Source organism: Glutamicibacter sp. BW77, assembly GCF_002332285.1.
Lineage (GTDB): Bacteria > Actinomycetota > Actinomycetes > Actinomycetales > Micrococcaceae > Glutamicibacter > Glutamicibacter bergerei.
This window is the reverse complement of sequence record NZ_NRGT01000057.1, coordinates 11,152-68,822: the sequence shown is the minus strand read 5'-3', so window position 1 is coordinate 68,822 and position 57,671 is coordinate 11,152. Positions and strand designations below refer to the sequence as shown.

At 54.7% G+C, this 57,671-nt stretch carries 55 protein-coding genes, 1 tRNA gene and 1 pseudogene (1 of these 57 running past the window's edge); 31 read left to right on the top strand and 26 right to left on the bottom strand.

What is annotated here, in order from left to right:
* Together CIK74_RS08680 and CIK74_RS08675 are read left to right on the top strand one after the other, a co-directional pair.
* Positions 1–704: the 3' portion of a zinc ABC transporter substrate-binding protein gene (locus tag CIK74_RS08680; protein ID WP_096255611.1), read on the top strand. Its footprint begins 316 nt before the window's first position; 704 of the gene's 1,020 nt are visible here — the last part of the coding sequence; its start codon lies off the left edge, out of view; the stop codon is at positions 702–704.
* Between the two features lie 20 nt (positions 705–724).
* Positions 725–1,843, top strand: a complete 1,119-nt coding sequence (locus CIK74_RS08675; RefSeq protein ID WP_096255609.1) for a CDP-glycerol glycerophosphotransferase family protein — start codon at positions 725–727, stop codon at positions 1,841–1,843.
* Here the strand turns inward: CIK74_RS08675 and CIK74_RS08670 are convergent.
* The 5 genes from CIK74_RS08670 to CIK74_RS08650 form a co-directional block, all read right to left on the bottom strand.
* Complete coding sequence (locus tag CIK74_RS08670; RefSeq protein ID WP_096255608.1) at positions 1,840–3,330, bottom strand: gamma-aminobutyraldehyde dehydrogenase; 1,491 nt, start codon at positions 3,328–3,330, stop codon at positions 1,840–1,842. The two genes, CIK74_RS08675 and CIK74_RS08670, sit on opposite strands and share 4 nt — an antisense overlap.
* Positions 3,331–3,363: 33 nt before the next feature.
* Positions 3,364–3,732 (bottom strand): cupin domain-containing protein, encoded by a 369-nt coding sequence (locus tag CIK74_RS08665; protein ID WP_096255605.1) that lies wholly within the window; start codon positions 3,730–3,732, stop codon positions 3,364–3,366.
* A complete protein-coding gene (locus tag CIK74_RS08660) occupies positions 3,732–5,177 on the bottom strand; it encodes an FAD-dependent oxidoreductase (protein ID WP_096255603.1) in 1,446 nt (481 codons plus the stop codon). Before CIK74_RS08660 ends, CIK74_RS08665 begins: the two co-directional genes overlap by 1 nt.
* A 360-nt stretch (positions 5,178–5,537) precedes the next feature.
* A complete protein-coding gene (locus CIK74_RS08655; protein WP_096255601.1) occupies positions 5,538–5,963 on the bottom strand; it encodes a hypothetical protein in 426 nt (141 codons plus the stop codon).
* Positions 5,938–7,866, bottom strand: coding sequence for a primary-amine oxidase (locus tag CIK74_RS08650; protein WP_096255599.1), 1,929 nt, complete (start codon positions 7,864–7,866; stop codon positions 5,938–5,940). Before CIK74_RS08650 ends, CIK74_RS08655 begins: the two co-directional genes overlap by 26 nt.
* Positions 7,867–7,994: 128 nt before the next feature.
* On the opposite strand from CIK74_RS08650, the gene CIK74_RS08645 reads away from it, so the two are divergent.
* From CIK74_RS08645 to CIK74_RS08630, 4 genes are all read left to right on the top strand, one after another.
* Positions 7,995–8,588: a TetR/AcrR family transcriptional regulator gene (locus CIK74_RS08645; RefSeq protein WP_096255598.1), complete on the top strand. Its 594-nt coding sequence runs from the start codon at positions 7,995–7,997 to the stop codon at positions 8,586–8,588.
* 103 nt (positions 8,589–8,691) lie between these two features.
* Complete coding sequence (locus CIK74_RS08640; protein WP_096255596.1) at positions 8,692–9,615, top strand: helix-turn-helix domain-containing protein; 924 nt, start codon at positions 8,692–8,694, stop codon at positions 9,613–9,615.
* A 112-nt stretch (positions 9,616–9,727) separates the two neighbouring features.
* On the top strand, positions 9,728–11,176 hold the full coding sequence (locus CIK74_RS08635; protein WP_096255593.1) for an APC family permease: 1,449 nt from the start codon (positions 9,728–9,730) through the stop codon (positions 11,174–11,176).
* A 12-nt stretch (positions 11,177–11,188) separates the two neighbouring features.
* Positions 11,189–12,601, top strand: coding sequence for an aldehyde dehydrogenase family protein (locus tag CIK74_RS08630; RefSeq protein WP_096255592.1), 1,413 nt, complete (start codon positions 11,189–11,191; stop codon positions 12,599–12,601).
* A 78-nt stretch (positions 12,602–12,679) separates the two neighbouring features.
* On the opposite strand, the pseudogene CIK74_RS08625 reads toward CIK74_RS08630, so the two are convergent.
* Positions 12,680–13,095, bottom strand: a pseudogene (locus CIK74_RS08625) (NAD(+)--rifampin ADP-ribosyltransferase).
* A 102-nt stretch (positions 13,096–13,197) separates the two neighbouring features.
* Here CIK74_RS08625 and CIK74_RS08620 point away from each other — a divergent pair.
* Positions 13,198–14,013 (top strand): shikimate 5-dehydrogenase, encoded by an 816-nt coding sequence (locus tag CIK74_RS08620; protein WP_096255590.1) that lies wholly within the window; start codon positions 13,198–13,200, stop codon positions 14,011–14,013.
* Positions 14,014–14,035: 22 nt separating this feature from the next.
* On the opposite strand, the gene CIK74_RS08615 is transcribed toward CIK74_RS08620, so the two are convergent.
* Entirely contained in the window at positions 14,036–14,491 is a 456-nt protein-coding gene (locus CIK74_RS08615) for a hypothetical protein (RefSeq protein ID WP_096255589.1), read from the bottom strand.
* 110 nt (positions 14,492–14,601) lie between these two features.
* The gene (locus CIK74_RS08610; protein WP_096255587.1) at positions 14,602–14,835 is read right to left on the bottom strand and encodes a hypothetical protein; all 234 of its coding nucleotides are present in this window, start codon (positions 14,833–14,835) and stop codon (positions 14,602–14,604) included.
* 217 nt (positions 14,836–15,052) lie between these two features.
* Between CIK74_RS08610 and CIK74_RS08605 the strand changes: the two genes are divergently transcribed.
* On the top strand, positions 15,053–15,832 hold the full coding sequence (locus CIK74_RS08605; RefSeq protein WP_205738266.1) for a hypothetical protein: 780 nt from the start codon (positions 15,053–15,055) through the stop codon (positions 15,830–15,832).
* Between the two features lie 185 nt (positions 15,833–16,017).
* On the opposite strand, the gene CIK74_RS08600 is transcribed toward CIK74_RS08605, so the two are convergent.
* The 5 genes from CIK74_RS08600 to CIK74_RS08580 all read right to left on the bottom strand — a co-directional run bounded on the left by CIK74_RS08600 (position 16,018) and on the right by CIK74_RS08580 (position 21,562).
* Positions 16,018–16,500: an HtaA domain-containing protein gene (locus tag CIK74_RS08600; RefSeq protein ID WP_096255584.1), complete on the bottom strand. Its 483-nt coding sequence runs from the start codon at positions 16,498–16,500 to the stop codon at positions 16,018–16,020.
* A gap of 88 nt (positions 16,501–16,588) precedes the next feature.
* Positions 16,589–17,050, bottom strand: coding sequence for a hypothetical protein (locus CIK74_RS08595; protein ID WP_096255582.1), 462 nt, complete (start codon positions 17,048–17,050; stop codon positions 16,589–16,591).
* Between the two features lie 127 nt (positions 17,051–17,177).
* Entirely contained in the window at positions 17,178–18,548 is a 1,371-nt protein-coding gene (locus tag CIK74_RS08590) for an FAD-linked oxidase C-terminal domain-containing protein (protein WP_240520500.1), read from the bottom strand.
* Between the two features lie 91 nt (positions 18,549–18,639).
* Positions 18,640–20,010: an aspartate aminotransferase family protein gene (locus CIK74_RS08585; protein ID WP_096255581.1), complete on the bottom strand. Its 1,371-nt coding sequence runs from the start codon at positions 20,008–20,010 to the stop codon at positions 18,640–18,642.
* Between the two features lie 43 nt (positions 20,011–20,053).
* Positions 20,054–21,562, bottom strand: coding sequence for a CoA-acylating methylmalonate-semialdehyde dehydrogenase (locus tag CIK74_RS08580; RefSeq protein WP_096255579.1), 1,509 nt, complete (start codon positions 21,560–21,562; stop codon positions 20,054–20,056).
* 123 nt (positions 21,563–21,685) lie between these two features.
* On the opposite strand from CIK74_RS08580, the gene CIK74_RS08575 reads away from it, so the two are divergent.
* Entirely contained in the window at positions 21,686–23,308 is a 1,623-nt protein-coding gene (locus CIK74_RS08575) for a PucR family transcriptional regulator ligand-binding domain-containing protein (protein WP_170947808.1), read from the top strand.
* Between the two features lie 113 nt (positions 23,309–23,421).
* Here the strand turns inward: CIK74_RS08575 and CIK74_RS08570 are convergent, their stop codons facing one another.
* Both CIK74_RS08570 and CIK74_RS08565 read right to left on the bottom strand, forming a co-directional pair.
* A complete protein-coding gene (locus CIK74_RS08570) occupies positions 23,422–25,380 on the bottom strand; it encodes an acyl-CoA dehydrogenase family protein (protein ID WP_170947807.1) in 1,959 nt (652 codons plus the stop codon).
* Positions 25,381–25,566: 186 nt separating this feature from the next.
* Positions 25,567–26,238 (bottom strand): helix-turn-helix domain-containing protein, encoded by a 672-nt coding sequence (locus CIK74_RS08565; RefSeq protein WP_096255573.1) that lies wholly within the window; start codon positions 26,236–26,238, stop codon positions 25,567–25,569.
* Between the two features lie 93 nt (positions 26,239–26,331).
* Here CIK74_RS08565 and CIK74_RS08560 point away from each other — a divergent pair, with 93 nt between their 5' ends.
* Complete coding sequence (locus tag CIK74_RS08560; RefSeq protein ID WP_096255571.1) at positions 26,332–26,748, top strand: DoxX family membrane protein; 417 nt, start codon at positions 26,332–26,334, stop codon at positions 26,746–26,748.
* An 87-nt stretch (positions 26,749–26,835) separates the two neighbouring features.
* Here CIK74_RS08560 and CIK74_RS08555 read toward each other — a convergent pair whose 3' ends face one another.
* On the bottom strand, positions 26,836–28,218 hold the full coding sequence (locus tag CIK74_RS08555; protein ID WP_096255570.1) for an aspartate aminotransferase family protein: 1,383 nt from the start codon (positions 28,216–28,218) through the stop codon (positions 26,836–26,838).
* Positions 28,215–28,688 (bottom strand): Lrp/AsnC family transcriptional regulator, encoded by a 474-nt coding sequence (locus CIK74_RS08550; protein ID WP_096255568.1) that lies wholly within the window; start codon positions 28,686–28,688, stop codon positions 28,215–28,217. The genes CIK74_RS08555 and CIK74_RS08550 overlap by 4 nt, the downstream gene beginning before the upstream one ends.
* Positions 28,689–28,959: 271 nt before the next feature.
* Between CIK74_RS08550 and CIK74_RS08545 the strand changes: the two genes are divergently transcribed.
* The 9 genes from CIK74_RS08545 to rpsN all read left to right on the top strand — a co-directional run bounded on the left by CIK74_RS08545 (position 28,960) and on the right by rpsN (position 36,235).
* A complete protein-coding gene (locus tag CIK74_RS08545) occupies positions 28,960–30,192 on the top strand; it encodes a spermidine/putrescine ABC transporter substrate-binding protein (RefSeq protein WP_096255567.1) in 1,233 nt (410 codons plus the stop codon).
* 6 nt (positions 30,193–30,198) lie between these two features.
* Positions 30,199–31,422 carry a spermidine/putrescine ABC transporter substrate-binding protein gene (locus tag CIK74_RS08540; RefSeq protein ID WP_096255565.1) on the top strand — a complete coding sequence of 408 codons (1,224 nt, stop codon included), beginning with the start codon at positions 30,199–30,201 and terminating at the stop codon, positions 31,420–31,422.
* 6 nt (positions 31,423–31,428) lie between these two features.
* Positions 31,429–32,589, top strand: a complete 1,161-nt coding sequence (locus CIK74_RS08535) for an ABC transporter ATP-binding protein (RefSeq protein WP_096255563.1) — start codon at positions 31,429–31,431, stop codon at positions 32,587–32,589.
* Entirely contained in the window at positions 32,586–33,518 is a 933-nt protein-coding gene (locus CIK74_RS08530; RefSeq protein WP_240520499.1) for an ABC transporter permease, read from the top strand. Before CIK74_RS08535 ends, CIK74_RS08530 begins: the two co-directional genes overlap by 4 nt.
* Before the next feature lie 9 nt (positions 33,519–33,527).
* Positions 33,528–34,325, top strand: coding sequence for an ABC transporter permease (locus CIK74_RS08525; protein WP_096255814.1), 798 nt, complete (start codon positions 33,528–33,530; stop codon positions 34,323–34,325).
* A gap of 360 nt (positions 34,326–34,685) precedes the next feature.
* A complete protein-coding gene (locus tag CIK74_RS08520; protein WP_096255561.1) occupies positions 34,686–35,186 on the top strand; it encodes a MarR family transcriptional regulator in 501 nt (166 codons plus the stop codon).
* A 331-nt stretch (positions 35,187–35,517) separates the two neighbouring features.
* On the top strand, positions 35,518–35,754 hold the full coding sequence (gene rpmB / locus CIK74_RS08515) for a 50S ribosomal protein L28 (protein ID WP_096255559.1): 237 nt from the start codon (positions 35,518–35,520) through the stop codon (positions 35,752–35,754).
* Between the two features lies 1 nt (position 35,755).
* Positions 35,756–35,926, top strand: a complete 171-nt coding sequence (rpmG, locus tag CIK74_RS08510; protein ID WP_054821834.1) for a 50S ribosomal protein L33 — start codon at positions 35,756–35,758, stop codon at positions 35,924–35,926.
* Between the two features lie 3 nt (positions 35,927–35,929).
* Entirely contained in the window at positions 35,930–36,235 is a 306-nt protein-coding gene (gene rpsN / locus CIK74_RS08505; protein WP_096255557.1) for a 30S ribosomal protein S14, read from the top strand.
* A gap of 90 nt (positions 36,236–36,325) precedes the next feature.
* Here rpsN and CIK74_RS08500 read toward each other — a convergent pair whose 3' ends face one another.
* On the bottom strand, positions 36,326–36,937 hold the full coding sequence (locus CIK74_RS08500) for a DUF1992 domain-containing protein (RefSeq protein ID WP_096255555.1): 612 nt from the start codon (positions 36,935–36,937) through the stop codon (positions 36,326–36,328).
* A gap of 105 nt (positions 36,938–37,042) precedes the next feature.
* Here CIK74_RS08500 and CIK74_RS08495 point away from each other — a divergent pair, with 105 nt between their 5' ends.
* The 11 genes from CIK74_RS08495 to CIK74_RS08445 all read left to right on the top strand — a co-directional run bounded on the left by CIK74_RS08495 (position 37,043) and on the right by CIK74_RS08445 (position 48,855).
* On the top strand, positions 37,043–38,038 hold the full coding sequence (locus CIK74_RS08495) for an SDR family NAD(P)-dependent oxidoreductase (protein ID WP_096255553.1): 996 nt from the start codon (positions 37,043–37,045) through the stop codon (positions 38,036–38,038).
* A 170-nt stretch (positions 38,039–38,208) separates the two neighbouring features.
* On the top strand, positions 38,209–38,493 hold the full coding sequence (locus CIK74_RS08490; protein ID WP_096255551.1) for an HU family DNA-binding protein: 285 nt from the start codon (positions 38,209–38,211) through the stop codon (positions 38,491–38,493).
* A gap of 288 nt (positions 38,494–38,781) precedes the next feature.
* The gene (locus CIK74_RS08485; RefSeq protein WP_096255549.1) at positions 38,782–39,066 is read left to right on the top strand and encodes an HU family DNA-binding protein; all 285 of its coding nucleotides are present in this window, start codon (positions 38,782–38,784) and stop codon (positions 39,064–39,066) included.
* Between the two features lie 153 nt (positions 39,067–39,219).
* Positions 39,220–39,840, top strand: coding sequence for a hypothetical protein (locus CIK74_RS08480; RefSeq protein WP_096255547.1), 621 nt, complete (start codon positions 39,220–39,222; stop codon positions 39,838–39,840).
* Positions 39,841–39,898: 58 nt separating this feature from the next.
* A complete protein-coding gene (locus CIK74_RS08475; RefSeq protein ID WP_096255545.1) occupies positions 39,899–40,498 on the top strand; it encodes a copper resistance protein CopC in 600 nt (199 codons plus the stop codon).
* Positions 40,499–40,652: 154 nt separating this feature from the next.
* On the top strand, positions 40,653–41,201 hold the full coding sequence (locus CIK74_RS08470; protein WP_096255543.1) for a copper chaperone PCu(A)C: 549 nt from the start codon (positions 40,653–40,655) through the stop codon (positions 41,199–41,201).
* Positions 41,202–42,413 (top strand): Dyp-type peroxidase, encoded by a 1,212-nt coding sequence (locus CIK74_RS08465; RefSeq protein ID WP_096255541.1) that lies wholly within the window; start codon positions 41,202–41,204, stop codon positions 42,411–42,413.
* 107 nt (positions 42,414–42,520) lie between these two features.
* Positions 42,521–44,635 carry a cytochrome c oxidase assembly protein gene (locus CIK74_RS08460; protein WP_096255539.1) on the top strand — a complete coding sequence of 705 codons (2,115 nt, stop codon included), beginning with the start codon at positions 42,521–42,523 and terminating at the stop codon, positions 44,633–44,635.
* Positions 44,625–45,392 carry a hypothetical protein gene (locus tag CIK74_RS08455; protein ID WP_096255537.1) on the top strand — a complete coding sequence of 256 codons (768 nt, stop codon included), beginning with the start codon at positions 44,625–44,627 and terminating at the stop codon, positions 45,390–45,392. Before CIK74_RS08460 ends, CIK74_RS08455 begins: the two co-directional genes overlap by 11 nt.
* Positions 45,393–45,497: 105 nt before the next feature.
* Positions 45,498–47,414: an NHL domain-containing thioredoxin family protein gene (locus CIK74_RS08450; RefSeq protein WP_096255535.1), complete on the top strand. Its 1,917-nt coding sequence runs from the start codon at positions 45,498–45,500 to the stop codon at positions 47,412–47,414.
* Positions 47,415–47,589: 175 nt separating this feature from the next.
* The gene (locus CIK74_RS08445) at positions 47,590–48,855 is read left to right on the top strand and encodes an MFS transporter (protein WP_096255533.1); all 1,266 of its coding nucleotides are present in this window, start codon (positions 47,590–47,592) and stop codon (positions 48,853–48,855) included.
* Here the strand turns inward: CIK74_RS08445 and CIK74_RS08440 are convergent.
* From CIK74_RS08440 to CIK74_RS08405, 8 genes are all read right to left on the bottom strand, one after another.
* Positions 48,852–49,853: a hypothetical protein gene (locus tag CIK74_RS08440; protein WP_141392910.1), complete on the bottom strand. Its 1,002-nt coding sequence runs from the start codon at positions 49,851–49,853 to the stop codon at positions 48,852–48,854. The two genes, CIK74_RS08445 and CIK74_RS08440, sit on opposite strands and share 4 nt — an antisense overlap.
* 40 nt (positions 49,854–49,893) lie before the next feature.
* Positions 49,894–51,600, bottom strand: coding sequence for a helicase HerA-like domain-containing protein (locus CIK74_RS08435; protein WP_170947806.1), 1,707 nt, complete (start codon positions 51,598–51,600; stop codon positions 49,894–49,896).
* Positions 51,601–51,665: 65 nt separating this feature from the next.
* Entirely contained in the window at positions 51,666–52,436 is a 771-nt protein-coding gene (locus tag CIK74_RS08430) for an amino acid ABC transporter ATP-binding protein (RefSeq protein WP_096255527.1), read from the bottom strand.
* A complete protein-coding gene (locus CIK74_RS08425) occupies positions 52,426–53,088 on the bottom strand; it encodes an amino acid ABC transporter permease (protein ID WP_096255525.1) in 663 nt (220 codons plus the stop codon). Before CIK74_RS08425 ends, CIK74_RS08430 begins: the two co-directional genes overlap by 11 nt.
* A gap of 89 nt (positions 53,089–53,177) precedes the next feature.
* Positions 53,178–53,984: an amino acid ABC transporter substrate-binding protein gene (locus CIK74_RS08420; protein WP_096255523.1), complete on the bottom strand. Its 807-nt coding sequence runs from the start codon at positions 53,982–53,984 to the stop codon at positions 53,178–53,180.
* A 157-nt stretch (positions 53,985–54,141) separates the two neighbouring features.
* Positions 54,142–55,071, bottom strand: coding sequence for an AEC family transporter (locus CIK74_RS08415; protein WP_096255521.1), 930 nt, complete (start codon positions 55,069–55,071; stop codon positions 54,142–54,144).
* Between the two features lie 85 nt (positions 55,072–55,156).
* Positions 55,157–55,227, bottom strand: a tRNA-Gly gene (locus CIK74_RS08410).
* Positions 55,228–55,332: 105 nt separating this feature from the next.
* A complete protein-coding gene (locus CIK74_RS08405; RefSeq protein ID WP_170947805.1) occupies positions 55,333–55,818 on the bottom strand; it encodes an SseB family protein in 486 nt (161 codons plus the stop codon).
* Positions 55,819–55,929: 111 nt separating this feature from the next.
* On the opposite strand from CIK74_RS08405, the gene CIK74_RS08400 reads away from it, so the two are divergent.
* Complete coding sequence (locus CIK74_RS08400) at positions 55,930–57,636, top strand: fumarate hydratase (protein ID WP_096255518.1); 1,707 nt, start codon at positions 55,930–55,932, stop codon at positions 57,634–57,636.
* The last annotated feature ends 35 nt before the right edge of the window (positions 57,637–57,671 follow it).

Sequence of the window (57,671 nt, the reverse complement as noted above, 5' to 3'; positions counted from 1 at the left end):
TCATGGACTCCCTGGTCAGCTCGCTTCCTGCAGATAAAGCGGACCAAGTCCATCTGATCCATGCGGTGGATTCTTCCCCGGTGGCCAAGGAGTACGGCGATGAGTCGGCGCATGATGAACACGCGACGGACGAGCACTCTGCAGATGAGCACGCGGCGGATGAACATGCGGGCCATGACCACGCGGAATACAACGAACATATCTGGTACGACTTGGACTCAATGCAGGCACTAGCTACCGAACTTGCCACAGAGCTGGGACATGCCGACCCAGACGGCGCGAGCGACTATGAAGCGAATGCCAATACTTTTGTTCAAGGAATCAAGGATCTACGTGAGCAGCTCACGGCTGCGAAGCTTGCCGGACGCACCTACGCGATGACCGAACCGGTCCCATTCCACCTGCTTGAAGATGCTGGAATGAAAAATAAGACCCCTGCCGGACTCAGTGAAGCAGTTGAAGGCGGCGCAGGAATTGCTCCGCTGTCGCTCAAGGAGCTCAGCGATTCGTTGAAGGCGGGCAAGATTGGCGTTCTTGCCTACAACGTGCAGACCGAAGGGGCGGAGACCGCCTCCTTACGTTCAAACGCTGAGACCGGTCAAGTCCCCGTGGTGGACTTCCGCGAAACAATCACCGATGACTCAAATTACCTTGTGTGGATGAAGAAAAATATTGATGCTTTGTCCTCCGCGATCAACGGGTAATCACTACGTAGACTGAAGGTATGTCTTCGATTACCACTCAAGTCAATCAAGTTGCTGGTCGCGCCAGATCAATATTCGCGGAGCGCGCGGTGCGTTCGCAGATCACCGAGGCGGGCCAAGAACTGACTGCGGCGGAGCATGTCTTATTTTTCGCCGAAGCGCCCGCACAGTTTTACCAACTAGGGGTCTGGCTTGAGACCTTCGAAAGACTAGCCGCGCAAGGTCATTCGGTAGGCGTGGTGGTAATGGATGCCTTGTCGGCCCGTGAACTATTAAAGGCCAGCAAGCTTCCGGTATTTTTCACTCGTTCCATCGAACAAATCGAGACGCTGCTAACCAAGCTCGGCACACGAAGCATCAGCTATGTGAATAATTCACAACGTAACTTCACCATGCTGCGCTTCAACGGACCAGCGCATATTCACTTAAATCATGGCGAGAGCGAAAAGGCCTCAATGGTCTCGAACCAGCTCAAAGCCTATGATTATGCCTGCGTGGCAGGGCCGGCGGCGGTGGAACGAATTTCTGAATCCATAGCTCGCTTCGATACCAAACACCTAGTGCAGATTGGGCGCCCGCAGTTGGACGCGCTCACCCCCGAACTGCCCGCAACCCAAACCAGGGTGCTCTATGCTCCAACATGGGAGGGTGACTCTGCCACCATGGATTATTCATCGGTGATGAAGATGGGTGAGAGTATTTTGGCCCAGTTCGAGGGGGACAACAGGTTTGAGGTGCGCTTCCGCCCGCACCCGAAAACCGGTGATCATTCAGCAGAGATGAAAAAAGAAATTACCGCGCTACGCGCCCGTTTCGCAGCTCAACTAGATCCAATAGCTGATGCGGGCCAATCCTTGGTCTGGGCCGACGTTGCAATCTGCGATACCTCCGCGATGGCCTACGACGCGGTCGCGCTCAACGTTCCGCTTTTCCTCACTGGCCATCGTCCCTCGCAACTTCGCGAACGCCTGCCACATGAACAACTTTTGGAGTCCCCTAATGGGCTGGCTCAGCGTGTGGCAGAACTAGCTGAGGGAGGGGTACCGGGCCGGCAGAAACAGCTGGCCCAATATTTCTTCGCCACGACCTCACCCGGTCAGGCAACCAAAAAACTGGGCCAGCTGTTGGAATCCGTTTAACGCTGGAGAAATACGGTGTTCTGCCAGTCTCGGTGAGCAGCGGTATCGTGCGAGATCAATACATGTTTCACGTTCGTGTACTCATCAAATGAGTACTGGCTCATGTCTTTGCCCATTCCGGAAGCTTTGTAACCACCATGGGGCATTTCCGAAACAATGATGATGTGCTCGTTGATCCACACGCAGCCGGCCTGAATTTGCGCGCTCGCACGCATGGCCCGGTTGATGTCTTTGGTCCACGCACTCGCGGCTAAACCGTACGGTGTATCGTTAGCCAGCTTGATAGCTTCATCATCGGTTTCAAACGGTAAGGCGACCAGCACCGGACCGAAGACCTCCTGCTGTACGATTTCTAAATCTTGCGTGGCATTGACCAGCAATGTCGGCCGATAAAAATTACCCGGACCATCTAGTTTTGTGCCTCCGGATAGTACCGTTGCACCGGCATCCACAGCGCGTGCCACCATCGAAGAAACCTTCTCCACATGAGCCTCGCTAATAAGTGCTCCCATATCGGTATTTTGATCGGTCGGATCGCCAACCACCATTTGGCTCATCAACTGAGCCACGCGTCCGGTGAACTTCTCAAAAACCGAGGAATGAACGTAGGCCCGGGTCGCTGCCGTGCAGTCCTGCCCCGCGTTGATTGTCGAACCGGCCACCGCACCATGGGCAGCTGCTTCAATATCTGCGTCATCAAACACCACAAAAGGCGCTTTGCCACCAAGTTCCAAATGCACCCGCTTGCCAGTCTCCGCGGCCATAGACATGATCTTCAAACCGACCTGTGTGGAGCCGGTAAATGAGGTCATCTTCACCAGCTGGTGCCTTACCAATGCCTGGCCTACACTGCTGCCACTTCCCACCACGACGTTGATCACTCCATCTGGCAATCCAGCGGTCTTAGCAGCGAGCGCGAAGAGCAGACTTGTCCCCGGGGTCAGCTCGCTGGGCTTGAGCACAATGGTGTTTCCTGCGGCGATGGCCGGCAGGATTTTCCAGGCCGCCATTTGCAGCGGGTAATTCCATGGAGCAATGGAGCCCACCACACCTAGTGGCTCCCGGCGAATCAAGGAGGTGCTATTACCTGCATAATCACCGGACGCCAGTCCTTGGAGGTGGCGGGCAGCCCCGGCAAAAAAGTTCACGTTATCTATCGAACCTGGGACATCAAATTCGGTAGACATCCGCATGCTCTTGCCAGTCTGCGAGATTTCCACCTCCGCTAAGACCTGTGCTTGGTTTTGCAACTCACGGGCCAGCGCTAAGAGATGATCAGAGCGTTCAGCAGGGGTGAGCGCAGACCAGATAGTAAAGGCTTCGGCTGCCGCGTGGACCGCTTGGTCAACTTCTTCGAGGCTAGCGGTATCGATCTCCTCGAGTAGTTCGCCGGTGGCAGGATTGATTCTGCTGAGCACCTCACCGGTTCCGCGTAGCCAGGAGCCGTTAATGAACTGGTGCCCGTGCGAAAATTTGAAGCCTGACATGTTCTACCGTTCCTTAAAATGTAGTGAGCGCCATTACCGGCTGAGATAAACTTTGCGAATTTTTCGAGTGACCCTCCATGCGGTGTGCATCCCCGCATGCAACCGGATCAGTGCGCCGGGAAATAGTTCGAGATGTTGGCTGCGAAAGCCGTCAACCGGAAGGATCTCTACAATTCCGGCCCCGCTGAGCACCACAAAGAACTCATCGGATTCGAGATCTTTTATGGCACCGATAGACATCTCCCAGATGCCTACTTCTGTTTCGTCTAGCTCACCGACTGCATAGAACCCGGAGCTGGTCTGTACTGAACCAAGCTGTTGTGATGATTCGACGGCAGTGGAATCCAAGCCGAAAGTATTGGCATCAACAAGTAATGCCTGCGGTTTGTGCGAATCAGTCATCAGGAATCAAATCCCATGCCAATCTTGTCCATGACCTTTAAAAAGACCGGACGTTTACCTTCGTTATGATCTGCCCTGATCAGCTGGTTGGTCATTAATTGAACTCCCACGTAGGCCGCTGGTTCCGGTGGGAATGGCAATGGTTTCGTACGGACCATTTCCAACTCGGTCAGTTCAGTCTTAGCTCCTGAGAGCAGGTCCAACATGACTTTGGCGCCGAACCTAGTGGCTCCAACGCCAAGGCCGGTAAACCCAGCACAATACGCAACTTTTCCTCCGTGAGTCAGATCAAAGAAGGAGAAGAAGCGTGAGCAGGTATCTATAGCGCCGCCCCAGGCATGAGAAAACTTCACATCTTTGAGTTGCGGAAAACTACCGAAAAAGTGGGCCGCTAACTTCTCGAAGGTGGCAGGGCTACTGTCATAGCTCGAACGGATCCGGCCGCCAAAATGATACACAGCATCGTAGCCACCGTAGAGGATCCGGGTTTTTCCTTGCGAATCAATGGTGGGGCGGGCGTAGTGGAATCGATTGTTTAGATCTGCCAGACCTACGGGCTCGGCCCAGCCTAAAGCTTGCTGTTGTTCTTCGGTCAGTGGTCCGGTCATCAGCGCATAGTCATATACGGGGATCACCCTCGCATGGTGACGTTTGAGCAGGGAGGGGAAAACATTGGTGGCTAAGGCGATGCGTTCCGCAATGATTTGTCCGGCCTCAGTCAGAACCCGGACGTGGGTACCTGTATCTCTTAGCTCGGTCGCTCGGGTGTGCTCGTAGATCCGCACTCCCAGTTCGCGGCAAACTCTAGCTAACTCCCAAGCAAGCTTTGCCGGGTGAACCAACGCGGTGGATTTTCGGTCTAGCGAGCCGGCCAGAAAATCGGGGGAGTTGATCAGCTTCTTCACTGCAACGGCATCGAGGAATTCGATCCCGTCCGATTCTGCGGCTTCAGCGACCCAAGAAACCTGATGCGGCTCGGTGGCTACCTCAAGTACACCGGCACGGGTGAAGTCCACGTCCATGTTGTAACGTTCTACGGTGGCTTGGAATTCATCGAGGTTTTGGGTCCCAAGCTGGCCAAGTAGTTCGTTTTCTTTCGGTAGGTGGTTTGCGCCATTAGCCTCCCCATGAACCAACGAGGCTTCACAAAATCCACCGTTTCGTCCTGAAGCGGCCCATCCGATGCGGTGGGACTCGATGAGTACTACATCACGATGTGGATCTCTCTCTTTGGCTTGTAGCGCGGTCCACAGGCCGGTGTAACCCCCGCCGATGACGAGCAGATCTGCCTCGGTGTTTGATTCCAAAGCGGAGGTCGCTTCGGGGCGTTGTGCATGATCCAGCCAGTAGGAACCGTGCTTCGCGCTTTCTAGCGATTTCTTGATGTGCTCGGGCGATGCATTGGCTTCATGCCGGTCGAATGTCAGAGTTTTGGGGTTTCTCATTAGTGTTCCTCAGCTTGTTACGGGCGGAAAATAGTTAGGCCGGTAACGTCAGTGGAACGACTAATGGGCACAAGGCGACGACGGGGATTTGGGTCTTGAGAAACGCAGTAACTTGCGTAGCTCGTTGTCCATGAATAGCACCGTGCCGGGAAGTGAAGCGTACCGGGGCATGATTCGATAGCCAGTGGCTGGCCACGGATATCCCTCTTCTCGGAAGTACTTGCCTCGTAGTGAACGTCATTCATTACTTATCTAAGCCCGGATTGTGAGGTAGGTCAAGAGATATTTTGAGATGCCTATGTGTCTGTTGGAACGGTCAAACGCGTGTGGCCCAGAAGTAATCTGGGCCACACAAAATTTCTACCTCGCATCCAGTAGGTCCGAGCTTCGTATTCGCGAACGGTTGAGGATGGTCGCTGCAAAGAACGTGAGTACGAGCTCGCTAACACCAACCGCAAGCATGGGGATCGCTTGCGCTGAGTGGTGAGAGGCTGAGGATGTCGAATGATGAGCCACTGCTCCGGGAAGCCCTAGGACCATGATGATGTGCATCAATGCCATCAGCGCACTCATCAGCATTAACGCTTGTACAGACTCGCCTTGGAGGACGCCGCGAGCGCATTTTAGGCACCAGAATGTCATCACCAGGATGAGTAAACTCCAGCCCAACCCATGTGGTGCCATGACCAGTAACCCCAGGTGCGCGGCGGCCAGCAAGCACGTTGCGATTATCAGGACCTTCGTGCTGAAGCTCTGAGATTTATCCCTGAGCGGAGCAGCATCCACCGGAAGACTCCGCCTCGGTGGAGCAGCAACCGTGCTTGGCGGGTTCCGGAACATCCAGTGCGGGTGAGCGGTCAAAGAATCCCTCCGGGCGGATCTTGAAGCCGACAGTGTCTACCGGCATGATGGGCCAGTCTTCGGTGCGGGGGAAATGTGTCAACGCGAAGGTGTGCCACAAGCTAATCTCTTCACGATCAATATTCTTATCGTCTTCAATCCACGAACCGATACCTTCCACACCGGGGTTTTGATTGACGAAGTCCCCGGTTGGGTAGCGCTGCGCCGGATTGCGTTTGGTCACCCATAATGCTTTGGACGCGAATTCTGCGCGTTGATGTATCGAAGATCCTTCAGCGGCGAGCAAGGTTGGCAGTCCCTGTGGCAAAAGCTTGTAACCTACGGACTTACCTAAATAGTTCTTTGATTCAGGATTGGTGACCACCCAGGTACGTCCAGCGGGCATATTCGCGTCGCGAACTGCTTGCTTCTCTGTGCCAAGCACCGTGTGGGAACGGCTAAATGCGTTACCGCGCGGGTTCTCTTTGCCGATTGGGAGTCGCACGGCTTCCTCTTCGATGACCTGACTTGGCCCATCATCCAGTGCGAAGTCCAAACGAGCGCCGAAGATGTGCTGATGGAAGGGTGCTCCCAATCCCGGGGCCATTTCCGAAGCAAAACGCTCGTCACGCATTGCGGAGGTGAAGACGATACCAGTGGCTTTTGCCTCGAATTCGATGGTGCCATCGAGGTAGAGGTACCAGTAAAAACCGTAGTCATAGTTGCCCACGGTGGTGAAGAAGCTGATGACCAGTCGGCGATTGCGACGGGTGTACTTCACCCCAGACCAATCATCGGCGTGCTTGGACAGAATCGAGGCGTCTTCCTCGTGCATGCAGATCCCGTTAGTGATTGTCCGGGCGTTTCCGTCTGCATCAGTGACTACCGGTGAGATGTAGTGAATTTCTCCGAGGCAATCACAACCGAGCTCTAGTGAGTTGGCCAACCGGCCAATCAAGTATTCGCCGGTATCGAAGTAGTTCTGCCAGCTGCGCACAGGTGACGGGTCTCCGTAAGGAACTACCATCTCGGCGATGGAGGCCCGGTCCAAGATACGGCGATCGTTGCCCTTGTCGTTAAAGGCGATGTTGTAGAGTACTAGTCCTTCGCGCATGTCGAAGCCGATATCCAGTGACCATTTTTCCCATTCAACATGGTTACCCGAGCTGACCGTGAAGCTGGCTCCTTCGGGCTGAGTGATCTCGATAGGTTTCTGCGTGGTGCGAAGCGGCCCGGTCAGTTCGGGGTCGGTATAGTTTCCGTGGGTCTCGGGAACCGGTACGATCTCCAGATCTAAGAGTTGATCGACGGTGCCGGCGATGGTGTCAATGTAAACGACCAGCCCGTCCACCGGGTGGGCCCAAGCCGAATCTTCGGCGAAGTCTTGACGGAATGCGAGACCACGTAGGATGCGGCGACCAGATTCTTCCGGGTATTCCTCGGCATAAACGCCTGCCGACAAGGGGGCCACACGTACTTGATCCGGTGTGAGGCCACGCTTTTTGAGGGCGGCTATCCACTGTGGATCGACAGCAAGAATTGATTCCACCATTTCGAACTCTTCGAGCAACACCGGCATCTGACCTGCCAACGCTGAGTCCAAATCAACAACCGAAGTCACCGAATTTTCACTGAGGTTCAGCTCGATATCCTTCGGGGAATTGGTGATCTTGTCTAGAAGCATGACTCGAATATGCCGACCTGCACGCTGATGACTTGGATCTTCTAGACCCAAATACGCAATGCGGGTGTGCTCGGTGAATAGTTGATTGTCGATCAAAAGCTGTTTTGCGGCACCAATTTCGGTTTCGCTAAGCAGGGTGTAATCGGTCGCTGTCGTGGTGGGCATGACGAACTCCTTCGGCATTTGAATGTGATCTGCAACATTTATTATTCTCTGTTTGTAGAGAATACGCGTGACTGGAATGTGACGCAACCCATCAATGCAACAAAAATAATGTTGGCTAGGCTTGAGGCATGCCAAAAATTGTTGACCATGACCAACGCCGCCGTGAGATCGTAGAGGTCACCTGGCGATTTATCGCGCGCGAAGGAATTGAGAAACTTAATCTTCGGGACCTAGCGGCTGCTGCTGGGTATTCCAATGGCGCCCTGAAGCCTTATTTCCCGACACGGGACTCCTTGCTGGCCGCGACCTTCAACTATGTCGCCGAGTCAACGGAGAAGCGGATTGCCCGCACCACCTCAGGGTTGAGTGCTTTAGAAGCGATTGCCGCTTTCGCTCGTGAAGTGCTCCCACTAGATGAACTGCGATGCGATGAGGCCCGCGTAGCCGTCCACTTCTGGCATCTAGCGCTGGGGGACCCGCACTTGGCGGCGGTAAACGCCGGCACTATGGACCGCTGGCGCTCCCTACTTGATTTCTGGCTAGAACAGCTACTCGGCACCGGACACCCGAAAGCGAATGCTGCGCGTGACTCGTTGATTAACTTTTTGATGGGAGCGCAGGCCGGAAGCGTGCTCGATAATGCGATCAACACTCCCTCCTCCCTTGAAGGTCAGTTGGAATATCGGCTTGAGACGCTGCAGTACATCGCGACGGCGCGCTAAGCGGAAATTCTCCGCGTGCAGAAAATAGTGACATTTCCCTCCGTTAGGCGTACCCTCGATCGTGATGCTCGGCACATAATCGTCCTGGGCGGAGAGGGAACGCATGTATCAACTTCAGCACGTGGACTCGTTCACCGCATGGTCGCGGCTCATCTCTGACGCATTTGTTAAACTGCGCAGTGAACAGGTCACCGCCGGACATTTTGCTGCCACTCTTGGCACCAACACGCTTGGTGACATCGGGCTGATGCGCATCCAAGCCAAACCACACGCGGTACGACGCACCGAAGAGCTCACCACGAGTGGAGACGGCGCTTTCTACAAAGTTTCATATCAGATCCAAGGCCATGGATTGCTGATCCAAGATGGCCGGGAAACCCTGTTATCGCCTGGGGATCTGGCTATTTACGACACTCAGCGTCCATATACCTTGGCCTTTGAAAAACCAGCCTCGATTATGGTCACCCTGATACCGCATGAACAATTTCGGCTCTCCCAGCAACAGGTCGGACAGCTGACGGCAGTCGCACTCAAAAGCGCTCACCCACTTTCTGGGACCGTCACCCCATTGCTCAGTCATTTAGGGAAGAACCTCTCGCAGTGGGACGATTTTGGCGGATCTGCACTGTCTCGCAACACCGTGGATTTACTGGCCACGGCATTAGGCGGTGCCTTGGGAACCGAAAATCATGCGGATACCAAGAATAATCAGCGCGAACGCATCACCAGATACATAGATGCGCACCTGTCTGAAATGGAACTAAGCCCAGCGCGCATCGCAGCCGCACATTTCATTTCGGTGCGCAGCTTGCATGCCTTATTCGCCGATGAACCACTGAGCGTTGCGGCGCTGATCCGTCACCGCCGGCTAACCGAAGCTTCTGGACTGCTAAACGACCCAATGCTCAAGGAACTTTCCGTGCAAAGTATCGGCGCCCGTGTGGGAATTGGTGACGCTGCAGGTTTTAGTCGGATGTTTTCCCGAGAATTTGGGATGACCCCCGGAAGATATCGTCAGACCATTTAAGCTCCGTAGTTAAGATCTGCACTCGAAGGCAATCGGCGTGCACGCAAGGCCAAGGAAAAACGTGGCGGCTACGAGATCCTGAAAACACAATACTTACTTATTGGGGGATCAAATGGGATTGGAACAACGCACACTGACGGTGCCCGCATTAGTCGTCATGATCATTGCCGCCAGCGCACCGCTTACCGCGGTAGCAGGCGGGGTGACAACGAACTATGCGGTTACCGGGATGGACTCAGTACCTTTGTCTTTCTTGCTCATTGGAGCTGTATTGCTGGTGTTCAGCGTTGGATACACTGCGATGAGCCGGCATATCCCAAATGCCGGAGCCTTTTACGCGTATGTCGCCGAAGGCTTGGGCAAGGCTCTGGGCGTCGGCGCCGCCATGGTCGCGCTGGTCAGCTACAACCTGATGCAGATTGGCATTTATGGCATGTTCGGGTTTGCCGCGTCCTCCTTCAGTAATGGGTTGATGGGCACCTCGATCCCTTGGTGGGTTATGGCGTTGGTGGCCTGGGTCGTGGTCGGCTTTCTAGGCATGAACCGAGTCGACTTTTCCGTCAAGATTCTGGGCTTCGTGGTGGCGGCAGAATTTCTGGTCGTAATCATCTACAACATCATGGCTTTCAGCCTGGCGCCGGAGGCTCCCCAGCCGGAAGCCGCGTTTAACCTTGGCGATGCAGTGGCTCCCGGAATGGGTGCGGTTATGGCCTTTACTATTGCCGCTTTTATGGGGTTTGAATCAGGAACTATCTACAACGAAGAGGTCAAAGATCCCAAACGGACCGCCCGCAGGGCGACCATGATCGCGATCATCATCATCGCGTGCTTTTATGCGTTCTCGGCCTTTGCTGTAGCGGTAGGAGAAGGGGCTTCCAACGTCATGGGATCCACCGCCGAATTTGGGCCGGACTTGTTGTTCGTTTTCTTCAGCGCACACACGCCGGCCTGGTTTGTGGATCTGGCTAACGTCCTGTTTATCACCAGCTTGTTTGCCGCGCTGCTGGCATTCCATAACGTCATAGCTCGGTACTTTTACTCCATGGGACGCGGTGGAGCACTTCCAAAATTCCTTGCCCGTACCTCACGGACCACACATGCACCGGTAGCTGGTTCCTTGGCGCAGTCGTTATTGGCCGTCGTGGTGATCTTGGTCTTCGCGGTGATTTCTACGGGTAAAGATCCGATGTACATCGTATTTACCATGTTCACATGGATGACGAACTCTGCCGCCTACGGACTGGTGCTACTGATGGCGCTGACTTCCTTCGCGGTGATCGGCTACTTCATCCGCCACCGGACCAAGGACTCGGTATTCACTCGGGTAATTGCCCCACTCTTATCTGGCATAGCCCTGATCTATGTCTTTGCTCAGATTGTCATTAACTTTGATCTCTTGCTTGGAATGGAAGAACCGGGCATGCTCGGTTACATCCTGCAAGCCATCGTGATTCTGCCCGGACTCATTGGTTGGGTGCTGGCGTTGTTTATGCGTTCGCGCACACCCAATGCAGAACCGGATCAAGATATTCTTCCCGTCGTCTCAACTTCTCAGCACTAAAGGAGCTCTCATATGTCGTACTCAAACGCAGAAGAATTATTGACGGCTATTCAGCCAGCAACAGGTGGCACAGAAATTCTTGACCCGGCCACCGGTGAATTGGTGGGACGCGTAGCCCAAGGCAGTGTCTCAGATCTTGAGGCAGCGGTTGACGCCGCCCACGCGGCCCAACCTGCTTGGGATGCGCTTGGTCATGAAGAACGTAAACGCTTGCTTAACGCGGCAGCCGATAATATTGAGGCTAACGCTGAAGCGTTAGCGCAGCTGTTGTCGCGCGAGCAGGGCAAACCTCTCAATGGGCCAAACGCACGATTTGAGGTCGGGGGAGCAGCTGCCTGGCTACGCGCGGCCACCGCTTACGATATCGAACCAGAAGTAGTGGTCGATGACGGGGAAACGTACGCAACCAAACACTACCGAGCCCTAGGCGTAGTAGGCGCCATTGGTCCGTGGAACTGGCCCATGATGATCTCCATCTGGCAGCTGGCCCCATCGTTGCGTATGGGAAATACCGTGGTGATGAAGCCCAGTGAGTACACCCCACTGTCGGTGCTTGCCTTGGGTCATATCCTCAATGAAGTATTGCCAGCCGGCGTGCTGCATATTGTCGCCGGAGGACGCGACGTGGGCGAGAAGCTTTCCTCACACCCGCTCATTAGCAAGATCATGTTCACCGGTTCCACCCCAACGGGTAAAGCCATCATTCGTTCCTCGGCTGATACGGTCAAGCGACTGACCCTGGAACTAGGCGGAAACGACGCAGGAATCGTGTTGGAAGATGCAGATCCACAGGCAATCGCAGAAGACCTGTTTTGGGGCGCCTTCATCAATACCGGCCAGACCTGCGCGGCACTCAAACGGCTCTATGTTCCCGAAGCAATCTATGACCAGGTATGCGAAGCGCTCACCAACGTGGCTGCTAAAATGCCTATGGGCGTGGGGCTGGATGAAAATAACGTGCTCGGCCCACTGCAGAATAAGGCGCAGTTCGACATTGTGGCGGACCTAGTCCAAGACGCGGTTGATTCCGGCGCCAAGGTGCTGCTCGGCGGGAACCCAGATCTGCAAGCTCCGGGGTATTTCTACCCAACTACGTTGATCGCGGACATAAATCCACAGAACCGGTTGGTGACCGAGGAACAGTTTGGCCCGGCCTTGCCAATCATCAAGGTGAAGGATGTCGAAGAGGCTATTGGGCATGCCAATGCGTTGGAGACCGGGTTGGGTGCGTCGGTGTGGAGCTCGGACCGACAGCAGGCTCTCGCGGTGGCTGCCCGGATCCAAGCAGGAACCGTGTGGATTAATTCGCACGGAACTATCGATCCACGGATTCCTTTTGGTGGGGCTAAACAATCAGGTTATGGGCTGGAGTTTGGCCTGGATGGGCTCAAATCACTGGCACAGCCGCAGCTAATCAAGGGCTGAGCGTAGCCGAGCGCGAAGATTTTCGGGCGGTGCCCGATGCTGTCCAAGGCATCGGCACCGCCCGCAAACGCCCAATCCCTAATTAATGACTTCAGCGCCTGGACCGTCGCTGATTCTTGGAATCCTCTCGCGCCAAGCCTGCAAGGCCTCGGAACGCAACCGCGTCCAGTTATAGACTTCGCGGATCACGCGTACCAGTGCGATCCTGCGATCGGAGCGAGTTGTGTTGCCCGGGAAATCCTTATCGGTCGCGTTAGGGTCGTCTTCATACGCGCCCGTCGGTTCTACTTCTACCTCGTAGACATGGGCGATACCGTCCACGCCGCGATTTTAGCCGCCAGCCCTGCTTCATCGACAAGCGCCGTGAATTAGATACGGTTCGTGATTATTTCCGGACGGTAATTCGACGGGAATCCGGCAGTCAATGCACCTCCAAGCTGCAGCTCGGCTTTGGTGCCGTGGAAGAACGGGCCGTCATCAAGTTCCTTGGTCATAGCCCAAGAGGATAACCGCCAATGCCGATTCGTGAAAGTGTGCGCCACGGATCCCCACGTATATTGGGATGTGAACCGGCAGCAATATTTGGAGGGCAACGCGTGCCTATTTTGAATAAAGACATGACCTTATGCATTTCGTTATCGGGTCGACCGTCTAACATCGGCACCCGGTTCCACAATTATTTGTATGAAGAACTCGGGCTGAACTTCGTCTACAAGGCCTTCTCCACCGACGACCTCGCCGGTGCCATTACTGGTGTCCGAGCCTTGGGCATCCGCGGTTGCTCGGTATCCATGCCGTTCAAAGAAGATGTTATGGCAATGGTCGACGAGATCGAGTCTTCGGCCAAAGCAATCGACTCGGTGAACACCATCGTGAATGCCAGTGGGCGACTGGTTGCTTCCAACACGGACTTCGAAGCGATCGCGACGCTCATCGAACGCCATCAGCTGGATCCAGGAAGCAGTGTGCTTGTCCGTGGCTCCGGCGGAATGGCCAAGGCTGTGGTTGCGGCCTTCCACGAAGCGGGTTTCCGCGACCTGACCGTGCTGGCTCGCAATGAAGGTTCCGGTCAAGCCCTGGCTGATAAATACGGCTACGGTTTTGCCGGCGTCGACCCTGCCCCGGGACACAAGATCCTTGTGAATGTTACACCGCTGGGCATGGTCGGTGCGCAGTCAGAAGAATTCTCATTCAGTGCCGAGCAGATAGGCTTAGCCCGAAGCGTATTCGATGTCGTGGCTTTTCCGAGCGAAACACCGTTGATCCGCGTAGCGCGTAGCGCCGGCAAGCAAGTGATCACTGGCGCCGAAGTCATTGCCCTGCAAGCCGCGGCACAGTTCGAGAAGTACACCGGCCAAGCGCTCTCCGAGGAACAGGTCCGCCGCGCTTCCGAGTTCTCGCGGAAATCCTGATTTTTTAAAAGAGGTAGTCGTACTAGCTGGCGGTAACCGCCCTGTCCGTGACAGTGTTTCCACGAAAAGTCGTCAGCAGCAGGACGAAGTAGATCACAGGCAAGAGTGCAAGCAATCCTAGGGATGTCAGCTGGAAGAACTGGGTGTTCAGCGCAATTCCATTCGTGACCGGAGCTCCACCCTCGGGCATGTAATCGGCGTACCGTGTAGGCCTTGAGGAAGCCCATAAGACGAAGAATCGGAAGACGAATGCCGCTGTCGCGGAGATGGCGATCACGGGGAGCAGAAGCGACTGGTTGCCGGCATCCGTGCGCCTTGTATGGCGTAACCGCGCAAAAACCGATATCAGCGCCGATGCGCCTAAGCCCAACGTGATGATCTGCAAAAACCACGAATGCGCCGTGATGAATGACAAAATCATCAACACGATGCTCAACCCAGCCAGAATTCTGATCTTCGATACGTGGGCACTCGACATAACCCGAGCCTACGTCGTTTTCGGAAGAAAAACAGTCAAGTCAGCTGATATCAGAAGGCAGAGAAAGCGAAGGCCCGGCACTCGGCGGAATCGAGCCGCGCAGCACAACCTCAAGTTAATCCATCTGCTGGCCCGCGGTACTGGCCGTTGAACAGCTTCGAACCAGCCTCGGTGAGCGCCGCCGAGAAGCCGGTTTTGACCACGCTGAAGTCATTGCCCTGCAAGCCACGGTCCTGTTCGAGAGGTACATCGGCCAAGTGTTCACCGAGGAACAGGTCCGCCGAGCTTCGAGTTCTTTCGGGAAGAGAGGCAACCTGGCGGTTCGCAGAACCTTCGTGCAACATTGGAACAATAACAAGAAATCGTAGAGTAACCCGAATAAACTTATTCAAACCAGTTGGGCAGATCAATTTATTACAGAAGGGCTGGCCAGTTTGCGCGGCAAATTATCAACGCTCAAGGAAATGGAATACGACAACTTCTCAACTTGGAAACGCCATGCACCGTGGATTATCCGAGTGGCCGTTGCCTTGGTTCTCTTCATTGCCAGTGGGATTCTCTATGCTCATTGCTTTTTCGCTGACCAACAAAATTGAGAACACAGAGCTAGCAGGAATGGCTTTCGGGTCATTCATCATTTTCGGCTTTGGGCTCTTCTTCTTTATAACATCGTTCGGAAAGATGCGTCTTGCCTGGCGGGCATTCTGCCGATCCAAAGGACGCTATACAAAATCGGAAAAGGTGATCATCAGCGAAAGGGCAGAGCTCGCGCGTGCGCAGGTCGCAGCAGCTCAGCTGGCTGGTGATCTTTTCGACGGAACTTGCAAACCGCAAAACCCGCCGTGGGACGTCGTCATGGGGCAAAGCGAACAGACGCTCTGCGCCGCTAATGCCAACTACGCCCGATTCTATGGTTCAGATGTCACCTACTCACAGAGTTCTGGCTTCTTGATGGGGCATCCAACCTTAGTTGCCGTTGGCGTTCTGGCCATGGCGATGGAGAACAAAGCCCGTCGAACTCAGGCTGACGCATTAGCGAAAGAACAGTGGCGTGAGCAGCAGGAAGTGTTAGCTGTCGTAACGAACCATCGAGTGCTCTGCCGACGACACGACGGAACATGGTTAAGTTTCTACTTCAGCGGAGCCATCAGTATGGATATCGACAGCACAACTGGCACGATGATCGTGCAATTCCCGGATACACAGCCACTGATGCTCGGTGGTACCGGTGGTTTGTATGCTGCCGTAGCCGCCGTCTGGGCGTTACGCGGGCAGCAAGGACTTGAAGGACACCCCGGGCTTGCCTACCTGCGTTCATTGGAACAGGACCAAAACGCCTGACTAGGGTAGAAGCAAGAAGTCCCGGCACTTTTTGGTGGGGCTAAACAATCAGGTTATGGGCTGGAATTTGGCCCGGATGAGCTCAAATCGCTGGCACAGCCACAGCTAATCAAAGGCTAATATGGGTTAAAAATTGCGGGATCGCAACTAGGTACAGTTGCGGTCCCGTCCTTAACGTCTAGCGATTAGCTACGTAGGACAATCTCTACTGGTTCCATCTCTTGGCCAGCCTTATACTGACCGTTAAACAGAACCGAGCCTTGCTCGGTGAGTCGTGCTTCAAAGCGGGTTTTGACTAAGCCGAAGGCGTTTGACACCGTGGTTTCGGTTAGTTCGGCCAACGGTGCGCGGGTACCGGACTGATCTGCGACGCTGAGTAGAATCTTGTCACCATGCTCTTCGATGTGCGGTTCAATCAGATCCAGTTTCATCATCCCGCCGTGTCCTTCAAACGAGACGTTGCCCTTAAAATGAAGTTCTCCCTCGGGGGCTTCTGTTTGGTTGGAAACCGGAAAAGCCAGGTTGTTTCCAACTTGCCAGACACCATTGGAAGCTTCGATTCGCCCGTCGGGTAGCGATGAAATATATCCTACGAAGGACGCTTTCAGGCCCCATTGCAGGTGAGGCTGAAACGGATCACCTACCGGTGCACCATTCATACCCATCATCGTGTTTTTCCCCTTTTGTGTAGGCGCTTCATATGGTGCGCAAATTAGATCCGGGGATCAGTATTACATACTCGCTAGTTTTGGGATACTACTGGTTACGTTTGTCGCGCTCGTGGTACCAAACCTTTTCGATAAATGGTTCTCCAGAGCCTTGGAGCATAACCTCAACGTCATCAAAGACCGTACCGTCTGGCAGCGTGAGGTCAGCGGTAGCCGATGAACCATTCCACGGCCCCAGCTCAAGATGGGTGGGATTGTATTTAAGCTGAATATTAGCTTCCAAGTCATTCCTTGAATCGAAATAACCGGTAATACCCATGGCGAGGAACACGATGGTCAGGACTGCAACGAGCGCAGCGACGATCAGCTCAATGCGAATGGAGGAACGTAATGCGTAAGTTTGGTAGCCGTCTACCAGGGTGGAGAACTTTCGCCGACGTAGCATCCCATGGATGAACAGGGGAATGAAGATCAACAAGCAAACCACTGCAACGCCCAGATAAAACAGTGGGATCACGAAGTTGACATCGGCGAATTTACTGGCATCCATCGCATTATTCTAACGAGAATAAAGCTAGTTAGCTAGAGCAAATAAACACTATCTGATGTCTCAAATGCCTGATTGTGCGGGCCGTTTTGTATTCGCCGCCCGCACGACCAATTTAGATTTCTCGGGGTTAGATTGCTTTGCCTGGATTGAGAATTCCTTGAGGGTCAAAGACCGCACGTAGCCGTCGCTGTAACTGCAACGAAGTCTCACCAATTTCCTCGGCGAGCCAGTCCTGCTTGAGTAACCCGATTCCGTGTTCTCCGGTGAGCGTCCCGCCTAATTCCTTAGCCAGATAGAACATGTCAGCCAACGCAAGTTTCGCGGCCCCCGTAGTAATGGATTGCCCTTCAGGAACCACAATGATTGGGTGTAGATTTCCGTCCGCTGCGTGAGCAATCGTGAAAATTTCTACGCCACGCTCGGCTTCGATACGTTGTAACCCGGCGAACGCTTCGGCAAGACGATTGCGTGGCACACCGATATCGCAGATCGATACCGTGCCCAGTAACTCCATGCTTGGGATCGCTTGGCGTCTCGCTTCGATCAGGGCGTGGGCCTCTTCTTCATTTTCGGCAAGTTCAACATGGCTGGCCAACGGGGCAATTGTTTGGGTGAGCGCTTGCATCTCCAGTTGTGCGCCAAAACCATCGGTCTGCGCCAATAACAACGCTCCACCACGCTGTTGATGTTCGGTCCCCAACGCTGCATCTATCGCCCGCAGAGATTTGCCGTCCATCAGTTCGAGTACCGAGGGTTGTAGTCGGGCAGCGATGACCGCCGAGGCAGCCTGCGCGGCGGTGTTTTCATCGGCGAAGTAGGCAACCATGGTGGAGGTGAACCGGGGTTTGGGACGTAAGCGGAGTACCGCTTCCACCACGATGCCTAAGGTACCTTCCGAACCAATGAGCAAGGCGTTCATGTCATACCCGGCTACACCCTTGATGGTGCGACGTCCGGTGCGCAATAGCTGGCCATCGGGCAACACCACCAACAGGCTGAGTACGGACTCGCGGGTCACCCCATACTTGGCGCACCACATGCCGCCCGCGTTTGTGGCAATATTTCCGCCAATGGAGCAGATTGCGGTACTTGCTGGGTCTGGAGCGTAGAACAATTCATGTTCTCCGGCCGCCCGGTTTACTTCAGCATTGAGCACTCCAGGCTGGACTACGGCAAGCTGCTCTACAGGATCAATGGTTAAGATCTGGTTCATCCGCGATAAATCGAGCACCACCTCGCCGGCTTGTGCACAGGATCCTGCAGCCAGACCGGTGCCAGCCCCACGCGGAACGATCTTCACCCCATGCTCATGAGCCAAACTCATCGCCAACACCACATCATCGATGCTTTGGGCAAAGATCACCCCATCGGCAAAGCTTTCCGGGATATAACCGGAACGGTCAATGCTTGCCTGCTGGCAAGCTTGCTGATCTGTGGAAGCTTGCGGGTGCGCGTTCAGCAGCAACGCGGTGGACTCGTTGAGCTCGGAGGGGATCACTTTGAGGTCCTGGTCTTAGTAGGGAAGAAAATGCTAAAAGGCCCGGAGGAAACACAATATGTGCTTCCTCCGGGCCTGATATTGCTCATCGCTAGACGGTTACAAACTTGTCCGCGACAAAGAGCGCCTGCTCCAGACGATCGAGTGCCTCGATAAGAACCTCGTCGGGAATGTTCATGGCCGGAACCACGTGCAGCCGGTTGAAGTTTGCGAACGGCAACAAACCGGCTGCCTTGGCCGCCGCGACGACTTCATTCATTTCAGCTGACGAGCCACCGTAGGCCGCTAATGGCTCACGAGTTTCACGATTCTTCACCAGCTCAATGGCCCAGAACACTCCGGTGCCACGAACCTCGCCGACCGACGGATGGTCGGCATAGAAACGTTCGAGACGGGGACCAATGATTTCCTCGCCTAGACGCTTCGCGTTAGCGATCATATTTTCGTCTTCCATTGCGGTGATGGTCGCCACCGCCGCAGCGCAGGCCAGTGGGTGCCCGGAATATGTCAGGCCTCCAGGGTACTGACGCTCGCGGAAGGTCTCATAGATCGCCTCACTGATCGCCACACCACCTAGTGGAACATAGCCGGAGTTCACTCCCTTGGCGAAGGTCAACAGATCTGGGGTGACATCCCAGTGATTAACCGCGAACCATTCACCGGAACGTCCAAAGCCTGCCATGACCTCATCGGCGATGTAAACGATCCCGTATTTACGGGTCAACTCCCATACCCCCGCCAAGTAACCTGCCGGTGGCAGGTATATTCCGGCGGTGCCGGGAATCGATTCGAGGATTAGCGCGCCGATAGTCGAGGCACCTTCCAAGATGATGGTGTCTTCCAAGTGCTTCAGGGCCCGCTCGGTTTCCTCGGCTTCGGTGGTTGAACCAAAGTAGGAACGGTAGGGGTAAGCAGGGAAGAAGTGCACTACCCCGTCGGTGGCATGATCCGATGCATGACGACGTGGATCTCCGGTCGCGTTCACCGCGAGGTGAGTGCCGCCATGATAGGAACGGTAGGCGGAAAGCACCTTGTGTTTCCCGGTGTGCAGCCGTGCCATGCGAATGGCGTGTTCTACCGCATCGGCTCCACCGTTGGTAAAGAAGATCCGGTTCAAATCACCTGGGGTTCGTTCGGCGATGAGCCGGGCTGCCTCGGAACGTGCGTCGTTAACATGCTGCGGGGCAATCGTTACGATCTTGCCCGCCTGCTCTTGAATGGCTGTGATGACCTTGGGGTGCTGGTGACCAATATTTGTGTTCACTAGCTGACTGGAAATATCGATCAGTTGGCGTCCTTCGCCATCCCAGACATAAGAGTCCTGAGTTTTCAGGATGGTCATCGGAGCGAAGGGCCCCTGGGCCTGCCACGAATGGAATACGTGGTCGCGGTCCAGCTGGTAGGCACGCTTGCCTGCCTCAATCTCTTCCACCGAAATTTCGGTGGTGAGCTGCTCGGTCATGAATCTAGTTCTTTCTACTGGAACCACTGAGAAGGGATGCGGACTAATCGTTCTGCGGGAAGCCGAGGTTGATGCCACCGTGGCTCGGATCAAGCCAACGCTTAGTGACGACCTTGTTGCGGGTGAAGAACTTGAAGCCCTCCGGACCGTACGCATGCTGGTCACCGAACAACGAGGCTTTCCAACCACCGAAGGAGTGGTAACCCACCGGTACCGGGATAGGCACGTTGACGCCGACCATGCCAACCTGAATTTCGTTCTCAAAACGTCTGGCGGCGCCACCGTCATTGGTGAAGATCGCGGTGCCATTGCCGTACTTCGAAGCGTTGATCAGGTCGATACCTTCGTTGAAGGTTTCTACCCGAACTACCGACAGGACTGGGCCGAAGATTTCATCGGTGTAGATGGACATATCGGTACCGACCTTGTCGAACAGGGTTGGGTGCAGGAAGAATCCGTTACCGTCGGCATCTAGCTGTCCGGTGCGACCATCAACTACCAGCTCCGCGCCGGAGCTAATGCCTTGCTCGATGTATCCGGCGACCTTGTCACGGTGTTCACCGGTGATCAGCGGACCCATATCGCAACCACGTGTTCCATCGCCTACGCGCAACTTCTTGGCACGTTCGGCAATTTTAGCGACTAGTTCATCGGCAATGGTTTCCAGTGCAACCACTACGGAAATCGCCATGCAACGCTCACCGGCGGCGCCGAATCCGGCGTTCACCGCCATATCAGCTGCTAGATCTAGATCTGCATCTGGCAACACGAGCATGTGGTTCTTCGCTCCACCGAAGGCCTGAACACGCTTGCCGTGGGAGGTACCCGTGGAGTAAACGTACTGAGCGATAGGGGTGGAGCCAACGAAAGATACGGTATCCACGCGTGGGTCGGTCAACAAGGTATCCACTGATTCCTTATCGCCATGGACAACGTTTAGTACCCCCTCGGGTAGGCCAGCTTCTGCGAAGAGTTCTGCCATCCACTGTGCAGCCGTAGGATCCTTTTCCGAAGGCTTGAGAACAACGGTGTTACCGGAGGCGATGGCTACCGGGAAGAACCAGAGGGGAACCATTGCAGGGAAGTTGAATGGCGAGATGATGGCGGAGACGCCTACCGGCTGACGCAGGGACTGAACATCCACGCCGGTGGAAGCGTTCTCGGAGTATTCGCCCTTGAGCAGGTAAGGGGCGTTGCAGCACAGCTCGACAATTTCCATGCCACGGGCAATTTCGCCCAATGCGTCGTCCAGCACCTTGCCGTGTTCGGCGGTGATAATGGCTGCCAGTTCACCCTTACGTTCGGCAAGCAACTGACGGTAGTTGAACATGATGGCGGTGCGGCGAGCCAGTGAGGTGTCACGCCACTTCGGGAATGCTTCGCGTGCGGAGGCGATTGCGGCCTCGGTGGTGTTCTTCGAAGCGAGAGCCACCTCGCGCGCTACTTCACCGGTAGCTGGATTGTAGACCTTGGCGGTGCGGGTATCGCCCTCACCGGTGAATGGAGCGTTGTTAACCCAGTGCTGCAGAGTTTCGGTGACAGTAGTCGTCATGGATCTTCCCTTCAAAGCGTGAATTGATATCTGACTCCATCTTGCGTCACCAATATGACTGACGACACATGCAATGTGTCATGATTTAGTAAGTAATACTTACGCTCTGTAAAGGTGTGAATGATGAGTACAAGAACCGCGGGGTCTTTGACCATGGGTGATGTCTTGGCTTTGCCGGTAGTTCAAGACGCGGATCCGCTGGTTCTCTCCGGGGAGAAAAATCTAGATGTGAACCTTCGTTGGGTCCATGTCACCGAATCGGCAGACAACGTTGATCTGCTCTTTGGACGCGAAGTGGTGCTGACGACCTTACGCAATGTGGAACCAACAGCGCAACGATTGCGTTCGTTTATGAGTCAACTTGCCCAAGCTGGTGCCGCCGGGGTGATTGTGGAACTTTTAGTTGACTCAGGGAATCCGAACTCTCGGCTGGCAAAACATTTAGCCGACGCCGTACAGGGGCTAGAACTACCGGTAATCCACCTGCGTAAAAAGGTACGTTTTGTGCAGATCACCGAGGTCATCCACGAACGGCTTGTTTCCGAGCAACTGGCCGCCGTGCAGTTCTCTCGCAACGTCCACGAAATCTACACCGAACTATCGCTCAATGAAGCTGATGAGCAACGCATCGTGGAACGCACCTCCGAACTACTTGGTGCTCCGGTAGTCCTCGAAGACGTACGCCACCACGTGCTGGCTCACGCTGGAGCCGGGTACGGTGCCGAATCGGTGCTGGCACATTGGATGAACCGCTCAAAATTTGTTGGCTACGCGGAACAAACCGGGCGAGGGCACGGCACCGAAAACTGGCTGCAAACCCCGGTAGGCGCGGTGCGTAACCGTTGGGGCCGGTTAATCGTCCCGGATGAACTAGACGATGAACATAACGCAGCCCTGGTTCTTGAACGTGCCGGACAGACACTCACTATCGCCCGGCTATCCGGGCGTGACCAACGTGAATTGCTCTATCAAGCACGCACCTCGATGATGCATGAGCTACAACAACATCATTCATATACGGACAAAGAAGTCGCTGTCCGCGCCCAATCTCTCGGCTTAGATAACGGATCGCACTATGTACCACTAGTCATCGCCCTTGCCGAAGCTGAAAATTACAGCCCCACAGACCTGCAACTTCGCGAACGAGAAGTGTTGGAAGTGATTGACCAAGTGGCAGAAAACATGCGAGTAGGAGTACTTGCAGGCTCCCTGCGCTCTGGGTGCCTTGCAGTCATTGTGCCGGTATCCGCCAAACAACTGGTAGCCAACGCCTTGCAACGTTTTACCCGCCAACTCACCGAAATGCTCACTACGCACATTGCCATCGGGGTCGCAGCGGAGGAGATCAGCATTGCTGCTAGCGCTCGCCGGTTAGAAGAGGCCGCACACGTGGCCGAGATTGTCCCTAACCTTCCCACCCGCGCCCGTCCCTATTATCGTTTTGCGGATCTGCGTCTACGCGGAGTACTTTCTGCCATGGGGCAGGATGCACGAATGAGAAGTTTCGCGCTCACCGAACTATCTGGATTGCTTTCCCCAATGGACACAGATGGACTTGAACTGCTGGAGCTGTTTCTTAACCATGGGGGCAACAAGAGCACCTTAGCTAAGGAAAGCTACCTATCTCGTCCCACGCTTTACGCCCGGCTGACGAAACTGGAAGACAAGCTTGGCGTTTCGCTGGGAACCGCCGAGTCTAGGGCGAGCCTGCAAGTTGCGTTGCTTTGGTACCGAATGCATGGATAACAGCAAAACCAGGCTTCGCAGCTGCGAGAAATGCCGAGGGAGACCTCGGGGTTCCGTTGAGCGTCGCCCTATTCGTGCAGCAGATTTTCCCAAAGCTAATCTCCGCTCGGGGTTCATGCTTCAGTGCTATACGGTTTGCGTGCATCTGGCATGCTCTGTGTTGACCACTCAGCGATCCATGGACCGGTATTTTCGGAAACATCGCGCACGCCGTCCTCTAACCATTCAAAATCTCCGTTCAAGAGTTTTGACGCAACTTGTTCATCACGGTGGGTGGTGTTGTTCCACAAGTGCCTAAAATGTTCTTCGCATCGTTTGGTTGCTTGTTCACAGAACGCTTGTGCGAGCGTCTCTGCGGAGAATCTTTCGGGTGCTCCAGCCTCATGCAAGGACAAGGTCTTAGTGATTGTTGCTGCCATTGCAAAAAGCTCGGCACCGATATCAACGATGTGGCCAAGGAAAACTTGTTGTTTATCCATACCGGCCTGCCAGCGCGCCATCCCAGCAAAAGTTTGCCGTGCCAAGCGTCTGGAGCTGCGTTCAATAAAGCGTAGGTGCTTGGCCAGTGGGCCTTGATCCGAGAATGATCCGGGCACGGTTCCGGCTCCGACCATAAGTTTGGGTAACCACCGGGCGTAGAAGCCGGATGCATCAACGGCGGCTCGGGCTTTATCCTCAAGACTGGAACCAGCCTGTGCCAGAGCTCCTGCTGCTTGCAAGTGTGCGTCCACCGCTTCGCGGGCAATCAGTAGATGCATGATTTCGGTAGAACCTTCGAAGATTCGGTTAATACGTAAATCGCGCAGTAGCTGTTCGGCGGGCACCGCTCGTTCTCCACGGGCGGCTTGGGAGGCAGCCGTTTCGTATCCACGACCGCCACGGATCTGAATTAGCTCATCAACAATTTTGCAAGAGACCTCGGAACTGTAGAGCTTGGCGAGAGCTGCTTCGATTCGGACATCTTTCATGCCTGCGTCTGCCAGGCTCGCGCTCAGCTCGAAGACCGCCTCCAGAGCGTAGGTGCTTGCTGCCATATAGGAAAGCTTGGCGGCAACTGCTTGGTGCTTACCTACGGGTAGACCCCATTGCACTCGGGCTGCTGACCATTCACGAGCAATTTTGGTGGACCATTTTCCTGCTCCTGCGCACATGGCAGGAATCGACAATCGACCGGTATTTAAGGTGCTCAGCGCAATTTTCAGCCCGGAACCCTCACGGCTTAATCGATTTTCTACCGGAACACGCACCGCAGAGAACCGTGTCACGCCATTTTCGATTCCACGCAGTCCCATGAAAGCGTTGCGATTTTCTACGGTGATGCCGGCGCTGTTTGCCTCCACGATAAAAGCGGTAATCCCGCCCTTGCCTGCGGGTTCGGCTCCTTGAGTCTCATGTGGTTTGACTAGCGCCATGACGACGAGTAAGTCGGCGACTACACCATTGGTGGTCCAGAGCTTGGACCCTTCCACAACGTAGTGGGTTCCGTCCTCGCTGAGCGTGGCGTAAGTACCTAGTCTGGCTGGATCAGAGCCCACATCATTTTCGGTGAGTAGGAATGCGCTGATCTCGCCGGCCGCACAACGCGGAAGATAGGTGCGTTTTTGTTCTGACGTTCCAAAACTTTTGACCGGTTCTGGTACACCGATTGATTGGTGAGCCGAAAGTAATGCACCAATGGCTGGGGAGACCGAACCTACTCGCATTAAAGCCCGCCCGTAATCAAGCAAGCTCAGCTCCAATCCGCCGTATTCTTCGGGGATCTTCATTCCAAAGGCGCCCACCTCGCGTAGCGCTTTGATGTATTCGGCGGGGATGCGGGCAGCTTCTTCGATGCGCGATGCGTCGAACCCATCGAGCACAGCAATTAGTTGCGCAAGGAATTTTTCGCCACGTGCGGCGGATTGGGCATCTTGAACTGGAATGGGGGTGATCAGCGAAAAGTCCACGTCGCCCATGTAGATACCTTTGGCGAAACTGGGACGTTCCCACGTCTGTTCACGGGAGGCCTCGGCAACTTCTCGGGCGCTGGCCGCGTCAACATTGGTACTAACGGGTTCCGGGTTCGGGCTCATGGCAGATCCTTTGCATTCCAGGCGTTGTTGCCCTGGTGGCATGCTCGCCTGACCACTGGTGGCCCAAGCCTAGCGCTGATTCTGCGGAGAGGATAGAGAAGAACGAAACCCCTGCAAAGACCGAGGTAAGCAACAGCGGTCGCGGGGCAGTAACCGTTTCTGTGCTCGGCAAGAATTTCTGGGCGACTATTTATTGGATGTGGGGTCCAACCTCACGCAACAGTGCCCAGCTTCAGGTGATACCGGACAAGGCTGATAAGGGGCGCCGCTGGTTTCTACGACGGCCCCAAGAAGTTCTCGGTTCATCATGCATACGGTGTCCGCGAATTGTGCGGATAGCTGATGGAAAGGGCAATCGGTCAGATGAATTGAGCCAGCCTTGTCAGTCTCGGGGAGATATCCGCCTTTTGTGAGCATCTGGTCCAGAGACTCATTGGAGGTTGCTAAGGCTTGGCCTGACTCGCGGGATACCTCGGCGAGCAATTCATTGACCGGACGTTGCTCTCGTGTGGCACGTTCGATGGCCTGTGCCATGATGTGGGCAGCCAACGTGTATTCGCGGTGTGGGACGCTGGCTTCAATTTCCTGGGTGACCAGCGAATACAGTTTTGAAGGCCGGCCGGAGCCGGGGCCGCTAGTCTCACCGAGTTTTCGGAATTCGTAGGTCAGCAGTCCCTCTTTCGCTAAGCGTTCAAGCTGAAAGGACACGGTATTTCTGGGCAGATCTAGTGCTTGGGCGACCGCGTCACGGCTAGCTGGCTCGGTGGTGCGGCGCAGATATTCATAGATTTTTGCCCGCAAAGGATCGGCCAATGCCGAGACGGCGTGGACCGAACGTTTTCGAGAAAAGAGTTGCATAGAGACAGTCTAAATCTAAAGTTGGCATTTGTTGACTTAGAAGCTTACTGGTTCTAAAGTTGTGATTACTACTTTTAGAAAGGAGGGGTCAGCATGTCTTCAATAACAGCTGGATCCTCAGAGTTGCGGTCGCAGGCGTTGGAGCACCAAGCATTCTTGTTGTTGCGAACCATCTTCACGGTGGCGCCGATCTTGTTTGGGCTGGACAAGTTTTTCAACTTGCTCACCGATTGGACCCATTGCCTCGCACCGCTGGCAACTGACATCATCCCGGTGTCGCCAGAATTGTTTATGTACGCCGTAGGCGTTGTGGAAATTGCGGCCGGTATCTTGGTGGCGTTGCGCCCGAAGCTCGGTTCGGTGGTGGTGAGCCTCTGGTTGTTGGGGATCATCGTGAACTTGCTGATACTTCCTGGCTACTTTGACGTCGCATTGCGTGACTTCGGCTTGTTGATCGGAGCGTTGGCGTTGAATCGTCTGGCCTCGGCCCGAACGGCACTGCAGCGCTAAATTTCCGCAGAAAAATAAAGCTGGCAGCCGCCTCCCTGTGGGGGAGGCGACCGCCAGCTTTGTTGCTTGAAAATATCTGAAACTTCGCTAGATCTTATTTGCCGCTTCTTTGAGAACTGAGCGCAGGATCGATTCGATCTGATCAAATTCTGGTTGCTCGATGGTCAGTGGTGGAGCCAGCTGAATCACCGGATCGCCGCGATCATCTGCGCGGCAGTACAGCCCTGCTTCCCACAGTGCAGGGGAGAGATACTGACGCAGCAACCTTTCGGATTCCTCATCGTTAAAGGTTTCTTTGGTGTTCTTGTCCCTGACCAGTTCAATTCCGTAGAAGTAGCCAGCCCCGCGCACGTCGCCCACGATATCGAGGTCCTTGAGCTTATCTAGCGTCGCTTTGAAGTTATCGGCATTGTTCTTGACGTTATCGTTGAGCCCCTCGCGCTCAAAAATATCAAGGTTCGCCATCGCCACGGCCGCAGCCACCGGATGGCCGCCAAAGGTGTAACCATGGTAAAAAGTGGTGTCGCCCGTGGTGAATGGCTCAAAGAGCTTGTCTGAAACCACCATGACACCTAATGGAACATACCCACTGGTCAGTGCCTTGGCCGAGGTGATGATGTCCGGGACGTAGCCGAAGTCGTTACACGCGAACATCGAACCGATGCGGCCAAAGGCGCAAATAGTCTCGTCTGAGACGAGCAAGACATCGTACTCGTCACAGATCTCGCGGACACGATCAAAATAGCCAGGAGGTGGTGGGAAACAGCCGCCGGAATTCTGAACGGGTTCCAAGAACACCGCAGCGACGGTATCAGCACCTTCAAATTCAATGGCCTCACGAATTCTCTCCGCAGCCCAGAGCCCGAAGTCTTTTTCGTTGTCGGCAAACATTTCCGGAGCCCGGTAGAAGTTAGTGTTTGGAACTCGAAAGGTTCCCGGAACCAGCGGCTCAAACGGAGTCTTCATATCCGGCAGGGAAGTAATCGCCAGAGCACCCTGCGGGGTTCCGTGGTAGGCCAAAGCCCTGGAAATAACTTTCGTTTTTCCCGGGAACCCTTTCATCTTAAAATGCTGTTTGGCCAGTTTGAAAGCCGATTCAACTGCTTCGCCTCCACCGGTGGTGAAGAAGACTCGGTTGAGATCTCCTGGGGCATAGTGCGCTAGGCGTTCGGCGAGATCAATTGCAGGCTCGTGGGCGTATGACCATAGAGGCATAAAAGCCAATTTTTCTGCCTGTTTTGCTGCCGCTTCGGCTAGTTCCGCACGCCCGTGCCCGGCGTTCACAACAAAGAGCCCGGAGAGCCCATCGATATATTCTTTGCCTTGATCGTCATAGATCTTATGTCCACTACCGCGGGAAATAATTGGCACGGTCCCACCATTGTGAAGGCCTGAATGACGTGCCATGTGCATCCATAGATGGTCGCGGGCAGCTTGCTGTCGATCGGTACCGCGTGGAGTTTTACTCATCGTGTTCCCCAGTTGTATTCCTGTTTTTTCAGTGAAAGATACGTATATGTACTAGTGCTGACAACGCCTTCGGTGCCGCGAATTTTACTGATTACGCGCAAGAGGTCCTCGTCGCTGGTGCAAATTACTTCGGCCAGGATGTCGGCGCTTCCCGCGGTCACTACGCAGTAGTCCACCTCGGGTACTTCTGCGATTCGATCTGCCGTGGCGTTAATGTCGCTTGAGGCGATTATTCCGATCATCGCCTGCCGGGTGAACCCCAGCTCCAATGGATTGGTTACCGCAACGATTTGCATGGCTCGACTGTCCACCAATTTCTGCACGCGCTGACGAACCGCGGCCTCGCTGAGGCCCACTGCTTTGCCGATGGCTGCATAGGAGCGTCGCCCATCCTCTTGCAGTTGCTCGATGATTTCTTTAGAAATTTCGTCGATAGTCGCCGCTACGTGATTATGCGGTGGCAGGGTCATCCGTTATCGACCTCCCGGGTCTTTCGATGCATAGGCGCCACCCAAAAACTGTCGTCGTTTTGGGTATAGCACCGACCATACATCTACTGATCCAGTTGCGAAAGGGGTAATTTTTTATTGTTTCCAGCATTAGAAACACAGATTTAACATCGATACTTGTGTGAATCTCTTGTTTCGCTGGCGGAGAGCTGACATTATGAACGTCATTGATATCTTGTGTGGCGCGTCACAGTCGCCAAACTGTTTGAGCCCTCAATGTTAGGACGGAATCATGTCTCCTCAGCGACGACAACTACCTGAAGATCCACAGATCCGCGCACTGGTCCAAGCGATGAGCCAACGCTCAATGTCACGCCGCGGAGTTCTGGGAGCTGCTGGCGCTTTGGGATTGGGTGGTCTTTTGGCAGCCTGCGGAACCGGCGGCAAAAGTGGTGGAAGTTCAGCGTCAGCAGTCAGCGTCAAAGACATTTCCGATACCGATCCGACGGTGAACTGGGCAAACTGGACGCTGTACCTTGACTATGACGAGAAGAGCAAAAGCTACCCGACTCTTGACCAGTTCAAAGAGCAGACTGGTATCAGCGTTAATTACGTTGAAGACATTGATGGAAACGACACCTACTATGGCAAAGTCCAAGGGCAGCTCAAAGCGGGTCAAGATATTGGTCAGGACCTCATCACGCTTACCGACTGGATGGCCGGACGCATCATTCGTCAGGGGTACACCCAAGAACTTGACCACGCAAACATCCCGAACCTTGCAAATCTTTTGCCTGATCTGAAAGATGTTGACTTCGATCCAGGCCGCAAGAACTCGATCACCTGGCAGACCGGCTACGCCGGAATCGCCTGGAACAAAAAGAAGTTCCCCAAGGGGCTGAAAAATGTTTCAGACCTTTGGGACCCAGCACTCAAGGGGCGGGTCACCGTGCTCGACGAAATGCGCGACACTATGGGGTTGCTGATGCTTGACCATGGGGTAGATATCACCGGTCAATGGGGTGAGAACGAATTCGGTACCGCCCTAGAAGATCTGCGCAAGAACATTGGAAATGGTCAGATCCGCCAGGTCAAGGGCAATTCGTACAAGTCGGATTTCATCTCTGGTGATGCTATCGCAGGCATTGTTTGGTCCGGAGACATAGTGCAGATGAACTTTGAAAATGATGACCAATGGGAATTTGTGATTCCCGAGGCCGGCGGCACGCTGTGGAGCGATAACTTGATGGTTCCTATCGCTTCGCCACGTAAAGCTAATGCCGAGAAGCTGATCAATTTCTACTACGAACCGAAGGTGGCCGCGGAGGTCGCCGCCTATGTGAACTTTATTTGTCCCGTCATCGGAGCCAAAGAAGAGATGGAAAAAATTGATCCGAGCCTGGTGGATAACCCACTAATTTTCCCAACAGAAGATGACCTCAGCCATGCTCATGTCTTCCGAGCCTTGGACGCCGAGGAAGAAACTACCCTCGGTAGCGAATTCCAAAGCGCGATTGGAGCCTAAGAATATATGTCACGCCAACGTGCCCTTAACGATCAACGGATGAAACTCTCCCAAGCTATTGGGCAAGCTCAGGCGAGTCGTCGAGGGGTACTCGCCGGCGCTGCCGGCCTCGCGCTAGCTGGATTGCTCACCGCTTGCGGCACTAAGGGTGCCAGTAGTTCCCCCGCGGCTTCATTAGCTCCCGCGACAGATCTTTCTGACACCGAAAAACTCGTTCGTTGGGCCAACTGGACACTGTATTTGGACTATGACGACAAGGCGAAAAACTACCCAACCTTGCAACAATTTAAGAAGTCCTCTGGCCTGGACGTGAAATACGTCGAAGACATTGACTCCAACGATTCTTATTACGGCAAAGTGCAATCTCAACTTGCGGCCGGACAAGACATCGGTCAGGACCTGATCGTGCTGACCGACTGGATGACCGAACGCGTGATGCGTCTGGGATACGCACAAGAACTAGACCACGCAAATATTCCAAATATCAAAAATCTGCTCCCCGAGTTGAAAGATGTTCGCTTTGATCCAGGACGTACGAAATCACTAACCTGGCAGTCGGGTTACACCGGTCTGGTGTGGAACAAGGAAGCCTTCCCCACAGGACTACGAAACGTCGAAGACCTGTGGAGTCCAGAACTCAAGGGGCGGGTGACGCTTTTGGACGAAATGCGTGACACGATTCCGATTCTCCTACTTGACCAAGGCATAGATATCGCCGGCCAATGGGGACAGGACGAATTCGCCGGAGCTTTAGAAATACTCGATAAAAACATTCAGAACGGCCAAATCAGACAGGTCAAGGGCAACTCGTATAAGCAGGATCTTATTTCCGGCGATGCGCTAGCAGGAATCGCCTACTCGGGGGACATTACGCAGCTGAACTACGAAGAGGGCAATAAGTGGGAGTTCATCATGCCTGAGCGTGGTGGATTGATTTGGTCAGATAACTTCACTGTTCCCATTGGAGCAACGCATAAGAAAAACGCGGAGAAGCTGATGGATTTCTATTACCAGCCGGATGTGGCCGCAGAAGTCGCTGCCTACGTGAACTATCTGTGCCCCGTGGTAGGCGCACAGCAAGAGATGGAAAAAATTGACCCGGATCTAGTCAACGATCCGTTGATCTTCCCTACCGCAGAATTCTTGAACAACGCAAGCACCGAACGAGAACTGAGCGTGGAGGAAGAAAACGACTTCCAAAACCAGTTCCAAGAAGTAATTGGGGTATAGAACGTGATGAGTGCCAACACCGCAGAAACATCCCGGAATCCCGCGGTACCGCCACGCAGCGAAGGCGCGGACCTAGAACTTAAAGGCATTACCAAGCGCTTTGCTGAGTTCATTGCAGTGAAAGACCTTGACCTCACCGTCCCTTCGGGAACTTTTTTTGCGTTATTGGGACCGTCGGGTTGTGGTAAATCGACAACTCTGCGAATGATCGCCGGATTGGATGCGCCCAGCGAAGGCGAAATTCTCATCGGGGGTAAGAACGTCACTTCGTTGCCTAGCCACCAGCGTGAAGTGAATACCGTCTTTCAGTCCTACGCTTTGTTCCCGCATATGACCGTGCTGGAAAATGTGGCCTTTGGACTCAAACGGAAAAAAGACAAGAAAGCAATGGAAAAGGCCCGGGAAGGTCTAAAAATGGTGGAGCTTGACCACCTCGCCAACCGGCGCCCCGAGCAGCTTTCAGGCGGACAACAACAGCGTGTCGCGTTGGCTAGGGCGCTAGTTAACCGTCCTCAGGTGTTGCTGCTTGACGAACCTCTCGGTGCGTTAGATATGAAGTTGCGTCGGCAGATGCAATTCGAACTCAAAGCGATTCAAACCGAGGTCGGTTTGACCTTTATCCATGTCACTCACGACCAAGAAGAAGCCATGACCATGGCTGATGTTGTTGCGGTGATGAATGAAGGACGCATCGAACAGATGGGTGCGCCTCGTGATCTCTACGAGTTGCCGAAGACAGCCTTTGTGGCCAATTTCTTAGGCAAATCAAATCTCATGCGCGCTCATGTGGTGGGGCAACAAGAAGGACTCATCGAAGCGCAAGCCGCCGGTTGCAAGGTTTTGGTTCCCGTCGAACGGGCAGTGCAGCATGAGGGTGACATCGTCATTGGTGTGCGACCAGAAAAGCTTCACCTACATCGTGAGGCACCCCAAGAATCAACGGGATACAACGAGTTGAGCGGTCAGGTCATTGATGTTTCGTTTACCGGAACCACCACGGAGTACCTGATCGAGGTGCCAGACATTGGACGGATCGGAACCTTCTCGCAGAACCGTGGGCAACAACCTGCCCAAATGGGGGATACGGTGTACCTCTCTTGGGACAGCGCTCACTCCTTTGGACTGGCCGGTGACGAGGTAGTTGATGCCGGGGTGGATCAGACATGAGCAAAATGGTGATGACCAAAAAGGGGAAAATCGCCGATTTACGTAGCGCGGAAGAGATCAAGGCAGAACGCCGCAAGGGACGTACCGGGGTATACCTCGTGGTCCCGGGGATGCTGGTCCTCTTTCTGTTCTTTGCCCTTCCGGTGATCGTACTGTTGTCGATGTCCTTATACGCCAGACCCGAAGGCGCGGAAATTGGCGAATTTGTTCCAGCCCTAGAATTTGGCAACTATGTCACGGTGCTTAGTGCGTACTGGTCCGAGCTGGTTCGTTCCTTTGGCTTCGCGCTTATTGCCACGGTACTGGCCTTACTTATTGGCTACCCCATGGCTTACTTGGTCGCGGTGCGTTTACGCCAGCATGGCTTGCTTCAAGGAATTTTGCTGGTCTTGCTGATCGCACCATTCTTCTCTAGCTTTATTCTGCGCACCCAAGCGTGGAAGCAAATCTTGGCCGATGAAGGATGGGTGGCGCAAACCTTAAAGCTGATTGCGGTTCTTCCCGCCGACGGGCATCTGACGGCAACACCCTTCGCGGTGGTAGCGGGCCTGACATATAACTTTTTGCCCTTTATGGTGCTGCCGATTTACGCGAATCTCGGTCGTTTAGACACCAGGCTCTTAGAGGCCTCGGGTGATTTATATGCCAGCCCGATGACATCATTTTTCAAAGTGACCCTGCCGCTGTCTGCCCCCGGAGTTTTTGCCGGGACGCTGCTGACCTTCATTCCGGCGGCTGGTGACTACGTGAACGCCGCACTGTTGGGCAACAACCGAAACACGACAATGATCGGGCAGGTGATCGATTCAAGATTTTTCAAGGTCATCGACTACCCGGGTGCTGCGGCACTGAGTTTCGTTTTGATGCTATCCATCCTGATACTCGTCACCCTCTATATCAGGCGTTTCGGTACCAAGGAATTGATGTAGGAGCCAATGATGAAACAAAAAATAGGGCGCTGGATCATTCCTGCTATTGGTGGGCTGGCCTTCGTCTACCTGCTGGTACCTATCGCGTATATCTTCGTGTTTTCCTTCAACGACGCCGGACGCACAAATCTAGAATGGCGCGGATTCACCTTCGACAATTGGCAAAACCCCTGTGGGGCGCCTGCCGTCTGTGAATCCTTGGTCAATTCTTTGCAGGTAGGTGTGGTGGCGACAATCGTGTCAACTGCCTTAGGCACCTGTATTGCTATCGGGTTGGTGCGGTACAAATTCCGCTTTCGTAAGCTGACCGACGTTCTCATTATTCTTCCGCTCGCCACCCCCGAGGTGGTGCTTGGAGCCTCGCTACTGGCTCAGTTCCTGAATTTAGGGTGGGAACTGGGGTACACCACGATTGTGATCGCGCATATCGTGTTCTGTATGTCTTTTGTGATTGTGACCGTGAGAGCACGTGTTTCTTCACTTGACCCACGCTTGGAAGAGGCTGCAGCCGACCTATACTCCACACCCCGAGCGGCATTCTGGAAGATTACCTTCCCTTTGCTTGTGCCGGGGATCGTGGCGGCCGCATTGTTGTCATTCGCTATGAGTTTTGATGACTTCATTATTACTAACTTCAACTCCGGCACCTTCCAGACGTTCCCAAAGTTCATCTACGTAGCCGCGACCCGCGGTATACCGGCCCAAGCAAACGTCATTGGTTCGGCAATGTTCATCGCTGCCTTGCTGGTAGTTATCGTCGGACAGGTGATGGCTTACCGACGACGCAAGCGATTAGCTCAGGGATAACATCTGTTCATGACAAGTTAAGATCCGTCGGTCCACTCAATTACCCGGACCGAGGGGTCTTTTCTTGTGTCTCGGGCTAACCCGCTGTTCACCTTCCTAGTGCAAGACAGTCAAGTGGACGAATCTCTCAATGAGGCCATATTGATTACTTGTCGATGGTGAAGGTTCCTTTTACTGGCGGGGATACCTGTGGGGCTATAGCCGCTGAACCTGATGTCTAAATTAGCTAACTCTGCATACTTAATGGGTTTGAGCCGAGCAAATTGGGTCGCGACAAGGTAGCATTCTAGCGATTAGAGTATTCCCACGAGGCAATGCGACTTACTGCCGGTGCGGTAGCGAAGGATGGTGTGAAATTACATGGGTGAACAAGTCGACTGGCTAACTGCCGAAGAACGAACGGCCTGGCTGGGACTGAACACGGTCATGTCTTTGCTCCCTGCAGCTTTAGACTCGGACCTACAAGGTCTCGAAGGAATTACACTCTTCGACTATCACATGCTGGCTATGCTCTCCGAGGCGCCAGACCGTGAACTGACCATGACGGATCTTGCTGCGCGCACCAGCGCTTCGTTGTCGCGACTGTCACATGTGGTGAAGAAATTGGAGAAGCGGGGTTGGGTGATTCGCTCACAGTCCGCCGGAGACGCGCGTGTGAAGATCGCCTCATTAACGAAGCAGGGTTGGGATGCGGTGGTCAAGATGGCACCGCATCATGTGAAAACCGTCCGCTCACTTCTTCTAGAATCCTTAGATGACAAGGACATTAAGGATCTAGCGAGGATTTCTCGCAAGGTTGTTAAGGTTTTGGACGAGGATCACTGGGTTCTTGACGAGCCGACCTCCGATTTGGCTCTCTGAGCAATCCCAGATATTCTTATAACGCGTTAATCGCGTGTTTCGTTGTGCCGCCATGATGGTGGAGCAGCGGGTACGCGTAGCCCGTAATACCGAATATCGTAACCACCTGAGTACGGGGAATTGCTCAACCGGTTACGAAGTTCACCGACTTACATACTTTAAGGCTCTTCGGTTGGTTCTCACCCAGCCTGGTTACCTTCCTAGTGTGCAGTATTAACGGTGTTTCACTGGTTGGCGGGGCTCATAACGCACTAAGTGGTGTCGTTATTTCGGTAAGGACACTGCGCGCGAGAACCGCCGAATTTTACTACTAACTAACTAAGGAGTGATCATGGCAGCTGTTTGCCAGGTAACCGGTACTACTCCGGCCTTCGGACATAGCATCTCCCACTCGCACCGTCGCAACAAGCGTCGATTCGATCCGAACATCCAGAAGAAGCGCTACTGGGTTCCGTCCCTGCGCCGCAACGTGACCTTGACCCTTTCGGTTAAGGGCATCAAGCTCATTGACGTTCGTGGTATCGATGCTGTTGTGACCGATCTACTTGCGAAGGGTGTGAAGCTCTAATATGGCAAAGAAGGATAAGGACGTACGTCCTATCATCAAGCTGAAGTCGACCGCCGGTACCGGATTCACTTACGTGACCCGCAAGAATCGTCGTAACAACCCAGACCGTATGGTTCTGAAGAAGTACGACCCTGTTGTCCGTAAGCACGTTGAATTCCGAGAGGAGCGCTAAGACATGGCCAAGAAGTCCAAGATCGCAAAGAACGAACAGCGCAAGGTCATCGTCGAGCGTTACGCTGAAAAGCGCCTCGAACTGAAGAAGACCTTGGTTGACCCGAACGCAACCGACGAAGCCCGCGAGGCTGCACGTCTGGGTCTGCAGAAGCTTCCACGCGATGCTTCGCCGATCCGCGTCCGCAACCGCGACTCGATCGACGGTCGCCCACGTGGTACCTTCCAGAAGTTCGGTATCTCCCGTGTTCGCTTCCGCGACATGGCACACCGTGGTGAGCTTCCGGGCATCACCAAGTCTTCCTGGTAAGCCTCAAAGTCTTCAGACTTTAGCTTTCTAGTACGAATGCCGTCTCAACCCTTCGGGGAGTGAGGCGGCATTCGTCGTTTAAACCGGAAACTACTTTCGCCGGGTCCACCAACGCCGCTTGGGTTCTATCGTTCTCTCCACAGGCGGCTGAACCCGGCTACCGCGGCGTTCACGCCACACTTGCAGCTCGTCATCAATATTGCGCAACTTGGTGATGACCGGGGGACCACCAAGTAGTTGACGGCGCGCCTCGACAACACGCTGGTTGAAGTCGCTCAGGTGCGCACGGACCGTTGCGGCCGTGGGCAAAGCATCCAATGTCTGCTCAAGTTGCTGATCTTCCACCCGCAAGGTCAAAGCCGGCGGACCTAATCCGCTGAGCTGTTCGCGGTGCATCATTGATTTCAGCCACCAGTCCGGATCATCGGTGGATGTAAGGTGATCAATGTTTTGACCGGACAGTGCAAGATTATCGAAGTCTCCCCGAGCGAAGGCTTCATCTAAGACGGTATTGGCTACTTCCCAAGCTTCGTCCTGTGCGTGGAACTGCAACTGTGTGCGCGGTGGACCGCTCACGCTGGGGCGACCGGTCTTCTGCGCGTATTCGTCCACCGGAACAGGTGCTTGGGGCTCGGCAACTAACTTATACCTGGCAGCTTTCAGCGCCGCCTGGTGAGCCGAGTTCTCCGGTAACTTCTCCACCCTTCCATACTGGTACCAGCACAACCTTCTGGGCAACAGGCGATGAACTGCACTTCAAAGGCAATGAGGACGCGTTGCGTGGGCAGAGCATAGTAGCGTTGAGCTATGAACGCTGAAGCCCGTGTTGGAGCCCTTGACCTCTTAGGCTACGGATCCCCGTACCCTGACGTGTACAGCAACCGCGCCAGATGGGCCGGACTCGGCAGCGGGAAAACTGCGGTCGTCACCGGCGCCAACGCTGGTTTGGGATTTTTTACCAGCCTTGCTCTGGCTGCAAGCGGTGCCCACGTAGTGCTAGCTTGCCGCAACGAGGCCAAAGCAGCACGAGCGATTGAGGCTATTGAGCACCGAGTGCCAAATGCAGAACTCGAATATTTACCTTTTGACTCGGCCTCGTTGGAATCTGCCGGTGCGCTGGGCCAAGTGCTACGCCACCGCGAGATAGATATCCTCATCGCTAACGCGGGGATTATCCGCAGCCCAGAAACACGAAGTACCGGAAGCCTAGGTTATGAGCTGACCATGGCCACAAACTTCCTCGGACACGCCCGATTGGTCGGCGAACTCGCCGAAACTTTCCGCACGCGTCCCATGAAATTTATTGGGCTGGGGTCCATCTCGACGAACATGCTGAAAAGCAATCCTGAAGACTTGGCGCTTACCGGGGGCTATCACCCCCACCGCGCCTACGCGCAGTCCAAAGCGGTGCTACAGTCTTTCACTTTGGCTTTGGACCATCGGCTCAAACAGCTTTCCTGGCCGTCGCGTTCGATTGCGGTACACCCTGGTTATTCAATTTCGGGGCTTACCCCGCAGATGCCCGGAATCAACGAACCGGCCTACCTCAAGCGCTTTCAAGGCCAGCTTCAGGCGAGTTTCGCGCAGGGCAAACACGAAGGCGCAGTCAACATTGTGGAAGCGGCGTTGAACCGCGGCGTCGAGCAGAGTCCCCGGGGAACCTATATTGGTCCAAAATTTCTTTCAAAAGGTGAATCTGTACTAGCCAGACCCGCAAAAATAACCCGGCAGAAGCGACTTATGGACCCTGTATGGAAAGTTTTTGTTGAAGCAAATCGTGGAGTAGATCCATTCAGAATTTGAGCCACCGTGAACTTTCACACCTCGAAAGATCGCCGATTTTCATCAAAAACCGCGGAACTGTGCGCTTATCGTCGGTAAATGCTGGTAAGTTCTCTCAAGTAAGCCCGTGCGAGCGTGCGGCATCCAAATCCCGAACGGGGTGAGGATCACTAGTCCAGGAGGACCACACATTGGCTATGAACCGTAGCGAACTTGTTGCCGCTGTTGCAGCTAAGACCGAAAACTCCCAGGTTGCCGTCAACGGTGTACTGGATGCTGTTTTTGAGGTATTCGTTGACCAGATTTCCCAGGGCGAGAAGGTTTCGATCCCAGGTTGGTTGGCAGTGGAGCGCACCGATCGTGCAGCACGCACCGGCCGTAACCCACAGACCGGCGAAGCTATCCAGATTCCAGCTGGCCACTCGGTCAAGCTGACCGCTGGTTCGAAGCTGAAGGCTGCTGTCGCCAAGAAGTAAGGCCACAGCGCAATTTATGCGTTGCAAAGACCCGTTACCCGAACCCTGTTCGCGGTAACGGGTCTTTGTCGTTAAGTACCAATTTCTTAGTATTTGTCTCCCTTGAGCATCAAAAACCGACCGTCTAACGTGTAGAACCGCAAAATGTTGAGAAAATCCCGGGAATTCGCACGTTTTCGCGCGTTTTCGGGGCAAAGGTTTGATATGTTCTCACTGGTAAGTCCGTGCGACCGCGCGGCGTCCGTGGCTCTGTCGGGTCATGGATCACTAGTCCAGGAGGACCACACATTGGCTATGAACCGTAGCGAACTTGTTGCCGCAGTAGCAGCTAAGACCGAAAACTCCCAGGTTGCCGTCAACGGTGTGCTTGACGCCCTGTTCGAAGTTTTCGTTGATCAGATTTCCCAGGGTGAGAAGGTTTCGATCCCAGGTTGGTTGGCAGTGGAGCGCACCGATCGTGCAGCACGCACCGGCCGTAACCCACAGACCGGCGAAGCTATCCAGATTCCAGCTGGCCACTCGGTCAAGCTGACCGCTGGTTCGAAGCTGAAGGCTGCTGTTTCAAAGAAGTAGTCCCCAGATCTTTGGCATGGGCCCGATTCTCGAAAGGGAGTCGGGCTTTTGTCGTCTTAGCGCATAACGAAGCGGTAGCGCGTTGAGGCAATCTTCTACCTAGCGTAGAATCAAAGCTTAGGTAGCAATATGACGACTGAACGGTAGATCTTCGTGTCCAAGGACTTCGGCCCCACCCGCGTACTGCGCGGTTGGCTAGCTGCAAGCCTATGCACTTGGACAGCATTCGCCGCACACGCACACAGCGCACCGACTCAGGCTTCGCTCGTGGTGATGGTCTTGATTACCTGTGTTTCTGCCGTCATTGCCACCGCTATGGTGGGCAAAAAATTCTCTTTACTCAGCACGAGTCTTGTCGTTTTGCTCAGCCAAGGTCTCTATCACCTAGGACTTTCGGTGATGACGCACCACGGTGTGGACGTCGTGGCTACTCAAGGAGCGTCGTTTGGACACCAGCATGGTGACATGTTGGTGGGGAACATTGCCTCGCATTACAGCGCGGTGCAATCAGAATCAATGCTGTACGCACACGTACTTGCAGCGCTAACCAGTATCTTGGTGCTCCGTGTGGGCGAACAGCTGCTATCCGTCGTGTTGGATGCAGTGTCATTGAGCGCTGCGCGTCAAGTCCTGGTCCTTGCAGCACGGATTGTCCCGGATTTCCCGAAGGCCCCGGCAAACTTCGTCACCCCGGTGTTGAACCACCTTTCGGTGTTCCTCCTGCTCCCGGCCCGGCGAGGCCCACCTTCCAACGTATTGAATCTTTTCGCTTAAAACGACTCAATACACTCCGATTGTGCACCTCGGTACATGATCATTTGGAAGGAATATTTTGAACTCCCTTGCTCTACAGCACTCCCGCATACTCTTGGCCCGGCTTTCAGCGGCTATTCTGATAGCCCTTGTCGCGGTCTTTAGCAGTGTCAGCGCAGCTTCGGCACATGACGAGCTGGTCTCCTCAAACCCGGTCGCTGGCTCGACGATGACTAAATCTCCCGAGAAGATCGAATTGAATTTCTCCGGTGTACTGCAGCAGCTCGCTGGTGCAGAAACTTCCGTGGTGGCCTTGAGCACCGAAGACGGCGCCAAGCTGGCCAGTGAAGTGACTACCAAGGGCAAGAACGTCACCGTAGTACCGGAGAAAAAACTCGATTCGGGAACATACAAGCTTGTTTACCGCGTGGTCTCCTCCGATGGACACCCCATCGAAGCGAGCTTCAACTTCACTGTCAAACTGCCGGTAGCAGCCAGTGCAACGCCCAGCGATTCGGTCACTAATGCACCCGCGCCGTCGGCACCAGCCGAACAAAACAACGAACCAATTCAGCAGCTCGGATCCCAGGTTAGCCCGGTCATTTGGGTCATTGTTGGCATTGCAATCCTCGGTGCAGCAATCGCCGTGCTTGTGAAGTTCACTCGCCAGAATAAGTAGGCGCTTGCGTCCACCGCGCAGTACTACCAATCCCACAATTTCTTTCGCAAGGCGACGGATACCGGTAGAACCGGTTGCCCGAGCGCATGACTTTTCATGCCCAATTCACCGGACGGAACCTCGGCCTTGCGAGCTAGCGAAAGCTGACAGAGCAATGAAAAATTTCAAATTCGCCACCACCCTGAGCATATGCGCAGCAGTCTTGTTGACCGGTTGCGCCCAAAACACAGAAACAGTCACCCCTGCTGGAGCCAGCGAGCAAGTACAGAACACTCAAGCGGAGAATCTTCGCACCAATGAAACCTGGGCGAAAGCAGCAGAAAAGGGCATGAGTGCTGCCTTCGGAACGCTGCACAATGCAGGTGAATCAACGCTTGAACTTGAACGCGTCACAGACCTGAGCGCCAATACCGTGATTGAAATCCATGACACCGAAGGAGAAGGAACGAAGGCCGTGATGAAGCAACACGAAGGCGCGTTGCTAATCAAACCGGGCGAAGACGTTGTCCTGGCACCTGGCGGAACGCACTTTATGTTCATGAATCTAAAAAGTCCATTAGTAGCGTCACAAACCTCGACCTTGCAATTGGACTTCAGTGACGGAAGCAAAGCCCAAGTGCAATTCCCTATTCGTAACTTCAGCGGCGCCAACGAAAGTTACCACGGCTCCGCGGATGAACATGAAGATCACGGGAGTCACTAAGTGACCAGCACAAATCTCCAACCCTCACGCAGGCTGATTCTCGGAGGTTCCGCGGGCGCCGCATTGGGCGGAGTCTTTGCCGGATTTGGTGTCGGCAGGGCAACGGCTGTTGAAAGACCTGCAGCCTCGGCCGCGCAAAACCAGCACGCACAATTCACGGCGTTCCACGGTAAATATCAGGCGGGAATTCTCACCGAACCACAAGCTCACGCGGTATTCCTCGGGAGCAACGTTCACTTGGATGGGCTCAAAAAGCCCGAGCGAATCGAAAAGATACGTTCGATACTGCAAATGCTCAGTTCGGACATCGAACGGTTAGTCGCCGGCAGGGGAGTGCTTGCAGATACTGAGCCGGAAATGTCTCAGGCGGCCGCACAACTGACGGTGACCGTAGGTCTGGGGCCAGCGATACTCGATCTCTTAGGGCAGAGCACGGCAGTCGTAGACACATTGCCGCCATTTGCTGGTGAAAAGCTTGACCCGCGCTACGGCCAGAGTGATCTGATCATTCAATGCTGTGCTCAGGACCCCACAGTCTTGCATCATGCGGTGCGTGCCTTGCGCAAAAATCTGCGTGGCATTACCGAGGAAGTGTTTACCCAGAGTGGTTTCACCCACGCGGCGCACACGGTGCGTGAAGGTCAAGGTTTTCGCAATCTTTTTGGACAACTTGATGGAACGAATAATCCCACCAACCAAGCGCGTGAACTTGCGGTGTTTGGTGATGCCCAGGAGCCAAGTTGGACACCAGCAGGCACCGTTTTGGTGCTTCGTCGCATCGAAATGAACCTGGACAAATGGGATGAAGTGGACCGGGCAGGACGAGACTTTGCGCTCGGACGGCGGCAAAGCGATGGATCTCCGCTGTCTGGCTCGTCGCTTAGCGACCCGGTGGATCTGCAGGCCGTGGACAGTATGGGTTTGCCGGCCATCGCCGCGCACGCGCATGTTGCTAGGGCCAAACCTTCCAGTGGGGCCGAGGTCCTCTGGCGCCGTGGCTATAACTATCACGGTGAGAATGGTTCGGGGCTCCTTTTTGCGTCCTATCAGCGAGATCCACGTACCAGTTTCATTCCGGTGCAGCAGCGGTTAGCGCAGCTTGATGCGCTCAACGAGTGGACTACACATGTTGGCTCGGCTATCTATGCGATCCTGCCGGGAGTCCATGAAGGAGAGTACTTGGGAGAGTTCTTGTTCACTGCTAGTACTTAGCCGCACGTAGCAATGTGGTGAGGCGGTGTGAGATGCACCGCCTCACCATTGGAAAAGCCCTACCCGATTAATCCCGGGGTAAATGCAAGTGAGATGATGGAGAGGTTATGGCCACTCAAATACCAAAGCCCCCGGCTCAAGCCACGGCGCCGCAGAAACTCTCCATTTCGCGCTACCTGATTCTGGCGATCCCTGTGATGGCAATCGTTTTTCTTGGCGCAGCGCTATTCACCGGAATTGCGGTTCCCAGCGAGCTAGCTGACCCCGGGGCCTTTGTACGGTGGGCTTTGCCAATATCTCGCGCAATTCATCACAGTGCCATGGCTATCACCGTTGCGGCACTGTTATTTGCGGCGGTCATACTTCCCCGTACGACAAAAGTCCGGCGTGCCAGCGCGGATGATGGGCGTATTGAGGTCGGGCAGAGCCACCCGGCTTTCACCCGTGCCATGAATATCGCTGCCGGCGCCGGAATGGTGTGGACGCTTGCAGCGGCTACCGTGTTGCTGTTGACCTTCTGGGATCTGGCCGGTGTGCCAATGAACCTAGACCCGAGTTACACCGCAGCGATCCTCGACTATATTCTGCAGCTTGCCACCGGCCGTGCATGGGCATGGATGATCGTTATCGCGGCGATCACCAGCTCATTAGCGTTGGCGCTACGCTCGCACTCGGGTGTGGGACTCACCGCGGTATTCTCGCTGTTCGGCATAGTTCCCATGGCGTTTATCGGACACGCAGCCGGCGGGGATGACCACTACGGTGCGGTGAACTCCATTGCCTTACACTTGCTCGCGGTGGTTATTTGGTTTGGTGGCATTGTCGTTTTGGCTTTGCTTTCTCCCACGCTGTCCAGCAAAGCGCCCGGCCGATATGAGACACGACCGGTACTTGCTGGCGTCGTACTGAGCCGTTTTTCTGCCCTGGCAACGTTCGCCATCATTTTGATGGCAGGATCCGGGCTGGCCTCAGCCACGATCCGGATTACCGAATTTGATCAGTGGTTCTCTAAATATGGCCTAGTTGTTATTGCCAAGGTCATCTTGACCTTGGCCCTCGGCTTCCTAGGTCTTATGCACCGCAGGCAGGTCATTCCGCAATTGCTGGCAGGTAAGTTCACCGCGCTAGCCGCCGCCTGGCGGATCGTGACAGCCGAACTAATTCTGATGGGCGCGACCATGTCATTGGCGACGGTGCTGGCGCGTACCGCACCACCGACCGATGACCAGCCGCCAGTGGATGCGACCCCTGCTCGTTTGCTGACAGGCTATGAACTACCACCGGCGCCGAGCACCGCAAGCTGGTTCACCGTCTGGCGGTGGGACTGGTTATGGGTCGCAATCTGCTTCTTCTTGCTGGCGCTGTATTTGTGGGCCTTTATTATTCTGCGCCGTCGCGGAGACAAACCAAGTTTCCCTCGGTTGTTTAGCTGGATTATCGGACTAGTGGTGCTCTTCTACATCACCAGCGGTGCCCTGTCCGTCTACGGCAAGGTGCAGTTCTCGGTGCACATGGTTGACCACATGTCATTGACCATGATTGCTCCAATTTTCTTGGTGCTAGGCACCCCGGTCACCTTGGCGCTGAAGGTCCTGGGTTCACGAACCGATGGAACAAGAGGACCACGCGAATGGATCCTGTGGGCGGTGCATTCGAGGTATTCCGCGGTGGTCACCCATCCGATTTTTGCGGCCGTCATGTTCGCCGGATCGATTGTCATTTTTTACTTCACCCCGATTCTCGAAATCGCGATGAAGTACCACGCGGGGCACGAATTGATGAACCTGCACTTCTTGCTGACCGGCTACATCTTCGCCTTGTCGCTGGTGGATGCCGACCCAATTCCCAAGCGTTACCCGTATCCGATGCGGCTGATTGTGTTGCTTGCTACCGTAGCGTTCCACGCGTTCTTCGGTGTAGCAATGATGGGAAGCGAAAACCTCTTGGCTCCCGACTGGTTCGGCAATATGGGTCGCACCTGGGGTGGCACGGCAATGGAAGACCAAGTTGTTGGTGCTGGCGCGATGTGGGCCATTGGCGAGGTGCCAACCTTGGTCCTGGCTATCCTCGTGGTGGTTTCGTGGCTACGACAGGACAAAAAGGACACCAAACGTTATGACCGTCAGGCAGAGCGTGATGGGGATGCCGAGCTGGAGGCCTACAACCAGATGTTTGCACAGATGAAACAGCAAGAAACTAAGGGAGAACACCGTGGCCGCTAAGCTATGGAAGGTGACGGCGGTTATGCTGGCCGGTGGGTTACTGCTGTCCTCGTGCGCCGCACCAGAAGCCGGTGGCGACATGCCGGATGACCTAACTCATCAAAAAGCTACCGAGCAGCCAGCGCAGCCAAGTGCACAGAGTACGGCGCCGAGTAATACGGCAGAAGAAATGACTCGGGCACAGTTCATCGCCTCGACCGGATCGGTTATTGCGGCAACCTTAGGTTTCCCGAATTCACGTCAAATTTCAGCCGAGGAGCTCAAAGGCCTAGCGGTACCGCCCACTGACACCCTCAAAGATGTCGTGGTGTTGCCCTCCCAGTGTTCAAAACCTGTCGAAGAGCTGAATTGGTCACCGGCTCAAATGGGCACCGAAGCTGCTCGCACCGACTTCACTAACGAAGCGCAAAATATTGCGGGGTCTATCGAAGTGGCCAAGGTGACCAACCGGCAGAAGCTCGAAGATCATTACAAAACGGTGCTTGAAATTCGTACCGAGTGTAAAAGTGTGAAGCTCAATGGACTGGACTTCACCGAAACATTGAAATTCTCCAGCCCCGGAATATCCGACGTTGAGTCTCAGTTGTATTACACACGCACCGGGGACTCCGCGAACGCACGCGAATCGCTGGTGCTTATGCAAAGCAAGGGCGACTACGTGGTCATGGTTTCGTTCATGTCTACCGTCTCTCTGGCCGAACAACAATTCAACGACGTGGCCAAGACCATCTTGGACACCGCGGTTTCACAGCTGTAACTGGCTTAGCATCGCTTCATACTCTTCGGCGGTGAAAGTCCAGTGGAGGATAATTAGTACTTCACTGTCGCATTTAGATAGTGAAGTCGCCTTGAAAGGACCATCATGAGTGCAACTTCCGATTCAGTACGCGCAAACTACAAGGTGAGGGCCAGCGAGCTGTTGGGTCGCAACTGGTTGAACACCGGTGGCGAACAACTGAATCTTGAAGCTCTCCGTGGCAAGATTGTCATCCTCGATTTTTGGACCTTCTGCTGCATTAACTGCCTTCACGTGTTGGACGAACTCCGTCCCCTCGAGGCAAAATACGCCGACGTGTTGGTGACCGTTGGCGTGCACTCCCCAAAGTTTGAGCACGAGGCAGACCCCGACGCACTGGCTGCCGCCGTGGAACGCTACGAAATTCACCACCCGGTACTTGACGATCCAGAACTTGTCACCTGGCAGGCCTATGGCGCGCGCGCTTGGCCAACATTGGTGGTCTTGGATCCCGAAGGCTACATCGTGGCGCACCTCTCCGGTGAGGGCCATGCTCAGGGCCTTGGCTCACTAGTTGATGAACTAGTCGCCGAGCACGAAGCCAAGGGCACCTTGCACCGTGGAAACGGTCCCTATGTGGCGCCCGAAGCCCGCGAGGGTGACCTGCGATTCCCCGGCAAGACGATCGCCTTGGCGAACGGTAATTTCTTGGTCGGCGACTCCGGTCACCACCGCCTGGTAGAACTAGGGAATGATCTGAGCACCGTGGTGCGCACCATCGGCGCCGGGGTTAAAGGTTATGCCGACGGAGATGCACAAAGCGCTCAGTTTAATGAACTGCAGGGTCTGACCGCACTGCCCACCGAGCTTGCCGCGAAGGTTGGCTACGACGTAATCGTTGCAGATACCGTCAACCACCGCTTGCGCTCGGTGAACCTGAGCACCGGCGAGGTAGGTACGCTAGCTGGCAACGGAGTGCAGCGTCTGCTGGATGCGGAAAACGCTCGCCAGGAACACCAGCCCACTGACTTGGGCACTGACTCGTTGAACGTTTCGTTGTCCTCACCGTGGGACGTGCTCTATCACCCATCGGGCAAGGTCATCATCGCGATGGCTGGAACCCACCAAATCTTCTCCTTTGACCCGCTGACCAGTGCCTTGCATGTGTACGCCGGTAGTGGATTAGAAGGTCTGTCCGATGGCGCACCATTGGAAGCATGGTTTGCCCAGCCTTCCGGGCTGACCTTGGACACCAATGATGATGTGTGGGTTGCCGATTCGGAGACCAGCGCTTTGCGTCGTTTGGAAATTGACGGGCACGGCGAGGTCATCAAGGTCCACACCGCCATTGGTGCAGGACTGTTCGACTTTGGTTTCCGCGATGGTGAAGCGGACCAGGCTCGCCTGCAGCACCCACTGGGTGTAACCGCACTGCCCGACGGTTCTATTGCTGTGGCAGATTCATACAACGGCGCCGTGCGCCGCTTTGATCCGGTGACGCAAATGGTTTCTACCCTGGCCAAGGGGCTGAAGGAACCGGCAGATGTATTGCTGGACGACTCGGTGGATGGCGCTCCGGTACTGCTGGTGGTGGAAACCAACACCCACCAACTGATCCGTATTCCGGTGCCTGCCGAAGCGCTGGTCGTCGACGAGGGCGCAAGCCAGACCCAACGTCCAAAGACTAAGGTGCAGGCCGGTCAGCACGAGATCGTGGTGCGCTTTGCGGCACCTAAGGGACAGAAACTCGATGACCGTTGGGGAGATCCCACGCAGTTGAAGATTTCGTCCAGTCCCGAAGAGCTGCTTCTTGACGGTGGTGGCACTTCTATTGGTTTGACCCGGACCTTGAAGCTAAACCCCGAGGTGAGCGACGGCGTATTGCACATTACAGCCCGTGCCGCGGCCTGTGATGGGGAACCTGGCGGAGAAATTCCAGATCATGCAGCCTGCCACCTCTACCAGCAAGACTGGGGCATCCCGGTGGAGCTCGATGAGTCCGGAGATAACGAACTCTTGTTGGATCTTCGTGGAGTGAATTAGTCACAGTGGATCCCAGATCAAGGCGCGCTTTGCTTTGCGAAGCGCGCCTTGATCATTTAAAAACCAAGAAATTGAGGAAACCTCACCAATTTTATCCCAGGCAGTCGTTAGACTGGATGCCGACAGGAGGAGCCGAAACGGTACAGCATCGGCTAGCTAAGTAGTGGCAAACAGGATGTTCCGGGCACTAGAAGTTCCGAACTATCGGTTATGGGTCATTGGTGCACTTGTCTCTAATATCGGCACATGGATGCAGCGTGTGGCCCAGGACTGGTTGGTACTCACGGAGCTCACCGACCATGACGGGATAGCCACCGGAATCACCACCGGTTTACAGTTCCTGCCCATTCTGATTCTTGGACCTTACGCGGGGCTCATTGCCGATAGATATGACAAGCGCAAGATCTTGCTCGTCACTCAAACTTTCATGGGTTTGTGTGCGCTGGTCTTGGGAACCCTGGTCATTACCGGAACGGTGCAACTGTGGCATGTCTATGTGCTGGCCGCATTGCTGGGGGTGGGCTCGGCCTTTGACGCTCCAGCCCGGCAGGCATTTGTGTCCGAAATCGTGCCAGGAACGCACCTAACCAACGCCGTGGCGCTCAATAGCGCCAATTTCAACCTCGCCCGGTTGGCGGGGCCAGGCATCGCCGGCGCGGTGATTGCGTTGGTGGGAACCGGCCCAGCCTTCTTGCTCAACGGCTTGTCTTTCCTTGCGGTGCTCTTCTCCTTGAGCAGCATGAAAATCTCCGAACTGAGCCGCTCAACACCTGTCAGGAGAGCTAAAGGACAGGTACGCGAGGGGTTCAAATACGTGAAAAACCGCAAAGATCTCTTGCTGATCTTTGCGATGGCCTTTGTGATTGGCACCTTCGGACTGAACTTCCAATTGACCAACGCGATGATGGCCGCCGAAGTTTACGGTGTGGGTGCGGCAGAATACGGAATTCTGGGCAGCATCATGGCCATCGGCACCTTCGCCGGAGCTTTATTTGCGGCGCGCCGTTCCAGACCACGTTGGCGTTTTGTCATTGGTGGTGGCATTGCCTTTGGCGCCACGGCTTTATTGTCCGCAGTGATGCCGCACTACCTGCTTTTTGCCGCGAGTTTAGTGTTGGTGGGGCTTAGCTCGCTGACGTTCCTGAACAGTTGTAACACCATGGTGCAGACCTCGGTTCCACCAATGTATCGCGCACGGGTCTTGGCGCTGTACCTGATGGTGGTGCAGGGCGGAACGCCGCTCGGGGCGCCTTTAGTGGGTTGGATCGCCGAACTGCTGGGGGTACGCGCTGCGGTGGCGTTCGGAGCCATACTCTCGTTGTTAGTCTCGGTGCTGGCGCTGATTATCTGGCAACGATTCCGCGCAGATGCTGTGCCCCTGAGAACACAGTTCAAAGAGATTATCTTGCCGCACCAACGGCGCGAGGGAACCGAAGATTAGTCTTCGGAGCCGGCTACGGGCACCACACTGACCTCGGAAGTGCTCGTGGTGAGCTGAGCGGTGAAAGAAAATTCATCGCTCACGGTTTTTTTCTCCAACGAACCGGTACGTAAATCTTGCTCGGTCAGCGACAACTTTGCGGTGACCTTCAACGGGCTAAGCACCCAGGCGCCGTTATAGTAATTAACCTCAATAGTCGGGTATTTCGCGATAGACCATTTGATAGTCTCCGGGTTCACCCGGGACGGTGTGTGATACGCAAACGGGCACCCCGACGGCATGAGTACCTGCTGTGCCGCACATTTATCGAGGTATCCGCGGACCTTGGAATTGATCTGTGCGATAAATTCTTTGGTGGGCTGTGTCTTTAATGAAATTTCTACCGGCTTCTTGGCGGGGCCGGTGACGACTACACCACGGGTGTCGGCTTCGAAGTTCTTAGTGCTGAAGCTTGCGTCGGTAATCGAGGGGTAGAACACCGGCAAGGTGCTGACGCCCTTAACCAGTGGGATTTTTTGTCCGCTGACGGATACCTCATTGACCGTATTCGCTTTGACCTTGACCGTGGGTAGGGTTACCGGTTCGAAGGCCCACTGATCAAAAAATAACCAGGACTTTCCGGTACTGCGCAAGGTGTAGGTTGATTCCTTATCGACGCCGTCGGCCTTGTACTTGGCGACGACGGTGCGAATATCGGGATTATTCTCTGGTGTTTCGGCCTTTTGCGCCTCAAAATCTGTGATCCCAGCTTGGGTGCGCTTGAGCACTTCCCCGTCCAAGGCGACAGCGTCACCGGTCGGGACTTTGGCACCTAGCAGTCCAAGGGCTTCAGCGCCTTCGCCGGCCAGCAGATGCTGATGCAAGGACTGAACAGCGTGCTCGGCAGAAAACAGGGTGCGGTTAGCAACGATGGCGCTGGTGACTACCAACGCAGCGATGATGACGGCCGCGGTCGCCCAGCGCAGAGCAAGGCGTGGCACAGAGATACGAGATTTCATTATTAATCAGGCTAGCGGGTTTCGGTTCAGAGGTTGTAACTCAACGGCGACGTCGGCGGCGTTTTGTGCCGAACATTCCACGGAGCAATTCACGTCCAATGCTGTTTGCTGCATCGAGAGCAAAGTCCATCAGTGGGTTGACTTGATTGTTTGAAGATTTAGTCGGCTCTCGCGGAGGATTTGCGGGTTCCGATGAAGAATTTGTACGTGACGAAGATGGCGTAGCAGTGTTTACCGGTCCAGAGCCTGTGGCAGGCTGCGTATTTTGTGGCATCGTGCTCGGTTTGCCAAGAATTGAATCGGCAATCCGTTGCGCCTCGGCATCCACATCTTGTGGACCCGAAGAATTGGCCGCGCCGGGTGGGGCCTCCGTGGGTGCTTGAGCGTCCGGAGCAGTTTCGCCACTGAGCATCTCCATGGCCGAACGCCTATCCACGGCGGTTCCATATTTCGGTGCTAGTACAGAGCTTTGAATGAGTGCTGCTTGAGTTTCAGGTGCTGCCGGACCAATATGCGAGCCGGGTGAGGTGAGTTTAGTCCACGCCACCGGGGTCGGCGCGCCACGCTCGTTAAGCACGGTTATAACCGCCTCGCCAACGCCCGCCTGGGTCAGCGCTTGTTGCAGGTCTAGTGGACCAGATGGGAAGGTCTTGATGATTGCCTTGAGCGCTTCGCCATCCTTTGGGGTGAAGACACGCACCGCATGCTGGATACGGTTACCAAGCTGCCCGAGGACCTCATCTGGTAAGTCTGAAGGGGACTGGGTAACAAAGAACAGTCCAACACCCTTGGAACGGATTAAGCGCACCGTAGAAATAATCGCGTTGACGAAAGCCTTCGAAGCATCCTTGAACAGCAGGTGGGCTTCATCCAGGAAGAATACGAGTTTTGGTTTGTCCAAATCACCGGCTTCTGGCAGATCTTCAAAAAGATCTGCCAGCAACCACATCATGAATGTTGAGAACAACAGTGGCTGACGGTTGAGCGATGGAAGCTCCAAACAGCTAATAATTCCGTTGCCTGATTCATCAAATCTGAGGAAATCAGCGGTATCAAATTCTGGCTGGCCAAAGAACTTGTCTAAACCTTGGGACTGCAAGATGGTTAGCCCACGTAGGATCACCGAGGCAGTGGCCGAAGGAACCCCACCCAGCCCCTTGAGATCTTCTTTGCCTTCATCGCTGAGCAAGAAACTCAAAACGGCTTTGAGGTCTTTGAGATCATCCATGGGAAATTCACGTTGATCGGCGTAGTGGAAGACCAACTGGAGACATTCTTCTTGCGTTTCGTTGAGTTCTAGGACTCGTGAAAGCAGGATGGGGCCAAAAGAATCTATCGTGGCACGTACCGAGATACCGTCGTTTCCTTCGCCCAAGGCAAGGAATTCCACCGGGTTAGCCCGTGCGGTGAACTGATGGCCAATACTTGAAAGTCGCGCGGTGAGCTTTTCGCTTGCCGTCCCGGCTTGAGCTAGACCGCCAAGGTCGCCCTTGATGTCGGCGAGAAATACGGGCACACCGTGTGCACTCAATTGCTCCGCCATCACCTGTAAGGTGACGGTCTTACCGGTGCCGGTAGCGCCGGCAATAATTCCGTGTCGATTGAGCATGCGCAACGGAACCCGAACTTGGGCTTCTGTAACGGGATTTCCCGCAACAATTGCAGCACCTAGTTCAAGGCATGCGCCGTCGAAAACGTAACCATCTTTGAGCGCCGTGAGGTTCTCCTGCGAAGTACTTTCAGCCATGTCCATAGCCTACGCATGCAATGGTGACGAAGTGACAAACGGCACGTAAAAAGTTTGTGGCTGATTTAGAAAGGGTGCAGTAACCGCTGCATGAAGGCCTTGGTCCGTTCATGGGTCGGGTTGCCAAGCACCTGAGCCGCAGGCCCACGCTCAACAACTACTCCATCGTCCATGAACACCACCGTATCGGCTACATCGCGGGCGAATGCGAGCTCGTGGGTTACCAGTACCATCGACCAACCTTCTTGGGCGAGCTCTTTAATGACGCTGAGCACCTCACCTACTAGCTCTGGATCCAGTGCGCTGGTCGGCTCATCAAAGAGCAAAAGGTCTGGCTGGAGCATCAGCGCCCGCACAATGCCTACGCGCTGTTGCTGTCCACCTGAAAGCGAGGAGGGGTAGTCGCTCGACTTTTGTTCAAGGCCAACGCGTTCAAGAAGTTCATTCGCGCGCGACATAACTTCCTCGCGCGGCCTGCGTTGCACCTGCAACGGGCCAATAGTCACGTTTTGTAGCACCGTCAGGTGAGGAAACAAGTGATGTCCTTGGAACACCATCGCCGAGCGGTCCCGCAGGACCTGAGCTTTCTTAGCTGGTAGCCCAGGCTGAAAGGTGACCTCGGGTCCGCCGGCAAAAGAAACGACTCCACTATCGGGAGATTCCAAACCGTTCAGGCAACGCAACGCGGTAGTTTTTCCCGAGCCGGAGGGGCCAATCAACGCGAGAACTTCGCCGGACTGGACACTAAAATCTATGCCACGCAGCACCTTGTTAGTGCCGAATGACTTATGCAGATCGGTGACGTTGAGCAAGGGGGTCAGAGCCTTAGGCGACATACTTTTCAAGCCTGCTTTCCATACGGTCTTGAACTGCGGAGAGAACCAAACAGATCACCCAGTAAATGGCCGCCGCTTCCATATAGAGCAACATAAATTCGTAGGTGGTGGCCGCGATTTCCTGGGCACGCCGGAACATCTCTGTTACGAGAATCATCGAGGCCAGTGAGGTGTCTTTGACCAATGAAATAAAAGTGTTGGACAACGGCGGAATAGCTACACGAGCCGCCTGCGGCAAGATTAGCTTGTAGAGCGTCCGAGTCTTGGACATGCCAATGGTATAGCCAGCTTCCCATTGCCCTCCGGGCACGGAAAGAATAGCAGCACGAATAATTTCTGCGGCGTAACCACCCACGTTGAGTGTGAAAGCGATGATGGCCGAAGGCCATGGGTCAATGGTGACCCCCAACGAAGGCAGCCCGTAGAAGATCACGAACAGCTGTACTAACAGTGGGGTGCCGCGAATGATCGAAATATAGCCGCGGGCAATGCCTGAAACTACTTTATTCGCGCTGATCCGCATCAACGCGACCATCAGCGCCACTGCAAGGCCTAAGACAAAGCTGATTATTGCCAGCGGAATCGTGGCTGTCAGCGCGCCACTGACCATGGGCCACAACGAGTCCAAAGCTAGCTGCCAAAGTGAATCCATTTATTCTCTTCCCGTCCTTTGCAACGGACACTGGCCCCAAAGGGGATCCTTGGGGCCAGTTTACGCGTCGAAGTGTTGAAGGAGGTCAGCTACTTGGTGATGTCTTCACCAAAGTACTTTTCCGAAATCTTTGTCAGCGTGCCATCGGCAGAAAGTTCATCCAGCGCGCCATTGATCGCGTCGCGAAGTTCTGGCTGATCTTTCTTCAGCGCCACCACGGTCTCAGTCTTTTCTTCTGATTCCGCAGCAATCTTGATGCCGTCATCCGGGTTAGTGTTCTGCGAGTCCAGGTAGGTCAATTTGTCGTTGATGGTCGCATCCACACGTCCCTGCTTCAATAGTGTGACCGCCTGTGCCCAGCCCTCTACTGCCTGGATCTTCGCACCGGCAGCTTTAGCGTCATCATGGAAGCTACTGGTCAACGACTGAGCGGTGGTTTTTCCTTTGAGTGAGTCGAAGGAGGTGATATCTGTGTTGTCGCTCTTGGTGACGATGACTCCGCTGGAGTAGTTATATGGCTTAGAAAGTAGGTACTTTTCTTCGCGCTCAGGGGTCACGCTGACCTGATTGGCAATCACATCAAATCGGCCAGCTTCTAGACCGGCAAAGATGCCGTCCCACTGAGTTTCCTGATATTCGACCTTGACCCCAAGCTGTTCGCCAACAGCCTCAATGACCTCGACATCAAAGCCGGTGAGCTTATCTGCCTCATGGTAAGAGAATGGTCGGTAGGTACCCTCGGTGCCAACGGTCAGGACACCGCTGGATTCCACGTGCTGCAGGAGATTCTCATCGGTGGCGCCGGAGGCGTCGGAACCGGTGGTTGATGAGCCACACGCACTCAGTGCCAGTGCGAGTACTGCAGTGATTGCAAGGAGTGGAGCTGTGCGCTTCATGATGGCCTAACTATTTGAGGTGAGGAGGTGATCTATACCTTGATCAACTGTGCTTAGCGACGCGGTATTCCGTAAGATTCCCGTGAATACCCCAACGAAGCAACTGACGTGTCATATAACTTCTTTTGCGCATTCTCAGCTACTGACCTGATCTTGGCTAAATTCCAAGCAGTAAGGCCAGTAACACCATCATTGGTATGGCACAGATAGTGGTGATTAACACCGTATCTTTCGCAACGGTCACACCACGCTCATAACGTTGGGCGGTGATGAAAATATTCTGCGCGGTAGGTAACCCGGCCATGATCACCGCGGCAACGAGCATCCCACCGGTGAGTCCAAAAAGATAGGCTGCGGCAAGCCAAGCGATCAATGGTTGGATGAATAATTTAGCGGCTGAACCGACCAACACATCGGCTCGGCGCCCGGACTTCTTGTCCAGAGGTTTGGAACCAACTAAGGAAATGCCAAAGGCCATCAGCATGGCGGGAATTGACGCACCTGAAATGAGTTCAATGGGTGCTAAGACGAGTTCCGGAACCTTAAAACCAGTCAACGCCACCACCAGCCCTAATAGCGAGCCGATGATCATGGGGTTCTTGGCCGTGGCAACCAGCAGCGCAATTGGTGTGGTGCGGTGAGTACTGGTGGTGGCGTCGAGCAACGCAAGATTAATCGGCTGATAGATCGCCAATTGAAAGAGGATGATGGGTGCCGCATGGGACATATCACCCAGTACATACAGGGCAATAGGCAAACCAAGGTTTGCGGAGTTCACCGTCGAAGCGGACATCGCCGCGACGATCCGTTCGGCTGGCTCGCGGCGCAACCACTTGTAGGTCGCCAAATGGTAGATCACCGCCGTGAGTCCGGCAGAAATAGCCGCCACCCACATCAGTGGACCAAGAACTGCGACGGGATCTGATTCGGCCAGAGTGACAAATAGCAGCGCTGGGCTGGCGACAAAAAACGTCAACCGGCTGAGTACGTGGCGGCCTTGCTCACCGAGCACCCCGGTGCGACCGACCAGATAGCCCACTAAAATCACTATCCAGATAATCGAGAATCCTGACAGTACTCCGGTCATTCGGACTCCTCGGGTCAACAAATCTGGGGTGATGCCAATGCAAAACGTCGGGACACCCTGGGGTGTCCCGACGTATCTAAATGCGAGCGGGCGACGGGAATCGAACCCGCGTATCGAGCTTGGGAAGCTAGCGCTCTACCATTGAGCTACGCCCGCAATGCACCGAGCGGCCTATCGACGGCCCGGGCAAAACCCAGCTTATCCTACGAAAAGGTCAGGTCAGAAATCCGCATTCGGTGATGACAAAATCAGACTTCGAGCTTACTCGGAGCGTTTTTGCTTCAGCAGTTCTTCCTTCAGAATTGCCACGCCATCGGCTGGAACCTCAAAACTCAGTTCATCTCCCGGATTCACCACAAAACCGGTGCCTTCTAAGGCACGCACAATGGTGGCACCCTGAACCTTCACACCATAGGGTGCCATATCGATGTACGTGCCAGGGATACGATCCAAGCCGGTGAATAAAGCCACCATTGCTGCGCCCTGTGGATTGGTCAGCAGCATTGGTTGAGCATTTTTGTTTTCTTCGGTCACTTCTTCCCGCGAAAGGAAGTACACCTCGGCGGTCATGAAAGCACTGATTACCGAACCGGAGAGCTCAGGTTTGTTAAGCCCGGCCTGCAGCATCATTTCAAAGTGAGTTTTGGCCCGGGCCCGTTCCTGGTCCATTGGCGTTTCGACAACCATATTTGGACGTTCGTCGGGGTTGTTTCCGTCCAGTGGGGTATTGCTGTTTTCGGAGCTCATGTAGACAAGCATGTCGCGCAAAACCCGCAGGTGCAAACACCGAATGAGGTTTTTTGGCACAAAGGCCTAAAATAGACGAAGAGCAATCATCTTCATTTCCAAGGACTGAGCATGCCTGAATTTCGTTATGAAGATCTTCTGCCGATTGGCGAGGATCAAACCCCATACCGCATGATTTCCTCCGAAGGCGTCGACGTAGTCGCCGGACCGGACGGTAAAAATTTCCTGCAGGTAGCACCCGAAGCACTGGAGCAGCTGGCCGAAACGGCACTGCACGATATTAATCATTACCTGCGTCCGGCTCACTTACAGCAGCTGCGCAACATCCTTGATGATGACGAGGCCAGCCCGAACGACAAGTTCGTGGCGTTGGACCTGCTGAAGAATGCAAACATTGCTGCCGGTGGCATCCTGCCAATGTGCCAGGACACCGGAACCGCAATTGTCATGGGTAAGCGTGGCCAGCGTGTGCTGACCGAAGAGCAGGACGAGATTTCGCTTTCCCGCGGCATCTACAACGCGTACACGCGTTTGAACCTGCGTTACTCGCAGCTTGCCCCGATCACCACCTGGGAAGAAAAAGCGACAGGTAATAACCTGCCAGCCCAGATTGATCTGTATGCCGATACCAAGCCTGGCCACGATACGGACTATAAGTTCCTGTTTATGGCCAAGGGTGGCGGATCTGCCAACAAGTCATTCCTCTACCAGGAAACCAAAGCAATCTTGAATGAGAACGCCATGCTGACGTTCCTCGATGAGAAGCTGCGTTCCCTAGGTACCGCTGCCTGCCCGCCGTACCACCTGTCCATCGTGATCGGTGGCACCAGCGCCGAAATGGCGTTGAAGACCGCCAAATACGGTTCGGCAAAGTACTTGGATTCGTTGCCTACAGAAGGCGCGATGACCGGTCGTGGTTTCCGCGACACCGACCTGGAAGAAAAGGTCCTAGAACTGACCCGTCACTTCGGTATCGGTGCCCAGTTCGGTGGTAAGTACTTCTGCCACGACGTGCGCGTTGTGCGTTTGCCTCGACATGGTGCCTCCCTGCCAGTGGCTATCGCGGTTTCCTGCTCGGCGGACCGTCAGATGATGGCCAAGATTACCGCCGATGGCCTCTTCGTTGAACAGCTGGAAACCGATCCGGCACGCTTCATGCCAGATGAAAATCACCCGGCGCTGGCCGCCCACGATGACGAGACCTCCGGTGTCTCGGGCACCGGCGGTTCGTCGGTAGTGAAGATCGACTTGAACAAGCCAATGGCTGAGATTCTGGCTGAGCTTTCTAAGTTCCCAGTTAAGACTCGTCTTTCGCTGACCGGCCCACTGGTGGTGGCCCGCGATATCGCCCACTCCAAGATCAAGGAACGTTTGGACGCTGGCGAAGAAATGCCACAGTATTTGAAGGACCACCCGGTCTACTATGCCGGTCCGGCGAAGACCCCTGAGGGAATGCCTTCGGGTTCCTTCGGTCCAACCACTGCTGGTCGTATGGACTCCTACGTGGATCAGTTCCAGGCCGCTGGCGGCTCGATGGTCATGCTGGCCAAGGGTAACCGCTCCGGACAGGTGACTGCCGCCTGTAATAACCATGGTGGCTTCTACCTTGGTTCTATCGGCGGCCCGGCCGCCCGTCTGGCCCAGGACTGCATCAAAAAGGTTGAGGTCCTGGAATACGAGGAACTTGGCATGGAAGCAATCTGGCGTATTGAGGTCGAAGACTTCCCAGCATTCATCGTCGTAGATGATAAGGGTAATGACTTCTTTGCCGAGACAATGAAGCCAACCTTCACCGGCATTCCGGTCCGCGCTAAGTAGCACGCACCACGGAAGTTAAACACTGCGGGATCCAG

Excerpts from the sequence above, each read along its gene's own strand:
- CIK74_RS08640 (WP_096255596.1), top strand. The coding sequence starts at position 8,692 with ATGTATCAACTTCAGCACGTGGACTCGTTCACCGCATGGTCGCGGCTC.
- CIK74_RS08400 (WP_096255518.1), top strand. The coding sequence starts at position 55,930 with ATGCCTGAATTTCGTTATGAAGATCTTCTGCCGATTGGCGAGGATCAA.
- CIK74_RS08540 (WP_096255565.1), top strand. The coding sequence starts at position 30,199 with ATGTCACGCCAACGTGCCCTTAACGATCAACGGATGAAACTCTCCCAA.
- CIK74_RS08415 (WP_096255521.1), bottom strand. The coding sequence starts at position 55,071 with ATGACCGGAGTACTGTCAGGATTCTCGATTATCTGGATAGTGATTTTA.
- CIK74_RS08520 (WP_096255561.1), top strand. The coding sequence starts at position 34,686 with ATGGGTGAACAAGTCGACTGGCTAACTGCCGAAGAACGAACGGCCTGG.
- CIK74_RS08535 (WP_096255563.1), top strand. The coding sequence starts at position 31,429 with ATGAGTGCCAACACCGCAGAAACATCCCGGAATCCCGCGGTACCGCCA.
- CIK74_RS08425 (WP_096255525.1), bottom strand. The coding sequence starts at position 53,088 with ATGGATTCACTTTGGCAGCTAGCTTTGGACTCGTTGTGGCCCATGGTC.
- rpmG (WP_054821834.1), top strand. The coding sequence starts at position 35,756 with ATGGCAAAGAAGGATAAGGACGTACGTCCTATCATCAAGCTGAAGTCG.
- CIK74_RS08565 (WP_096255573.1), bottom strand. The coding sequence starts at position 26,238 with ATGCAACTCTTTTCTCGAAAACGTTCGGTCCACGCCGTCTCGGCATTG.
- CIK74_RS08420 (WP_096255523.1), bottom strand. The coding sequence starts at position 53,984 with ATGAAGCGCACAGCTCCACTCCTTGCAATCACTGCAGTACTCGCACTG.
- CIK74_RS08615 (WP_096255589.1), bottom strand. The coding sequence starts at position 14,491 with ATGTCGAGTGCCCACGTATCGAAGATCAGAATTCTGGCTGGGTTGAGC.
- CIK74_RS08560 (WP_096255571.1), top strand. The coding sequence starts at position 26,332 with ATGTCTTCAATAACAGCTGGATCCTCAGAGTTGCGGTCGCAGGCGTTG.
- CIK74_RS08495 (WP_096255553.1), top strand. The coding sequence starts at position 37,043 with ATGAACGCTGAAGCCCGTGTTGGAGCCCTTGACCTCTTAGGCTACGGA.
- CIK74_RS08630 (WP_096255592.1), top strand. The coding sequence starts at position 11,189 with ATGTCGTACTCAAACGCAGAAGAATTATTGACGGCTATTCAGCCAGCA.
- CIK74_RS08650 (WP_096255599.1), bottom strand. The coding sequence starts at position 7,866 with ATGCCCACCACGACAGCGACCGATTACACCCTGCTTAGCGAAACCGAA.
- CIK74_RS08435 (WP_170947806.1), bottom strand. The coding sequence starts at position 51,600 with ATGGCTGAAAGTACTTCGCAGGAGAACCTCACGGCGCTCAAAGATGGT.
- CIK74_RS08580 (WP_096255579.1), bottom strand. The coding sequence starts at position 21,562 with ATGACGACTACTGTCACCGAAACTCTGCAGCACTGGGTTAACAACGCT.
- rpsN (WP_096255557.1), top strand. The coding sequence starts at position 35,930 with ATGGCCAAGAAGTCCAAGATCGCAAAGAACGAACAGCGCAAGGTCATC.
- CIK74_RS08525 (WP_096255814.1), top strand. The coding sequence starts at position 33,528 with ATGAAACAAAAAATAGGGCGCTGGATCATTCCTGCTATTGGTGGGCTG.
- CIK74_RS08445 (WP_096255533.1), top strand. The coding sequence starts at position 47,590 with ATGTTCCGGGCACTAGAAGTTCCGAACTATCGGTTATGGGTCATTGGT.
- CIK74_RS08530 (WP_240520499.1), top strand. The coding sequence starts at position 32,586 with ATGAGCAAAATGGTGATGACCAAAAAGGGGAAAATCGCCGATTTACGT.
- CIK74_RS08665 (WP_096255605.1), bottom strand. The coding sequence starts at position 3,732 with ATGACTGATTCGCACAAACCGCAGGCATTACTTGTTGATGCCAATACT.
- CIK74_RS08430 (WP_096255527.1), bottom strand. The coding sequence starts at position 52,436 with ATGTCGCCTAAGGCTCTGACCCCCTTGCTCAACGTCACCGATCTGCAT.
- CIK74_RS08605 (WP_205738266.1), top strand. The coding sequence starts at position 15,053 with ATGCTCATTGCTTTTTCGCTGACCAACAAAATTGAGAACACAGAGCTA.
- CIK74_RS08460 (WP_096255539.1), top strand. The coding sequence starts at position 42,521 with ATGGCCACTCAAATACCAAAGCCCCCGGCTCAAGCCACGGCGCCGCAG.
- CIK74_RS08570 (WP_170947807.1), bottom strand. The coding sequence starts at position 25,380 with ATGAGCCCGAACCCGGAACCCGTTAGTACCAATGTTGACGCGGCCAGC.
- CIK74_RS08600 (WP_096255584.1), bottom strand. The coding sequence starts at position 16,500 with ATGATGGGTATGAATGGTGCACCGGTAGGTGATCCGTTTCAGCCTCAC.
- CIK74_RS08575 (WP_170947808.1), top strand. The coding sequence starts at position 21,686 with ATGAGTACAAGAACCGCGGGGTCTTTGACCATGGGTGATGTCTTGGCT.
- CIK74_RS08470 (WP_096255543.1), top strand. The coding sequence starts at position 40,653 with ATGAAAAATTTCAAATTCGCCACCACCCTGAGCATATGCGCAGCAGTC.
- CIK74_RS08610 (WP_096255587.1), bottom strand. The coding sequence starts at position 14,835 with ATGTTGCACGAAGGTTCTGCGAACCGCCAGGTTGCCTCTCTTCCCGAA.
- CIK74_RS08675 (WP_096255609.1), top strand. The coding sequence starts at position 725 with ATGTCTTCGATTACCACTCAAGTCAATCAAGTTGCTGGTCGCGCCAGA.
- CIK74_RS08595 (WP_096255582.1), bottom strand. The coding sequence starts at position 17,050 with ATGGATGCCAGTAAATTCGCCGATGTCAACTTCGTGATCCCACTGTTT.
- CIK74_RS08645 (WP_096255598.1), top strand. The coding sequence starts at position 7,995 with ATGCCAAAAATTGTTGACCATGACCAACGCCGCCGTGAGATCGTAGAG.
- CIK74_RS08660 (WP_096255603.1), bottom strand. The coding sequence starts at position 5,177 with ATGAGAAACCCCAAAACTCTGACATTCGACCGGCATGAAGCCAATGCA.
- CIK74_RS08405 (WP_170947805.1), bottom strand. The coding sequence starts at position 55,818 with ATGAGCTCCGAAAACAGCAATACCCCACTGGACGGAAACAACCCCGAC.
- CIK74_RS08585 (WP_096255581.1), bottom strand. The coding sequence starts at position 20,010 with ATGACCGAGCAGCTCACCACCGAAATTTCGGTGGAAGAGATTGAGGCA.
- CIK74_RS08670 (WP_096255608.1), bottom strand. The coding sequence starts at position 3,330 with ATGTCAGGCTTCAAATTTTCGCACGGGCACCAGTTCATTAACGGCTCC.
- CIK74_RS08440 (WP_141392910.1), bottom strand. The coding sequence starts at position 49,853 with ATGAAATCTCGTATCTCTGTGCCACGCCTTGCTCTGCGCTGGGCGACC.
- CIK74_RS08550 (WP_096255568.1), bottom strand. The coding sequence starts at position 28,688 with ATGACCCTGCCACCGCATAATCACGTAGCGGCGACTATCGACGAAATT.
- CIK74_RS08555 (WP_096255570.1), bottom strand. The coding sequence starts at position 28,218 with ATGAGTAAAACTCCACGCGGTACCGATCGACAGCAAGCTGCCCGCGAC.
- rpmB (WP_096255559.1), top strand. The coding sequence starts at position 35,518 with ATGGCAGCTGTTTGCCAGGTAACCGGTACTACTCCGGCCTTCGGACAT.
- CIK74_RS08450 (WP_096255535.1), top strand. The coding sequence starts at position 45,498 with ATGAGTGCAACTTCCGATTCAGTACGCGCAAACTACAAGGTGAGGGCC.
- CIK74_RS08545 (WP_096255567.1), top strand. The coding sequence starts at position 28,960 with ATGTCTCCTCAGCGACGACAACTACCTGAAGATCCACAGATCCGCGCA.
- CIK74_RS08635 (WP_096255593.1), top strand. The coding sequence starts at position 9,728 with ATGGGATTGGAACAACGCACACTGACGGTGCCCGCATTAGTCGTCATG.